Annotated in this window: 54 protein-coding genes (2 of these 54 cut by a window edge); 29 read left to right on the top strand and 25 right to left on the bottom strand. The window is 60.1% G+C overall.

The window, feature by feature from the left end:
- Positions 1 to 1,187 carry the 3' portion of an aldehyde dehydrogenase family protein gene (locus R2940_13055; GenBank protein ID MEZ4600710.1) on the top strand. The gene continues 202 nt to the left of window position 1, outside the view, so the window shows 1,187 of its 1,389 coding nt (coding positions 203-1,389); its start codon lies beyond the left edge, outside the window; the stop codon is at positions 1,185 to 1,187.
- A gap of 19 nt (positions 1,188 to 1,206) precedes the next feature.
- Here R2940_13055 and R2940_13050 read toward each other — a convergent pair whose 3' ends face one another.
- Positions 1,207 to 2,043 (bottom strand): SDR family NAD(P)-dependent oxidoreductase, encoded by an 837-nt coding sequence (locus tag R2940_13050; GenBank protein MEZ4600709.1) that lies wholly within the window; start codon positions 2,041 to 2,043, stop codon positions 1,207 to 1,209.
- Positions 2,044 to 2,235: 192 nt separating this feature from the next.
- Positions 2,236 to 2,745 (bottom strand): peptidoglycan-binding domain-containing protein, encoded by a 510-nt coding sequence (locus R2940_13045; GenBank protein ID MEZ4600708.1) that lies wholly within the window; start codon positions 2,743 to 2,745, stop codon positions 2,236 to 2,238.
- Positions 2,746 to 3,112: 367 nt separating this feature from the next.
- Between R2940_13045 and R2940_13040 the strand changes: the two genes are divergently transcribed.
- Complete coding sequence (locus R2940_13040) at positions 3,113 to 3,940, top strand: hypothetical protein (GenBank protein MEZ4600707.1); 828 nt, start codon at positions 3,113 to 3,115, stop codon at positions 3,938 to 3,940.
- 251 nt (positions 3,941 to 4,191) lie between these two features.
- On the opposite strand, the gene R2940_13035 is transcribed toward R2940_13040, so the two are convergent.
- The 8 genes from R2940_13035 to R2940_13000 form a co-directional block, all read right to left on the bottom strand.
- Positions 4,192 to 5,481: a pitrilysin family protein gene (locus R2940_13035; protein ID MEZ4600706.1), complete on the bottom strand. Its 1,290-nt coding sequence runs from the start codon at positions 5,479 to 5,481 to the stop codon at positions 4,192 to 4,194.
- A 42-nt stretch (positions 5,482 to 5,523) separates the two neighbouring features.
- Complete coding sequence (gene hemB / locus R2940_13030; protein ID MEZ4600705.1) at positions 5,524 to 6,501, bottom strand: porphobilinogen synthase; 978 nt, start codon at positions 6,499 to 6,501, stop codon at positions 5,524 to 5,526.
- Between the two features lie 201 nt (positions 6,502 to 6,702).
- A complete protein-coding gene (gene cobA, locus R2940_13025) occupies positions 6,703 to 8,241 on the bottom strand; it encodes a uroporphyrinogen-III C-methyltransferase (GenBank protein ID MEZ4600704.1) in 1,539 nt (512 codons plus the stop codon).
- A 44-nt stretch (positions 8,242 to 8,285) separates the two neighbouring features.
- Entirely contained in the window at positions 8,286 to 9,233 is a 948-nt protein-coding gene (gene hemC, locus R2940_13020; GenBank protein ID MEZ4600703.1) for a hydroxymethylbilane synthase, read from the bottom strand.
- A 78-nt stretch (positions 9,234 to 9,311) separates the two neighbouring features.
- On the bottom strand, positions 9,312 to 10,598 hold the full coding sequence (gene hemA / locus R2940_13015; protein MEZ4600702.1) for a glutamyl-tRNA reductase: 1,287 nt from the start codon (positions 10,596 to 10,598) through the stop codon (positions 9,312 to 9,314).
- Between the two features lie 28 nt (positions 10,599 to 10,626).
- Entirely contained in the window at positions 10,627 to 11,466 is an 840-nt protein-coding gene (gene ccsB / locus R2940_13010; GenBank protein MEZ4600701.1) for a c-type cytochrome biogenesis protein CcsB, read from the bottom strand.
- Positions 11,463 to 12,131 (bottom strand): bifunctional precorrin-2 dehydrogenase/sirohydrochlorin ferrochelatase, encoded by a 669-nt coding sequence (locus R2940_13005; GenBank protein MEZ4600700.1) that lies wholly within the window; start codon positions 12,129 to 12,131, stop codon positions 11,463 to 11,465. Before R2940_13005 ends, ccsB begins: the two co-directional genes overlap by 4 nt.
- A 36-nt stretch (positions 12,132 to 12,167) precedes the next feature.
- A complete protein-coding gene (locus tag R2940_13000) occupies positions 12,168 to 12,740 on the bottom strand; it encodes an SIS domain-containing protein (GenBank protein MEZ4600699.1) in 573 nt (190 codons plus the stop codon).
- 215 nt (positions 12,741 to 12,955) lie between these two features.
- Here R2940_13000 and trxA point away from each other — a divergent pair, with 215 nt between their 5' ends.
- On the top strand, positions 12,956 to 13,285 hold the full coding sequence (trxA, locus tag R2940_12995; protein ID MEZ4600698.1) for a thioredoxin: 330 nt from the start codon (positions 12,956 to 12,958) through the stop codon (positions 13,283 to 13,285).
- A 53-nt stretch (positions 13,286 to 13,338) separates the two neighbouring features.
- Here trxA and yjgA read toward each other — a convergent pair whose 3' ends face one another.
- From yjgA to dapF, 5 genes are all read right to left on the bottom strand, one after another.
- Positions 13,339 to 13,860, bottom strand: a complete 522-nt coding sequence (gene yjgA, locus R2940_12990) for a ribosome biogenesis factor YjgA (protein ID MEZ4600697.1) — start codon at positions 13,858 to 13,860, stop codon at positions 13,339 to 13,341.
- Positions 13,861 to 13,878: 18 nt separating this feature from the next.
- Positions 13,879 to 14,328, bottom strand: a complete 450-nt coding sequence (gene dtd / locus R2940_12985) for a D-aminoacyl-tRNA deacylase (protein MEZ4600696.1) — start codon at positions 14,326 to 14,328, stop codon at positions 13,879 to 13,881.
- Entirely contained in the window at positions 14,325 to 15,176 is an 852-nt protein-coding gene (locus R2940_12980) for a deoxyribonuclease IV (GenBank protein ID MEZ4600695.1), read from the bottom strand. The genes dtd and R2940_12980 overlap by 4 nt, the downstream gene beginning before the upstream one ends.
- Before the next feature lie 2 nt (positions 15,177 to 15,178).
- Positions 15,179 to 15,844 (bottom strand): pyrimidine 5'-nucleotidase, encoded by a 666-nt coding sequence (locus tag R2940_12975; GenBank protein MEZ4600694.1) that lies wholly within the window; start codon positions 15,842 to 15,844, stop codon positions 15,179 to 15,181.
- 91 nt (positions 15,845 to 15,935) lie between these two features.
- On the bottom strand, positions 15,936 to 16,775 hold the full coding sequence (dapF, locus tag R2940_12970) for a diaminopimelate epimerase (protein ID MEZ4600693.1): 840 nt from the start codon (positions 16,773 to 16,775) through the stop codon (positions 15,936 to 15,938).
- Between the two features lie 181 nt (positions 16,776 to 16,956).
- Here dapF and R2940_12965 point away from each other — a divergent pair, with 181 nt between their 5' ends.
- From R2940_12965 to R2940_12955, 3 genes are read left to right on the top strand one after another with little or no spacing between them, the layout of a single operon-like run.
- Positions 16,957 to 17,151, top strand: coding sequence for a hypothetical protein (locus R2940_12965; GenBank protein ID MEZ4600692.1), 195 nt, complete (start codon positions 16,957 to 16,959; stop codon positions 17,149 to 17,151).
- Between the two features lie 2 nt (positions 17,152 to 17,153).
- Positions 17,154 to 17,777 carry an MBL fold metallo-hydrolase gene (locus tag R2940_12960; protein ID MEZ4600691.1) on the top strand — a complete coding sequence of 208 codons (624 nt, stop codon included), beginning with the start codon at positions 17,154 to 17,156 and terminating at the stop codon, positions 17,775 to 17,777.
- Between the two features lie 28 nt (positions 17,778 to 17,805).
- Positions 17,806 to 18,873: a hypothetical protein gene (locus R2940_12955; protein ID MEZ4600690.1), complete on the top strand. Its 1,068-nt coding sequence runs from the start codon at positions 17,806 to 17,808 to the stop codon at positions 18,871 to 18,873.
- 47 nt (positions 18,874 to 18,920) lie between these two features.
- On the opposite strand, the gene R2940_12950 is transcribed toward R2940_12955, so the two are convergent.
- From R2940_12950 to prmA, 3 genes are all read right to left on the bottom strand, one after another.
- Entirely contained in the window at positions 18,921 to 20,315 is a 1,395-nt protein-coding gene (locus R2940_12950) for an RDD family protein (GenBank protein MEZ4600689.1), read from the bottom strand.
- Positions 20,316 to 20,406: 91 nt separating this feature from the next.
- Positions 20,407 to 21,153, bottom strand: a complete 747-nt coding sequence (locus R2940_12945) for a 16S rRNA (uracil(1498)-N(3))-methyltransferase (GenBank protein ID MEZ4600688.1) — start codon at positions 21,151 to 21,153, stop codon at positions 20,407 to 20,409.
- A 6-nt stretch (positions 21,154 to 21,159) separates the two neighbouring features.
- Entirely contained in the window at positions 21,160 to 22,068 is a 909-nt protein-coding gene (prmA, locus tag R2940_12940; protein MEZ4600687.1) for a 50S ribosomal protein L11 methyltransferase, read from the bottom strand.
- Between the two features lie 436 nt (positions 22,069 to 22,504).
- Here prmA and R2940_12935 point away from each other — a divergent pair, with 436 nt between their 5' ends.
- The 16 genes from R2940_12935 (at position 22,505) to R2940_12860 (ending at position 40,387) form a co-directional block, all read left to right on the top strand.
- On the top strand, positions 22,505 to 23,311 hold the full coding sequence (locus R2940_12935; protein MEZ4600686.1) for a pyruvate, water dikinase regulatory protein: 807 nt from the start codon (positions 22,505 to 22,507) through the stop codon (positions 23,309 to 23,311).
- Between the two features lie 74 nt (positions 23,312 to 23,385).
- Positions 23,386 to 24,057, top strand: coding sequence for a response regulator transcription factor (locus tag R2940_12930; protein MEZ4600685.1), 672 nt, complete (start codon positions 23,386 to 23,388; stop codon positions 24,055 to 24,057).
- The gene (locus R2940_12925; GenBank protein ID MEZ4600684.1) at positions 24,058 to 25,491 is read left to right on the top strand and encodes a heavy metal sensor histidine kinase; all 1,434 of its coding nucleotides are present in this window, start codon (positions 24,058 to 24,060) and stop codon (positions 25,489 to 25,491) included.
- Positions 25,492 to 25,793: 302 nt separating this feature from the next.
- The gene (locus R2940_12920) at positions 25,794 to 27,182 is read left to right on the top strand and encodes a DegQ family serine endoprotease (protein MEZ4600683.1); all 1,389 of its coding nucleotides are present in this window, start codon (positions 25,794 to 25,796) and stop codon (positions 27,180 to 27,182) included.
- A 70-nt stretch (positions 27,183 to 27,252) separates the two neighbouring features.
- Positions 27,253 to 28,260: an MBL fold metallo-hydrolase gene (locus R2940_12915; protein ID MEZ4600682.1), complete on the top strand. Its 1,008-nt coding sequence runs from the start codon at positions 27,253 to 27,255 to the stop codon at positions 28,258 to 28,260.
- A gap of 144 nt (positions 28,261 to 28,404) precedes the next feature.
- Positions 28,405 to 29,862 (top strand): HAMP domain-containing protein, encoded by a 1,458-nt coding sequence (locus tag R2940_12910; protein ID MEZ4600681.1) that lies wholly within the window; start codon positions 28,405 to 28,407, stop codon positions 29,860 to 29,862.
- A 1-nt stretch (position 29,863) separates the two neighbouring features.
- Positions 29,864 to 30,613, top strand: coding sequence for a response regulator transcription factor (locus R2940_12905; GenBank protein ID MEZ4600680.1), 750 nt, complete (start codon positions 29,864 to 29,866; stop codon positions 30,611 to 30,613).
- Positions 30,614 to 30,668: 55 nt separating this feature from the next.
- Positions 30,669 to 31,244: a lactate utilization protein gene (locus tag R2940_12900; protein MEZ4600679.1), complete on the top strand. Its 576-nt coding sequence runs from the start codon at positions 30,669 to 30,671 to the stop codon at positions 31,242 to 31,244.
- A gap of 9 nt (positions 31,245 to 31,253) precedes the next feature.
- Positions 31,254 to 33,416 (top strand): LUD domain-containing protein, encoded by a 2,163-nt coding sequence (locus R2940_12895; protein MEZ4600678.1) that lies wholly within the window; start codon positions 31,254 to 31,256, stop codon positions 33,414 to 33,416.
- A gap of 37 nt (positions 33,417 to 33,453) precedes the next feature.
- A complete protein-coding gene (locus R2940_12890) occupies positions 33,454 to 33,726 on the top strand; it encodes a DUF3862 domain-containing protein (protein MEZ4600677.1) in 273 nt (90 codons plus the stop codon).
- Between the two features lie 371 nt (positions 33,727 to 34,097).
- Positions 34,098 to 34,319 carry a DUF2061 domain-containing protein gene (locus tag R2940_12885; GenBank protein ID MEZ4600676.1) on the top strand — a complete coding sequence of 74 codons (222 nt, stop codon included), beginning with the start codon at positions 34,098 to 34,100 and terminating at the stop codon, positions 34,317 to 34,319.
- Positions 34,320 to 34,333: 14 nt separating this feature from the next.
- Entirely contained in the window at positions 34,334 to 35,047 is a 714-nt protein-coding gene (locus R2940_12880; protein ID MEZ4600675.1) for a phosphoadenylyl-sulfate reductase, read from the top strand.
- Positions 35,048 to 35,171: 124 nt separating this feature from the next.
- The gene (cysD, locus tag R2940_12875; GenBank protein MEZ4600674.1) at positions 35,172 to 36,104 is read left to right on the top strand and encodes a sulfate adenylyltransferase subunit CysD; all 933 of its coding nucleotides are present in this window, start codon (positions 35,172 to 35,174) and stop codon (positions 36,102 to 36,104) included.
- A 92-nt stretch (positions 36,105 to 36,196) separates the two neighbouring features.
- On the top strand, positions 36,197 to 37,954 hold the full coding sequence (gene cysN, locus R2940_12870; GenBank protein ID MEZ4600673.1) for a sulfate adenylyltransferase subunit CysN: 1,758 nt from the start codon (positions 36,197 to 36,199) through the stop codon (positions 37,952 to 37,954).
- 184 nt (positions 37,955 to 38,138) lie between these two features.
- Positions 38,139 to 39,440 (top strand): nitrite/sulfite reductase, encoded by a 1,302-nt coding sequence (locus tag R2940_12865; protein ID MEZ4600672.1) that lies wholly within the window; start codon positions 38,139 to 38,141, stop codon positions 39,438 to 39,440.
- Between the two features lie 5 nt (positions 39,441 to 39,445).
- Complete coding sequence (locus tag R2940_12860; GenBank protein MEZ4600671.1) at positions 39,446 to 40,387, top strand: hypothetical protein; 942 nt, start codon at positions 39,446 to 39,448, stop codon at positions 40,385 to 40,387.
- Positions 40,388 to 40,430: 43 nt separating this feature from the next.
- On the opposite strand, the gene R2940_12855 is transcribed toward R2940_12860, so the two are convergent.
- From R2940_12855 to R2940_12845, 3 genes are read right to left on the bottom strand one after another with little or no spacing between them, the layout of a single operon-like run.
- On the bottom strand, positions 40,431 to 41,282 hold the full coding sequence (locus R2940_12855) for a metal ABC transporter permease (GenBank protein ID MEZ4600670.1): 852 nt from the start codon (positions 41,280 to 41,282) through the stop codon (positions 40,431 to 40,433).
- A 3-nt stretch (positions 41,283 to 41,285) separates the two neighbouring features.
- The gene (locus R2940_12850; protein MEZ4600669.1) at positions 41,286 to 42,035 is read right to left on the bottom strand and encodes an ABC transporter ATP-binding protein; all 750 of its coding nucleotides are present in this window, start codon (positions 42,033 to 42,035) and stop codon (positions 41,286 to 41,288) included.
- A gap of 4 nt (positions 42,036 to 42,039) precedes the next feature.
- Positions 42,040 to 42,918, bottom strand: a complete 879-nt coding sequence (locus tag R2940_12845) for a zinc ABC transporter substrate-binding protein (protein MEZ4600668.1) — start codon at positions 42,916 to 42,918, stop codon at positions 42,040 to 42,042.
- A gap of 236 nt (positions 42,919 to 43,154) precedes the next feature.
- Here R2940_12845 and R2940_12840 point away from each other — a divergent pair, with 236 nt between their 5' ends.
- The 6 genes from R2940_12840 to R2940_12815 all read left to right on the top strand — a co-directional run bounded on the left by R2940_12840 (position 43,155) and on the right by R2940_12815 (position 49,062).
- Positions 43,155 to 43,616 (top strand): YiiD C-terminal domain-containing protein, encoded by a 462-nt coding sequence (locus tag R2940_12840; protein MEZ4600667.1) that lies wholly within the window; start codon positions 43,155 to 43,157, stop codon positions 43,614 to 43,616.
- 40 nt (positions 43,617 to 43,656) lie between these two features.
- The gene (locus R2940_12835) at positions 43,657 to 44,298 is read left to right on the top strand and encodes an L-fuculose-phosphate aldolase (GenBank protein ID MEZ4600666.1); all 642 of its coding nucleotides are present in this window, start codon (positions 43,657 to 43,659) and stop codon (positions 44,296 to 44,298) included.
- A gap of 59 nt (positions 44,299 to 44,357) precedes the next feature.
- Positions 44,358 to 45,521 (top strand): PatB family C-S lyase, encoded by a 1,164-nt coding sequence (locus tag R2940_12830; GenBank protein ID MEZ4600665.1) that lies wholly within the window; start codon positions 44,358 to 44,360, stop codon positions 45,519 to 45,521.
- Entirely contained in the window at positions 45,518 to 46,624 is a 1,107-nt protein-coding gene (locus R2940_12825) for a hypothetical protein (protein MEZ4600664.1), read from the top strand. The genes R2940_12830 and R2940_12825 overlap by 4 nt, the downstream gene beginning before the upstream one ends.
- Before the next feature lie 95 nt (positions 46,625 to 46,719).
- Entirely contained in the window at positions 46,720 to 48,234 is a 1,515-nt protein-coding gene (gene glpK / locus R2940_12820) for a glycerol kinase GlpK (protein ID MEZ4600663.1), read from the top strand.
- A 6-nt stretch (positions 48,235 to 48,240) separates the two neighbouring features.
- Positions 48,241 to 49,062, top strand: coding sequence for a Sir2 family NAD-dependent protein deacetylase (locus tag R2940_12815; GenBank protein ID MEZ4600662.1), 822 nt, complete (start codon positions 48,241 to 48,243; stop codon positions 49,060 to 49,062).
- A 55-nt stretch (positions 49,063 to 49,117) separates the two neighbouring features.
- Here the strand turns inward: R2940_12815 and R2940_12810 are convergent, their stop codons facing one another.
- Complete coding sequence (locus tag R2940_12810; GenBank protein ID MEZ4600661.1) at positions 49,118 to 49,567, bottom strand: hypothetical protein; 450 nt, start codon at positions 49,565 to 49,567, stop codon at positions 49,118 to 49,120.
- 183 nt (positions 49,568 to 49,750) lie between these two features.
- On the opposite strand from R2940_12810, the gene R2940_12805 reads away from it, so the two are divergent.
- A complete protein-coding gene (locus tag R2940_12805; GenBank protein MEZ4600660.1) occupies positions 49,751 to 50,743 on the top strand; it encodes an Ldh family oxidoreductase in 993 nt (330 codons plus the stop codon).
- Positions 50,744 to 50,768: 25 nt separating this feature from the next.
- Here R2940_12805 and R2940_12800 read toward each other — a convergent pair whose 3' ends face one another.
- From R2940_12800 to R2940_12790, 3 genes are all read right to left on the bottom strand, one after another.
- The gene (locus tag R2940_12800; GenBank protein ID MEZ4600659.1) at positions 50,769 to 54,032 is read right to left on the bottom strand and encodes a CusA/CzcA family heavy metal efflux RND transporter; all 3,264 of its coding nucleotides are present in this window, start codon (positions 54,030 to 54,032) and stop codon (positions 50,769 to 50,771) included.
- Positions 54,025 to 55,884, bottom strand: a complete 1,860-nt coding sequence (locus tag R2940_12795) for an efflux RND transporter periplasmic adaptor subunit (GenBank protein ID MEZ4600658.1) — start codon at positions 55,882 to 55,884, stop codon at positions 54,025 to 54,027. The genes R2940_12800 and R2940_12795 overlap by 8 nt, the downstream gene beginning before the upstream one ends.
- Before the next feature lie 128 nt (positions 55,885 to 56,012).
- Positions 56,013 to 56,828, bottom strand: partial view of a multicopper oxidase domain-containing protein gene (locus tag R2940_12790; protein MEZ4600657.1) — the final stretch only. It continues 2,601 nt past the right edge of the window; 816 of the gene's 3,417 nt are visible here — the last part of the coding sequence; its start codon lies off the right edge, out of view; the stop codon is at positions 56,013 to 56,015.

Genomic DNA, 56,828 nt, shown 5'->3' with positions numbered 1-56,828 from the left:
TGGCCGAACTGCGCAAGGCGAAAAAGCACCTGGCGGATTGGATGAAGCCGGCCAGGGCGAAAACCTCTCTCTTCAATGTTTTGGCCAAAAGCCGCCATTATCCCGTCCCCTATGGCAGCGCCCTGATTATCGGCCCCTGGAACTATCCCTTTATGCTGCTGGCGGTCCCTGCCGTCAACGCCCTGGCCGCCGGGAATCGGGTGATCCTGAAACCCTCCGAATATGCCCCGAATACAGCCCGCCTTCTCCAGGAGAAACTGACCGGGTTCTTCGAACCTCTGGAAATTGCCTGTTTTGAAGGCGGGGGCGAGGACACGGCCCGCATGATCGAGGCCGGTCCGGACATCGTTTTTTTCACCGGCGGGGCGGGAATCGGCAAAAAGGTCATGCAGGCCTGCGCCGGACGTCTGATCCCTGTCGTGCTGGAGCTGGGCGGGTGCAACCCCTGCATAATCGACGGCGAGGTGGACCTGACCGTGGCCGCCCGGCGGGTGGCCTGGGGAAAATTTTTCAATGCCGGGCAGACCTGTCTGGCCCCCAATACCTGTTTTGTCCACGAGGATATCTACAGCGACTTCACCGCCGAGCTGTGCCGGACCCTCGAACGGTTCTACGGGAAAAACCCCCGGGAATCGAAAGATTTGGGCCGAATTGTCAACAATCGGCATTTCACCCGACTGGAGGAGATCAAAAATCGGGCGGAGGGCAGGATTCTCGTGGGGGGCGGGGCGGATTCCGGGGAGCTGTTCATGGAGCCGACCATCCTGGAGTTAGACGGTTTTGATTCCCCCATGGTCCAGGAAGAGATTTTCGGTCCGATCCTGCCGCTCTGCCGATATCGGAACCTTGACGAACTGCTCGAAAAACTGCGGAAGCTGGCGCCGCCCCTGGTCGTGTCCTGCTTTACCAAAAACGAGTCGGTCAAAGACCTCGTCCGCCGCAAAACGGTCAGCGGCAGTCTGGTTTTCAACGGAACGCTCCATGTGGCTGCCTCCACCTCCCTCCCCTTTGGCGGGGTGGGTATGAGCGGCATGGGGCGCTACCACGGCAAGGCCGGCTTCGATCAGTTTTCCTATCGCCGGGCTGAGCTGGACAAACCTTTTTTCCCCGACTTCAGTTTCATCTATCCTCCCTACAGGGCCCCGATGAATGTGGTCCGCAAAGCCATGAAATACTTCATCCGCTAGGGGGACCCCCCCAAGCCCCTCAGAGGCCGGTCCATTCCCTGCTGATTCTGCGTAAACGTTGCCGCGCCTCCTCGTCGTAGGCCGGGTCTTTGGCCGGTTGAATTTTGCCGCCGTTGAAATATTGGCCGGACGTATAACGCGCCCGATTGGACAATGCCAGGCTTATCACCGCCTGAGCCCCCTTTTTCACCGAGTGCCGGGGGATCCGGTGCCATTGGCGCAAAAGCTTGGTGTTCATGGCCGAGGCGGGGTGCAGGGCGTTCACGGTGATCCCGCTTCCCTGGAGTTCTCTGGCCAGATCGAAAGTGAACATCACCAGCGCAAGTTTGCTCTGGCAATAGGCCCGCAGGCCGTCATAATCCCGCTCTAGCATCGGGTTGTCGAAATCGATGGCCTGCTGGCAACTGGAGGCGATGTTGACGATGCGGGATGTCCCGTTGCTTTCCGCGCCACGGCGCAGCAGGGGCAGGAGCAGGCGGGTCAAAAGGTAGGGGGCCAGGTAATTGACGGCAAAGCGCAATTCGAAGCCGTCCCGGCTGATCTGGCGTTTTTTCGGGCCGGGACCGCCGCCCAGCCCGGCGTTGTTGATCAGGACGTCCAGGCAGGGGTGGTTCCAAGTGACGGTGGCGGCCAGATTGCGGACTTCCTGGAGGGATGCGAGATCGGCGTTGTAGTAATAAACCTGTTGATTGTCGGTTGCGCTGCAAATTCTGGACACAAGGGCATTGCCCTTGTCCGGGTTGCGTCCGTGCAGCAGAAGGATGTGTCCGTTGGCGGCCAGGTCTTCGGCGACCCGTCGCCCGAGGCCGTCGGTTGCTCCGGTTAGAAGAATGATCGGTTTTCTCTTTTCGCTCATGGCCGACATCCTTTTCACCCGGTCCTCTGCTCCAGGCTCGGGGATATATCGCCACCGGCCGGCGGTTTGCCCAGGAAGGCCCGGCGGAACGATTGTTTCAGGGTTTCATAGGCGTCTCCTTCTTCAGAGAAAAGAAAACGCCAGGACTTGAATCCTGGCGTATCCCAAAAGTGGACCAAATTTTTTAATTCTTTACCAGTCCTTGGTGCCTGATTGGTCGGGGCCCATCTGATCCTGCTCCTGGGTTCCCATGTCCTGCTGGCTCTCCATATCCTGTTGGGTGTCCATGTCCTGCTGTTGCTGCTGTTGTCCCATCCCTTCCTCGCCGAACTCCGGCGACAGGCCCAACTGCTCCTGGGTTTCGGCATCCGGGGCAAGCTCCTGAAGGGTGTCCCTGTCCGGGCTGCCTGTTGCAGCCAGGCCCCGGGATTCCTGGAAGTTACGGATAGCACTGGTCGTTTTCGGGCCGATGATGCCGTCGACCGGCCCGGAGTCGAAGCCTTTCTCATTCAACAGGTTCTGCAGTGTACGCACCTGCTGGTTGGTCATCTGCTGGGCCATGCCCGCTCCCTGGTCCTGGGTCATGCCGGCCTGGCTCTGCGAATCCCATTCCTGCCCATGCTCTCCTGCTGCAAACCCGTTGCCGGCAATGAACAGACCGGCAATGAAAGCCATCATGGTGATCAAGATCGTGCGTTTCATGTGTTTTTCTCCCTTCGGTTTTTTCAGGGGGCCACTTCAGGGATGAAACTAAGAGATTCAATCAAATAGACATACTGCGCGATCCGGGGTTTCCGGAAGATGTTGGCTTGTCGCATATGGTCTACTTCTAACATTACTTTAAAGCTTGTCAATCAATAAAAAGTTGCGCAAAAACAAAGGGTTCGGATATGATAGCCGGAACCTTCGAAAAACCCCAGCAATCCCGTATGGTTATAACAAATTAATCTTTATCGTCTTCATTCGAATCTAGGCGCAGGCAAGGGTGCAGATGTTCTACTTTTACCGAAAATTTAAGAATTTCAATTGTTTATCAGTCAGACTTCTCCTTTTCGGATTGTCCCTCTGGATGTTTTTCCCCGTATCCTCCTTTGCTCAGGGCAATCCGGTTCAGAAGCTGGATTCAGCCGGAGGGTACGGGCGGGTGATCTATCAGGTCAACAGCCACCTTCCGCAACAGATCTATATAATCGGCCAGGCTCATCGCAGTGCTTTGACCGGTGAATGCAATCAGGAGATTGTCAGGGTTCAGGCTGAAATCTATCGAATCGGGGAGTGGCTGATTCAACAACAGAAGGTGGGGATGCTGCTGCCGGAGGGGTATTTCCTGAAAACTCAGGAAGGAATATCCGTGCCCGAAGGGAGCGACGAGGATATCATCCGTCTTGACAATCGGTCCCTTGAGGCCATGCTGGCCGATACCCGAAGGTTCGTCAATGCCGACATGCTGTTGAACTCCAGCTACCGCATCCCTTTGGGTCAGGTGGAAAACGAGCAGCTGTATCGAAATATTCTCCAGTTACTGCAGAAGGCGGGCCGGGAAAAGGATCTTTCGATCCTTTCGAAACTGGACGGCCTTCAGGTCGAGCGAACCGCTGTCATGCTGCAGAATATTCCCGACCTGTTGGAGCAGGCCCACGCGGCAGGAAAGATAAAAAGGCGTCAGGCCATGTTCACCATCGGCCTGAACCATGTCAAGGAAATCATCGGTTTTCTGAAACGAGGCTCCTTGCGGGATCCGGCCGCATCCGACCCGTCCTCGGACAAAGGGACGACGGAGTCGAGCCTCAAGCTTCTGGAGCAGGGGTATGGTGTCACCGTCATCCTGCCCCGGGCCCTGGCCGAAAATGAAAAAATCCTGGCCCACGCCAGGCTGAATCCCGCCGATTTTCCGTAATCCCGGGAATCCCTTAATGGAGCGGTGCTCTTAAGTTTGCCTGAGTAGGCCCCTTTCATTCAAAAAATCTATGATGCATTCGCAAATTTGTTCCGTCATGCCCGAGTGCTTCTATCGGGCATCCAGGATTTCAAGGATTAAACGACTGAATTCCCGATTAAAATCGCCTCGGGAATGACCATTTTGGTTCTGTGAGCCTCTATGAACTCTGTTCTCTGTGGTGAAAGCTTTCGATTTAATGTTTTTGCATTTCAAGCTCTAAAACCGGCCAGCCTCTTCTCCACCTGACGGCGATCCTTCTTGGCAAAGGGGCCGACCACCGCCATTCGCAGGTTCTCCCGCGTGAAGACTTCCCGGGCGGTGATCTGCATCTGGCTTGAATTCACGGAGACAGCCTCCCGCTTTTCGTCGTCCAGGGTCTTCAGATAACCGGTGATCAGCCCCCAGCCGTAACGATTCGCCAGGACATCGGCATGATCGTGGGTGAAATCGAGGTCATAGAGGTAGTTGCGCACCGCCCGCTCCAACTCCCTCTCTCCAACCGGAACGGCGCAGAGGTCCTCGAAGATGGCAAGAACTTCGTTTACGGCCCTGACCAGATTATCCGGCATGACCGACAGGTCGACGGTGAAACTGCCCCTCTCGACGAACAGGGTCAGGTGTGCCTCGGCATTGTAGGTCAGGCCCAGATTTTCCCGCAGCTCCAGCATCAGACGGGCCGTGCCCCCGCCGGACAGAACGCGCCGCAGCATGCGCAGGGCCGGGGTATGACCGCTTTCCCGACCGGGAACCTTGAAGGCGATCTGGATATTGACCTGGGAGTCGGGATCGTACTTCCAGACGGCGCCCGGCCCCGAATCTCCAACGGTTTCCAACAAAGGCGGCGCAGACGGCGCCTGATCCCCCTGCCAGTCGCCGAATATGGTTTCAGCAGCCTGCAGAGCCGCCTGCCGATCGATACGCCCGGCAAGAGCTATGACCGTGTTGGCCGGCACATAGTAGGTTCGATGATGGGCCAGCAGGTCCTCTGTGGTCATGGCGGCAATGGAGGCCTGAAGACCGATGGTGGGCTGGCTCAGGGGATGGTCGGGCCACAGCAGCCGGGCCATCAGCAGATCGGGACTGATTTCTTCCCCATCCTGGTTAAGATCTTCCAGGGCCTCTTCCAGAATAATTTTCCTCTCGATCTCCACATCCTTGAACAGAGGACGACGGAGCATGGAAGCGAGCAGCTCGAGCCCCTTGCCGATCTGATCCGGATGCAGGCGCGAGTGGTAGCAGGTGGTTTCGGCATCGGTTGCGGCGTTTATGGTGCCGCCGATGGCTTCGAACTGCCATTCCAGATCGAGATTCGAAGGGTAGTCGACCGAGCCGCGGAACAGCATGTGCTCGAGAAAATGGGAAATGCCGGCCAGGCGGCGAGGTTCGAAGCGGCTGCCCACGCCGACATAACAGGCCAGTTCGGCGCTGTGGAGATGAGGCATCGGCACGGTCAGCAGGCGCAGGCCGTTTGCCAGTGTGTCCAGGCGATAGTCTTTCATAAAATCGAACAGCTTTCCTGTGGGGTTGCGGATTGCTCCGGTTTATCGGCCACCGAGCAGCCGCGCTGCTTCCTTGGCATGATAGGTGATGATCAGGTCGGCCCCGGCCCGCTTGATCCCGGTCAGCAGTTCGAGCATCACTCTGTCGTGATCGATCCAACCCTGCCGGGCGGCCGCCTTGAGCATGGCATACTCGCCGGACACGTTATAAGCCGCGAGGGGGAGGTCGAAACGTTCGCGCAGATCGCGAATGATATCGAGGTAGGCCAGGGCCGGTTTGACCATCAGAAAATCGGCGCATTCCTGCACATCGAGGGCAGCCTCCCGCAAGGCCTCGCGCCGGTTGGCCGGATCCATCTGGTAGCTGCGGCGGTCTCCGAACTGGGGCGCCGACTGGGCGGCGTCGCGAAAAGGGCCGTAGAAGGCACTGGCGTACTTCACTGCGTAGCTCATGATCGGAATGTGCTGAAAGCCGTTGGCATCGAGCATTTCCCGGATCGCCGCAACCCGGCCGTCCATCATGTCGCTGGGAGCGACGATGTCGGTGCCGGCCCGGGCGTGGGACAGGGCCTGGGCCGCAAGCAGCTGAAGGGTGGAATCGTTATCGACGTCCGATCCCTTGATGACGCCGCAGTGGCCGTGGTCGGTATACTCGCAGAGGCAGACGTCGGTGATGACGACCAGTTCGGGAAGCTCGGCCTTGAGGGCCGTCACCGTCCGCTGGATGATGCCGTCCTCGCTGTAGCCGTCGCTTCCAAGGGGATCCTTGCTTTCGGGAATGCCGAACAGGATCACGGCGGGAATACCGAGTTCGAAGGCTTCCCGGGCTTCAGCCAGCAGGTGCTCGATGCTAAGCTGGAAAATTCCCGGCATGGAAGGGATTTCCCGGCGAATATTCTCACCGAAGGCGCTGAACAGGGGGTAGATGAAATCGCCGACCTGCAGCTCCGTTTCCCGCACCATGCGGCGTAGAGTGGCCGTACGGCGCAAACGGCGGGCGCGATATTCAGGAAAAAACATCGGAAGCTCCTTTATAGAGGCGGGTCCAAGGTCCTATAGATGTTAAACCGGCAGTCCCTACTTGCAGTGGGCGGCACCGGACGGCTAGCAATCGGCGGAGCCGGTAAGCGATCTGCGGAGGGTTCTGCCGTTCTGCACGGCAGGATTGTCCTCTTTCCAACAGAACGTCAAGAGGCTGCTGTTGGAAGGCAAAACCCTGGTTCAGTCCGTCCTGAGTAAGGAGGATGAAGAGAAGTACTCCTCCAGTGCCTCCAGCAGAGCCTCGCTCGTGGCGATTTTCGCCTCCACCGCCACCTTCAAACCGTGACGCCGAACCGATTCTGTGGTCAGCGGGCCGATGGAGGCGACGGCGATGTCCGGCGACAGGCTTACATCGGCCTGATCAAGCAGAGCCAGGAAATTGTCCACCGCCGAAGAGGAGGTGAAGGTGACGGCATCGATCCGGGTTTCGACGAGGGTCTGCCGCAGCCGCTCCGCTTCGACTGCCGGTTGCAGCGTGCGATATGCCACCGGAGCGGAAACAAAGGCGCCTGCCGCCGTCAGTTCCCTGCAGATCAGGTCGCGGGACAGGGCCGAGCGGGGATAGAGAATCCGCTGACCCTCGACCCCCCGTTCCCGCAGCAAGGCCACCACACCTTCCGCCCGGTGATCGGCGGGAACGAGGTCGGCTACCAGACCATGGGCGGTCAGGGCGGCGGCAGTTTTGGGTCCGACAGCCACCACCTTCAACCCGTGCAGCGCCCGGCTGTCCAGCCCTGCCGCAGTGAGGCGGGAGAAGAAAGCGGAGACTCCGTTCACCGAGGTGAGTATCAGCAGGTCAGTTTCTTCCAGCCGGGCAATCGCATCGTCCAGTTCCCGCCAGCTTTCGGGAGGCCCGAGCTCCAGAGTCGGCAGACAGAAAACCTTCGCGCCCGCGTTGCACAGTAGAGCGGACAATTCCCGGGCCTGGTGGATGGCTCGCGTTACCAGCACAGAGCGCCCGAACAGAGGCCGGTTGTCGAACCAGCGAAGTTTTTCCCGTAACTCGACCACTTCGCCGATCACGATGATCGCCGGAGGTTTTATGTCTGCCTCCCGCACCCGCTCGACGATGTCGGTCAAGGTTCCGGTAATGGTCTGCTGCTGTGGAGTGGTCCCCCAGCGAATGACCGCCGCCGGAGTATCGGGAGACCGGCCGTGAGCCTGCAGCTGTTCGGCGATCAGCTCCAGGTTGCTCATGCCCATATAAAATACCAGAGTTCCCACTCCGGTGGACAGCTTCTCCCAGTCGAGACTGGATACCTTTTTTTCCGGATTTTCATGCCCGGTGATGAGGGCGAGGCTGGTGGTGTAGTCCCGGTGGGTCAGAGGGATGCCGGCATAGGCCGCAGCCGCGAAACCGGCCGAAATGCCGGGAACGACCTCGAAGGGTACCCCGGCAGACTGCAGCTCCTCGGCCTCCTCACCGCCCCGTCCGAATACGTAGGGATCCCCGCCCTTGAGACGCGCTACAACCCGTCCCTGCCGTGCCTTTTCAATCAGCAGCGCGTTGATTTCCGACTGGGGCAGATGGTGACGCCCCCTGGTCTTGCCCACATAGATTCGCTCGGCTTCCGGCGGGGCTTCCTCCAGCAGGACCGGATTGGCCAGATAGTCGTAGATCACCACTTCGGCCCGGCGCAGACAGTTCAGCCCCTTGACGGTAATCAGACCGGGGTCTCCGGGACCGGCGCCGATGAGATAGACAATGCCTTTGTGCATGGGGATTCCCCTGTGCGGGCGATTCATGGAATCGCCCCTTTGTTTCAGGCCGGCCGCGGTGCCCGGCCGTACACCTCGGTGAGGATTTCGGCGGCGCCCCGGCGCAACAGGTCTTCGGCCAGTGCAGTGCCAATCCTCCCGGCTTCAGAGACAGGTCCTTCAATCCGGTCCCGGATCAGCTGACGGCCGTCGGGACTGGCAACCAGCCCTTCGAGCTGAATTCGATCCCCCTCGACCCGGCCGTGAGCCGCCACCGGCACCTGGCACCCACCTTCCAGGCGGTGCAGAAAAGCCCGCTCGGCGGCCACGGCATAGCCGGTGGCGGGGTGATGAAGGAAATCGAGCAGGGCATGGGTCTGACTGTCGTCGATCCGGCATTCCAGTCCCAATGCGCCCTGGCCGATGGCAGGCAGACAGAAGTCCACGGCCAGGCATTCACTGATCCGGTTTTCGAAGCCGAGCCGTTTCAGGCCCGCCGCGGCGAGCACGATCCCGTCGAGCCCTTCCTCCTCCAGTTTCCGCAGACGGGTTTCGACATTGCCCCGCAGGTCGATCATTTCGAGATCCGGGCGGTAATGCAGCAACTGAGCCTTCCGCCGCAGGGAGGAGGTACCGATCCGGGCCTTTGGCGCAAGATCGCGAAACCCGGCCACCCCTTCCCGGAGCACCACCACGTCCCGCGCATCCTCACGTTCGGTCGTGCAGCGCAGCTCGAGCCCTGCAGGCAGCAGCGTCGGCACATCCTTCATGGAATGCACGGCCAGGTCGACCCGGCCGTCCAGCAAGGCTTCCTCGATCTCCTTGACGAAGAGTCCCTTGCCGCCGATCTTGGCCAGTGGTGTATCGAGGATCCGGTCTCCCTGAGTGCGGATTTTGACCAGCTCCACCTCCAAGCCGGTATGGCGCTCCTCCAGGCGGTCACGGACCCAGTTGGCCTGCCAGAGCGCCAGCATGCTGGCCCGGGTGCCGATGCGCAGAAGGTTCTTTTTCATATAAATCCTTTTATTCAATGACCTGACCGGTTATCGGGCTCGTCGGAATCGAGGGTGTTTTCGGACGGCTCCGATTCTTTACTCTCCGTTCCCGTTCGGCGGCAGATCCAGATCGAAAAGCTTCCGCACCGCTTCCAGATACTGTTCCCCTTCCATGTCGTTCTGCGATTTCTTCAGTACGGTGATCGGCTGGTGCAGGATCTTTTTCACGATGGCCGCGGTCAGGGAATCGATCGCCTCCCGCTCCCTGGGGCCGAGATCCTTCAGTTGCGCCAAGGTCTTTTCCAGCTCCCCGCGGCGGATATCCTCCAGACGGTGACGCAGGGCGGCGATGGTCGGGGCGATTTCGAGTCCGGCCAGCCAGGCCTGAAAGCGCACGATCTCCTGGTCGATGATGATTTCGGCTTTTTCGGCGGCTTTGCGCCGCTCTTTCAGATTCGCCTCAATGACGCTCTGCAGATCGTCGATATCGTAAAGGTAGACATTGTCGATTTCGTTGATCTCGGGATCGATGTTGCGCGGTACGGCAATGTCGATGAAGAACATGGGCCGGTTCTTGCGTCGGCGGATAACCTCTTCGACCCGGCTGCGGGTCAGCAGGTGCTCGCCGGCGCCGGTCGAGGCCAGGACGATGTCGGCCTGCTGCAGCTGGTCATCGATGTCGTCCAGTTGGACGGCGCGGCCGCCGAACCGTTCGGCCAGCTCTACCGCCCGGGAATAGGTGCGGTTGGCCACAACCACCCCGGCGACCTGGTGCTGGACCAGATGGCGGGCCGCCAGTTCGCACATCTCGCCGGCGCCGAGGATCAGAACCGAGCGGCTGCGCAGATCGCCGAAGATCTTGCGCGCCAGTTCGACGGCCGAATAGGAGATGGACACGGCCTGGCAGGCGATATCCGTTTCCGTGCGCACCCGCTTGGCCACGGAAAAGGATTTGTGCAGCAGGCGGGTCAGAATCAGGCCAGCGCTTTGACAGGCCTGGGCGGAGAGAAAGGCCTCCTTGAGCTGACCGAGTATCTGGGGTTCGCCGATGACCATGGAATCGAGACTGGCGGCGACCCGAAACAGGTGGCGGATGGCCGCCTCGCCCCGGTATTCGTAGAAATGGGGAGTCAGGGTCGCCACCGGCACCTGGTGAAAATCGGCGAGAAAGTTCTTGATCCGGGCGACGGCGGCCGCGGCATCGAGACCGGTGGCATAGAGTTCGACCCGGTTGCAGGTCGAAAGAATGAGACCCTCGACGACTTCCGGCAGCCGGATCAGGCGTTCCAGGGGGCAAACCAGGGAATCGGCGGAGAAGGCCACCTGTTCGCGGATTTCCACGGGGGCGGTTTTGTGATTGAGGCCGACGGCAATGATATTCATGGCGGTGATTCCTGAAAAAACATGCCCATCATCTGCCGGTAAACGCTTCGTAGCTGTGGTATTCCGACATCAGCAGGTTGACGCCGAGAAATGTGAAGAGCAGGCAGGCGAAACCGATGATCGCCCACAGCGCCGCCCGACGGCCCCGCCAGCCGATGGCCAGGCGGCCGTGGAGCAGGACGGCGTAAAGAAACCAGGTGATCAAAGCCCAGGTTTCCTTGGGATCCCAGCGCCAGTAGGAGCCCAGGGCCGAGTTGGCCCAGACCGCACCCGAAACGATGCCCATGGTCATGAGGGGGAAACCCCAGGTCAGGCAGCGGTAATTGATGGAGTCGAGGGTTTCCAGCGAGGGCAGGCGGAAGAAGAGACCGGAAAATTTCTTGCTCTTGACCATCCGTTCCTGCAGCAGGTACATGACTCCGGCTATGAAAGCCATGGCGAATACGGCGTTGCCGAGAAAGGCCAGGGTGACATGGACCGGAAACCACCAACTGTTCAGTATCGGGTTGAGCTGTTGCGTCTCCATGGGGGCGGCGGAGCCGATCAGCATCAGCAGCAGGGCGAGGGGCGAGAGGAAGGCCCCGAGAACGGCCAGGCGGTAGTGCAGATCGAAGAGCAGGAAGATCCCCACCAGACTCCAGGCGAAAAAGGACAAAGATTCGTGCAGGCTGGTCACCGGCGCGTGACCGAGGGCCAGGAAGCGGGCCGCCAGGGTCGCGCAATGCACGGCGAAGCCGCCGCGCATCAGCCAGCGGCCTGCGGTTTCGGCCCCGCTTCGGCGAGTGATGATCCCGGTCAGGTAGGCTGCGGTGGCGCAGAGATAGAGCAGCAGGGTTGATTTGAACAGAATAAAAAGCATGATACTCATGGCTGTCTGTCCGGCCATTCCACGTCCAGCGTTTCCAGGGTGATGTCGGTGCCCAGCACTTTCTGCAGCAGGCGGTTGACGGCGTCCTTATCGTCGGCCGCAATCAGCTGGGGCAGCCCGGCATCCAGCAGGCAGGCAATAACTTGTTGATTATAGGGTAATTTATCCGGGAAAGCCAGAGACATTCGGCGGATGGCGGAAGATATTCGAACTACGGTTTCCCAGGCGGGCGGCAGCCATTCGCCAAGGCGCCCTGCGAGGTGTGCTGCAAGGGCGGGGCAGCGCCCGCCGGTGGAAACGGTGACGGTCAGGTCGCCCCGTCGCAGCACGGCCGGCAGGGAGAAATCCCCGGCAGCCGGAAGTCCCGGCAAGCTGATCGGAATGCCGAGGCTGCGGGCCTCGGCGGCTACGGCCTTGTCGACTTCGGGATCGCCGGTGGCAGCCAGGGCCAGAAAAGCTCCTTCGAGGTCCCCCGGTCGATACGCCCGCAAAAGGATTTCGACAACTGCGGGTACGGTTTCCTCGGGACACAGGTCCTGGGTAATCAGCCGGACCCGGGCTCCGGCCATCAGCAGTCCCCGAACCTTGCGCAAACCGATGGGACCGCCGCCGACCACAACGCACAGCCGGCCGGACAGATTGAAAATAACAGGGTAGTCAGCCACCGCAGCAACCCCCGGCTCTTTGTGGCAGAGGCCGGTTCATATCCCGAACAGGGATTTCTCGACGAGTTCGCAGAGCAGGTGACCGAAAAAGACCGTGGCCTCCACCGCCCTGGGGAAGGAATCGGTGCCGAGACGGAACAGGTAGTCCGGGTTTTCCCCCGTCAGTTCCCCTTTGCCCTGCAGGACCACCGCAGTCAGGCATTCCAGCTGTTTGGCCGCGGCCAGGGTTTCTTCCAGGATTTCATTCCGGTCAAGGTCCCAGAAGACGAGCAGGATATCCCGCTCCCCCGCAATAAGCCTCAACTGACGGGAAAAAAACTGCGATTCCTTCCCGTCCCTGGCCAGTGCCGTCGCCAGGGCGATGTTCTGGGACAAGGATAGAGCCGGCAAGGGGGGCCTGTCCATGGAGAGCCGATACTGGAACTGGTTCACCACCAGATCGGCGGCCGCACCCAGAGAGCCGCTACCGGCAATCAGCAGGCGGCCACCCTGATTGAAGGCCTCGACCACGGTTTCGGCAAAACCGGCCATCTCTTTGGCCTGGAGAAGGAAGGTCTCTTCGAACGCCTTGTTGTGTTCCCTCAGGGATTGGGCAATCTGCTCCTGCATGAATAAAGAACCTCATTGTAATCCGAACGTTACAAGGACGATAATGAATAAAAACGGGGAAATCATAGGGTGCGGGAGTGAGGCTGTCAAGTGTCATCCTGCCGACTCCAATATTTAAATTCTTGATTTTTCCAAAGGGTCATCTATTATAACCAGAAGCGTGTTAATTTGATTGCAATATAGTTCAGATCTACAAGCGAAAAGGAGAAGTGACAATGGCTGGTGATAAAGTAGTTCAGCTTTCCGATGCTGATTTTGAAAGCCAGGTTCTGCAATCCGACCTTCCGGTTCTGGTCGATTTCTGGGCCTCCTGGTGTGCTCCCTGCAAAGCCATCGGGCCGATTGTGGATACTCTGGCCGATACCTTTGACGGTCAGGTCAAGATCTGCAAGCTGAATGTGGATGAGAACCCATCCACGCCCGGACAGTACGGCGTTCGCGGCATTCCGACCCTGATCCTGTTCAAGGGCGGCGAAGTGGTCGATCAGGTGGTTGGGGCGGTGCCCAAGGGCCAGCTGGAAAGTTTGATCAAAAAAGCGCTTTAAGAGAAAATCAGGGTCAACGAAAAAAGGACCAGCATGTCAATGCCGGTCCTTTTTCATTTCGGAGGCTGGTGAAGCGACTCCTCCGCGGCCTTCAGGACCCGGAACAGCTCACGAAAAGCCCGTTTGTCGGCACCTCCCGCAGCTGCCTCGGCCAGACGCCGGACCCTGACTTCCTCCAGATCAGGCAGGACGCTGCGGACTTCCTCCATGGCGTCCTCCCGCTGGTTCGGGTCGCAGAGCCGCTCGCGCAACTCCTCCAAAAAATGGAACCGCGCCGCATCCCGAAATCGGCCCTGATCGAGTTCGCTGACAAAACCCTCCAATGCTTCGCGGGTCTCTTCGTCCCGGCGAAGCAGGCCGGCCAGATGCTTGATCTGCCGTTTGCGGGCGCCGTGGGCCTTGATGCTGCGGGCCGCCTCCAGTTCCCGGCGCACATCCCCCTCCACCGGCAGGCGGCGGAAGTCGGCCGCGGCCAGTTCCGTCAGCCGGACAGCGAGATCCTCCACCGAACGTGCGGCCCGTTTCCTGGCGCTGCGGCTCGGCGCAGCTTTCTCTCCATGGTGATTATCGTTCACCCCTGCACCTTTCAAACCTCAAAAAACCTTGCGGCTGTCCAGCAGAAAGGTCACCGGGCCGTCGTTGACCAGGTGAACCTGCATCATCGCCTGAAAGCGGCCGGTGGCCACAGTCAGGCCCTGTCCGCGCAGCAGATCCACGTAATGAAGGTAGAGGCGGTTGGCCTCTTCGGGAGCCGCGGCACCGGAAAAGCCGGGGCGGCGTCCCTTGCGGCAGTCGGCGGCGAGAGTGAACTGGGAGACGACCAGGACCTGCCCCGCCTTATCCGCCACCGACAGATTCATTTTGCCTTCTTCGTCCTCGAACATCCGCAGTTCCGCTGTTTTCTTCGCCAAGTAGGCGGCATCCGGCTCCCTGTCCCCCTGTTCCACTCCCAGCAGAACCAGCAGGCCCTGCCCGATAGCCCCAACAGTTTCGTCGGCAACAACGACCCGGGATTCCGTGACACGCTGCAGCACGGCCCTCATGCTTCCGCCTCCGCCAGGCTTCTCAGCAGGGCCAGCTCCGCACGGTGGTGGCAGTTGTCGTCCCCGGGTTCGGTTTCAAGAAGTTTCGGCACTTCTTGAAAGCGCTCGTCCCGCATCAGGGCCCGGAAAACTTCAAGGGGAACAGCGCCCTCGCCGATGTGAGCGTGGCGGTCCACCCGGCTGCCAAGCCCCTTTTTCGAATCATTGAGATGAAAGGCGGCTATGCGGTCGATGCCGATGATCCGATCAAACTCTGTCAGCGTCCGATGATAACCCTCCGCCGAGGTCAGATCGTACCCTGCGGCCAGGGCATGGCAGGTATCGAAACAGACGGCGAAACGGCCTGCGGGGACCAGCTCCATGAGGCTTGCGAGATGCTCGAAGCGATGTCCGAGGCAGCTTCCCTGGCCGGCGGTGTTTTCCAGCAGCACAGTAACCTTCGGCGGAGCTTCCGCAAACAGGGTGCGAAAGGCGTTGGCAATGCGCTGCAGGCCCGCGGTTTCCCCGTCGCCGAGATGAGCTCCGGGGTGCATGACCAGATGCGGGATGCCGAGGGCGGCACAGCGCTGCATTTCGTCGAGAAAAGCCAGCAATGAACGGCTGCGCGTTTCCCCTTCGGGAGCCGCAAGATTGATCAGATAACTGTCGTGGGCGACGACCGAGGCCACGGAGCTTTGCCGCCAGGCGGCGGCGAAACCCTCGATCTCTTCGGCCGGGAGAGGCTTGGCCTGCCAGCGGTTGGCATTTTTGGTGAAGATCTGCATGGCGTTGATGCCAAGCTCTTCGGCCCGGGCGAACGCCTTGCTGACCCCGCCCGAAATCGACACATGGGCACCGAGCAGGGGCATGGTCAAGGGATCTCCCTCATGCTGAGCGGGTTGTCGAACCACTTTTCAAGGGCCACGGCAATGTCAGTGATCCGGTCGATGCGGACATCGACAAACGGTTCGGGAGCGGTTTTTTCAGGACCAACCAGGATAGTGCCCATGCCCAGTTCCTTTGCCGTGCGGAGGTTTTCCACCGTATCTTCCACCATGATGCAGGCTGCGGCGGGGACCTCGAGACGGGCGAGAACGGCGTGGTACGGATCGGGCAGGGGCTTGGGCAGGTAATTGGCCACCCGGATATCGAAAATTTCCTCGAACAGCTCGCTCAATTGCAGGGCCTCCAGGACCCTGCGGCTGTGAGCGGTGGAGCTGTTGGTGAAGATGGCCCGACGATGGGGCAGCCCCTGCAAAGTCTGCTGCAGCTCGGGGTCGGGAAGAATGCGGCTGCTGACATCGATGTCGTGCACGTAGTGCAGATAATCTTCCGGGTCCACCTGGTGATGGCGCATCAGCCCCTGCATGGTCACCCCGTAGCGCTGCCAGTAGCGGCGCCGGAGCAGGTCCACCTCCTCCAGAGGAATGCCGACCACTTCGTGCATGTAGTCATTGATCCGCCGATCGATCAGGTTGAAAAGATTCCGATCGGGGGAATAGAGGGTATTGTCAAGGTCGAACAGCAGGAAATCCATAAGGGCCTGTCGGAAAGAATGAGTCCCATGGGTCCTACAGGTCTTATAAGACCCATGAAGAACCAAAAATCGGCTCCAGTTTCAAAACAGTCTACTGAGGATCGAAGACCCCTTCAAACACCTGGACCGCCGGGCCGGTCATGAAGACGCTGCCATCCTCGGCCCACTCCATCTCCAGATCGCCACCCAGCAGGTGATTGAGGATTTTCCGCCCGGTGCGCCCGTTCAGCACGCCGGCTACGGTGACTGCCGAGGAGCCGGTACCGCAGGCAAGCGTTTCGCCGGCACCTCGTTCCCAGGTGCGCTGCCTGACCTCGGCGGGGGAAACCACCTCCACGAACTCGACGTTGGTCCGGTTGGGAAAAAGGGGGTGTTTTTCGATGATCGGACCATATTTTTCCAGGGGGAACTCGGCCACGTTGTCGACGAAGATCACGCAATGAGGGTTTCCCATGGAAACGCAGGTGATGTGAAAGGTCCGGTCCAGGACCTTCAGCTCTTCGGAGATGACCTTTTCCCCGGGAGAGCCGGTCATGGGGATTTCACCGCGGGTCAGCCGTGGCAAACCCATGTTGACCCGGACCCGGTCGACCTTGTCGCGGTCGTTGACGAAAAGCTGAAGCCTGAGGATGCCGGCCCCGGTCTCCGCGGTCATTTCCTTTGTGTCCACCAGACCGTGATCGTAGGCGTATTTCGCCACGCAGCGGATGCCGTTCCCGCACATCTCAGACTCGCTGCCGTCTGAATTGAACATGCGCATGCGAACGTCGGCGACCTGTGACGGCATGATCAGGATCAGTCCATCGGATCCGATGCCGAAGTTGCGGTTGCTGACCTGCCGGGCAACGGCCGGGGGATCGGCAACCGTGGTTTCGAAACAGTTGACGTAAACGTAGTCGTTGCCGGCTCCGTGCATTTTGGCGAATTTCATCACAAGCGCTATCCTTTCCGGTTCTGTTGATTTCGGTCCAGGGATTATAAAGGTTTGCCGGCCGCTTCACAAGGGCCTTGGCCGACGGCTCCCGGAATCGGGTGCGGAAGCAGAGATGAATCCGGTCATTGACCAGGGGGGAAGCCTGTCGTAATATTTAAACTTATTCAGGGAGGACAGCATGGCCTTTGGCCTCAGAACGAAAATCTGGCAGAACGGGGCCCTCGAATGGTGGGGGATGATTGATGGCGAGGACGTCTATCTCGGTCGTCGGGAGTTCCCACTGCCGCCAGCTGAAGGTGACCGTTGGTCGGTGCGGGAGACCGGAGAATCCTTTCGGATTGTCAATGGCGAAATCCACCGGACCGGAGAATGAAGATGCAGAAGCCTTCGCTTGAAATTGTTCAGATACCGGCCGGAGAGATGCAGAACTTCAGCTATCTCGTCTACTGCCCGCAGACCCTTGAAGGGATGGCCGTCGATCCTTCCTTTGAACCGGAAAGGATGCTGGCCTCAGCCGATGAGAGAGGGGTAAAGATCAAAATCCTGGCCAATACCCACGGGCACCGGGATCATATTGCCGGCAACGAAACCATTTTGCGGGCGACGGGAGCGGTCCTGGCCGCTCACCCACTGGCGCTGCCGCACGCCGACCTGGCCCTGGAGGATGGCAACGTGCTGCCTCTCGGCAAGGCCGAGGTCACCGTCATTCACACCCCCGGCCATACTCCCGGAGATATCACCCTGCATCCCCCCGGAGCTCTACTCACCGGAGATACCCTGTTTGTCACCAAAGTTGGTCGGGCGGATATGCAAAATAGCGACCCCAAAGCGCTATACCGCAGTCTTCGGCGTCTCGCCGAATTTCCCGATGAAACTCTGGTGTATCCCGGGCACGATTACGGACCCCAGCCGGTTTCGACTATCGGCTACGAAAAAATGCACAATCCTTACCTGCTCTGCGAGGATCTGGACGGTTTCATCCGGCTGCGCATGGGATAGAGCCGGCACAGGCCGGAGGACGGTAGACATGGGGACGACCCTGCTCGATCTGCTGGTGGAAAGCGGATTGCTCAATTCCGAGCAGTACGAGGAAGCCATGCGCAACTGCCTGCTTTCCGGGGGCAACATGAGCACCAGCCTTCTGGAAATAGGCCTGATCGAGGAGGATGTTCTGGCCCGGTTTCTCAGCCGCCGGCTCGGCATCCCCTTTTTCGATCCCTTGCCGATGGCGGATATTCCCGCCGACGTTCTCAACCTGGTGACGCCTGAGGTCGCGGTCAAATACCGTGCTCTTCCTCTCGGCCTCGATCGGCAAACCCTCTCGCTGGCCATGGCAGACCCCTCCGATCAGGCGACAGTCGACGATCTCGCCTCTCTTATCGGGACAACCATTCAACCACTGGCCGCTCCTGAAATCCGTCTGCTTCAGGCACTGAAAAGCCATTACCAGTGTTCCGTCAGTGAGCGGGACCAGGGCATGATCGATCGGTACGGTGAACTCGAGGCTTCTTCGCTGACGGTGTTGACGGACGTATCCATGGCCGAAGAAGACTTGGAAGAAGTTGAAATTCTAGAGGATTTTGAGGAAGAAGAGGAATCCCTGACCGATTTCCGGCTGAGTGAAACGGCTCTCGCCCTCAGCGAGGCTCGCGATCGCCAGGAAATCGCCGCCATTCTTTTTGCCCATCTGCGTCGGGAATGGGAGGTGCTGGCCCTGTTCCTGGTGCGCAATCACGAGGTCAGCGGCTGGAAGGCGGTCTGCCGGGGAGTGGATATCGTCGCTTTCGACCTGTTCAGCGTTCCTTTGAGTCGTCCATCGGTTCTCAAAACGGTGGTGGAAACCCGACGCCCCTTTACGGGAGCGATCGAGGAGACTCCTCTGAACAGCCAGATGCTCGAGAGCATGGGCAATGCGGTGGGCGATTCGGTCCTCCTGCTCCCCCTGCTGCTGGAAGACCGGGTCATCAATATCCTCTATCTCGAGGGGGAACCGGAGGTCCTGCGCGAACGGATGACCGATCTCGCAAGATTGCAGGAAATGTCCTCTCTCGCCTTTCAGATCCTGTTGTGCAAAAGCAGACTGCTCCGCTTCTGATCGTTATAGCGAAACCGCCTTTTTCGCCTTCTGCAGGCCGCCCGGGGCTATTTGCCTTCCGGCGTTGCCTTCACCACCCGGGAATTGGCCAGCAGGTCGTTCCAGCCCCGCTGGCTGGGGTTGAACAGGACCGACATGAAACCGAGCCCGGCCGGAAGCAGGGCCAATAATCCGCCGGCCGTGCGCAAAAATGCCTGAGTCAGCGAAAGGGGGGCTCCCGCTTCCCCTTCAACCCTGACCCGCCATAACATCTTGCCAGGCGTTTGTCCTGTCAGGAAATGGAACAGGGTGAAATAGCCGAAGCAGAGGGTGAACAGCACCAGAAAGTAGGGTGTCGCCAACTGCAGGACGGCATCCAGGGTGAAACGGAACCAGTCGGCCCTGTTCGGCAGGCGGACCATTTCTCCCGCCATAATGAATGCAGAGAAGATCCCCAGCAGTATGCCGAGATCGGTCATCATGGCCAGAAGGCGCAAGCCGAGGACCAACCGGCGGGGAGCTGCCTCCTCGTCGGAGAGGAGAGCTTCCGCTGGCAGGACGCTTTCGGCGAACGGGAGTTCAACCTGGTCCGATTCAGTCCCGGCAGTGCTTGCAGAGGAGGTGTCGGTACGCTTGCAAATCGCGTCTTCGGCCATCGCCTGCTTAATTTCCTGCGGGGTGACGAAGGCGTCGAAAGCGGTTTCCGGCAGCCCCTGCCCAGCCGTCTCCATCTCCACATCCCCGTCTGTTTCCTCCAGCGAACCCAGTTCGGCATCAACATCGGCGAAGGAGAGAAAATCACTTTCTTCCGGCACCTTCGGGCCGGGGCTTTCCGGTGGAACGGTTTCTTCCCGAGGCGGCTCCTCGACGGCACCAAGCTCCCCATTGAGGTCGTCAAAGGAAAGAAATCCTTTTTCTTCAGGTATTTCCTCGCAGGCGTTTTCTGGCGGTTTGCCAAAATCGTCAAGAGGCGGGTCCGGTTCCCGGGAGTCGGCGCTGCTGAAAAGGAAAACGTTCTCCGAATCCTCCTGCTCTTCCTCCGGCGCCTGCAGGGACATGAGCTCCTCTTCCATGTCATCCAGGGAGTAAGCCAAATCCTCGATGCCCGGTTTCTCTTCAAAGGTGAAAAGATTGTTGGGAGTGTCGAAAAGGGAGTCCTCAGGTTCGATGTCATCGGTCGGAGGGGTGACAGAGGCAGGCACTTCCCCGGAGGAAAAAACATCTTCCGAGGGGTCTTCAAGGGAATGGAAAAAATTCTGCAGCGAGTCCTCCAGGGCGGAGTCCTCCTGGTTGTTCTCTTCCTGCCAGTGGTTATCCTCGGTTGCTTCTGCAGCGGCCGTCAGGTTCCGGACCGCGGGGATGTCGAAGCCGAGTTTTTCCTGAAGATCCAGCAGACTGCGGCCGCATTTTTTGCAGGCGGGCAGGTGATTGAAGCTTTGGTAGCCACACTTGGGGCATTTCATGGGTTCCTCCCATGGAAAGTCTGATATCAAGGACAGGTTTTCGGCACCTGACCCATGTCGCTATCGTTTCGATTCGAAGGCCCAAGCGGGCCTATGGGCCCTTTTTTCGCAGCCCCAGGTCGCCATAAAGATACTGCAGAATTGCCGCCGCTGCAAAGCCGGCCGTTTCGCTGCGCAAGATCCTTGGACCTATACGAACCGGAACGAAGCCGGCATCGCGGGCCATTGCGGCTTCATCGGCGCTGAATCCACCCTCGGGTCCCACCAGCAGGGCGATGCTGCTGGGAGGCGAGGGGGGCAAGAGATCGGCGAGAGGACGGGATTCTTCTTCCCAGAGCATGAGCCGCAACTCCTCCTCGCAATGTTTCACTGCCTCCGGCAGCGACCGGACAGGCAGCAGCTGGGGAAGCCGGCTGCGGCAGCTCTGACGGGCAGCTTCGCGAACGATCTTCTGCCAGCGCTGGTGCCTCTGGTCCTGACGGGAATCGGCCAAACGCACAACGCTGCGTTCACAATCGAGCGGCGAGAAGCTGCTGATGCCCAGTTCGGTCCCTTTCTGCAAGATCAATTCCAATTTATCTGCCTTTGGCAGTCCCTGCAGCAGGTGAACCGGACAGGCGGTTTCCGCCTCATGCCAGCGCCGCAACACCTCGGCCAACCCGTGGTTTTTTTCCAGGATGGAGATGCGGCAGTGACAAAAGTTGCCCCGGCCATCCAGCAGCAGGATTTCGTCCCCTCGAGAAAGGCGCAGGACCACGGCCAGATGGTGCAGGGTTTCGCCGGAGAGGGTGACGATATCGTTTACGAGTGAGTCCGCAGGAACAAAAAACCGTCGCATGGAGATTTATGCTTTTTTCCGATAGGCCAGACAGGACCATTCGTCCTGGTGGCTGATTTCAGGGCCCGAAAGATTGTAGTGCCGAAAGGTGTTTTTGACCAGAGCTTCTTTTTCCAGCAGAATCCCGGACAGGATCAGCAGACCATCCTCTGCCAGCTTTTCAACGAGTCGGGGGGCCAGGCGGATATTTTCCTCGGCCAGGATATTGGCCAGCACCACCTGAAAGGTTCCCGCGATCTGATCCAGGGGAAGGTCGGTAATTTCGATCTGTTCTTCGACGCCATTGGCACGGGAATTATCTGCGGCCGTGCGACAGGCTTCCTGGTCAATGTCGCAGGCCACAACCCGACGGGCGCCCAGAGCGGCGGCGGCGATGGCCAGGATGCCGGAGCCGGTTCCGACATCGAGCACGCTGCCCGGAGGGGGCGGCTGCTCGAAACGGCGGGCGAGCGCTTCCAGGCAGAGCCTTGTGGTGCCGTGAGTGCCGGTGCCAAAGGCCATGCCGGGATCGAGGGTGACAACAGCGTCCCCCTTATCGGCCTGAAAATTTTCCCAGCTCGGCCTGACGACCAGGCGCGGGCCGATACGCAGGGTGGTGAAATGCTGTTTCCAGTTTTCCGCCCAGTCTTCATGACGAACCGTTCTCAGATCAGGCACGGTTGAGGACAGATCGGGGATAATCGCAGCCAGCCAGATCAACTGATCGCGGATCGCTTCCCGCAGCTGCTCCGGATCATCGGCGGGAGGGAAATAGGCCTTGACCTGGTAGCTGGCCGCCTTGAAAACATCCGGGTCGGGGGGGTGGAAGGTGTCCAGAGGGCGATCTTCGACAATAACGCCCAGAGAGCCGATTTCGGTCATGATGTGACAGAAAAGATCGACCCCCTCGGCGGGTATATCTAATGATAGTTCCATGCATAATTCCTTCATTCCCAACTCCTTAACAGAGTATCGACGGTAAAAGCAATAAAAATACTTGACAAAACTGGTACGTATCGAGTGTAATTCATCGCAATTCTAATGAAGGAGCTGCTATGGCTTCCTTCAATGTGGTTCGGTGCTTTTTCAAGTCGGTACTCATCACAGGGGAAAACAGCAGAGAAGCGGCTGCCCGGAAGCCGCCGCACTTCAAGGAGCCCTTTGACTAGCCTATCGAGCAGGCATTGTCAAGGGGTTGCACATCGTATCCAGCATTGGGAAAAAAATGGCAATGAACTCTTTCACCTTCGGGTGCCTGCGCCGACGTCTGCCTGCCGGGCGGACAGGGTGGCTGAAAATAAGGTTTTAAGGCCACTTGCGCATGGTTAGAGACCTGCTACAATTCCTGATATGTTTTTCATGAGGAAGCGGAATGCCTGAACCTCAAAGGATTTATCTGCTCTCCGATGCCACTGGCGAAACGGCTGAAAAAATCGTCAGTGCAGCCCTGACCCAGTTTCGGGACAAACCGGTCAGGGTCACCCGGATCAGCAATGTCAGGGATAAGAATCGCATCTTTCAGGGATTGGACGAGGCTTTGCAGAACCGGGGTCTGGTTGTCTACACCCTGGTCAATCGGGAACTGGCGCAACTGGTCCATGATGAATGTGAAGCCCTCGGGCTGCCGGCCTGTGATCTGATTACGCCGCTGCTGATGAAATTCTCCGAGTTTTTCGGCCGATCGCCGGGACAGACGCCAGGTCTTCTGCACGAAATGGACGAGGATTATTTCCGCAGGATCGAGGCTGTCGAGTTTACCGTAAAGCATGACGACGGCCAGGAAGTTCGCCATCTGGATGCTGCCGACATTGTCCTGGTCGGCATATCCAGGACAAGCAAGACGCCCCTTTCCACCTACCTTGCCCATCTGGGATGGAAAGTGGCCAATGTCCCCCTCGTTTACGGGATCGAGCCTCCCAAGGAGCTTTTTCGGGTCGAACCCAAGCGGGTGGTGGGATTGTATATAGATGCCCAGAGGCTGGTGGAGTTGCGCGCCGCAAGACTAAGGCATCTGGGCCAGGATCCCCGGGCAGCCTATGCCGATCTGGAAGAGATCGAACAGGAACTGCGCTACTCCCAAGCGATTTTTCGGCGCAATTCATGGGTCACCGTCAACGTTTCCGGCAAGGCTGTTGAAGAGACCGCCAATGAGGTGCTGGTCAAGCTGAAGCTGAAATAAGGGATGCAGGTTGCCTCGAATTTACGAATTGACTCATTTGGCAGCGGAATGATTACAAAGAAAAGGAGATAAACATGCGAATTCTTGTAGTCGAAGACGAAAAAAAGGTGGCCAGCTTCATCAAGCGGGGTCTGGAGGAGGAGAGTTTCGCCGTCGATGTCGCCTTCGATGGTGAGGAAGGCCTTTATCTGGCCGAAAACAATCCTTACGACGTGATTCTGATGGACCTGATGCTGCCCAAGAAAGACGGACTGGCCGTCATCAAGGAACTGCGGGACAAGGATATCGCCACCCCTGTCCTGTGTCTGACCGCCAAGGATTCTGTGGAGGACATCGTTTCCGGTCTCGATTCCGGCAGCGACGACTACCTGACCAAACCCTTCGCCTTCGGCGAACTGCTGGCCCGGGTCAAAGCCCTGGTCCGGCGCACCGCGAAGGATCGCGGAGCAGAAATCTTCTTTTCTGATCTGCGTCTCGATCCGGTTTCGCACAAGGTGTGGCGGGCGAACAAGGAGATCGATCTGACCGCCAAGGAATACGCCCTTCTCGAGTATTTCATGCGGCACCCCAACGAGGTGCTGACCCGTGCCATGATCGCCGAGCACGTCTGGGATTACACCTTCGATTCCTTTACCAATATTATCGACGTTTACGTCAACTATCTACGTAAGAAGATCGATCGGGATTTCGAAACCAAACTGATTCATACGGTGCGCGGCGTAGGGTATGTTCTGAAGGAGGGGTGATTGTTCCCGGCCTCCATCCGCCTTAAACTGACACTGTGGTACGTCCTCACCCTGCTGCTGATTCTCGGAGTCAGCAGTGGGGTCTGGTATGCTCACCTTTCACGCACCCTGATCGACCAGATCGACCAGAAACTGTGGTCTGTCGCCGGCAGGGCACAGGGTATGGGAGCCGAATTCCAGACAGCTGCCTCCCCCTGTGATACGGTCAGGGCTTTCATCCACCGCTTTCGCCTGGGTGAGTCCTACCGTATTGTTGATGGGCAGGGGAACTCGGTCTGCGAGCCGGAGGAAGAGAAGGATAAAATTCCCGCAGTGCCCGCCTGGATGCTTGAGGCCGCAGGTTTTGAGGGGGCGGTTGTCGCTACGGTGGACGCCCCTGTCCATCGGGTCCGGCAGATGGTGCTGGCCATGCAGGGGGCTGCAGGCCGGACGCTGTTTCTGCAGATATGGACCGGTCTGGGCATGGTCGATCGCGCTCTTCAGGAGATGCGATCCCTGCTGCTGATCTTCAGTGCACCGGCCCTGATCGCCGTCTGTTTCTGCGGCTGGTTCCTGGCCGGGCGGTTTCTCAAGCCGGTGGAAAACATCACCCGGGCCATGCGCAGGATCAACGCCGAAAACCTCAATCAGCGTCTGCCCATCGGCCAGGCCAGGGACGAGATCAGCCGTCTTGCCGAAACCTTCAATTCCATGCTGTCCCGCCTCGAGGAATCGTTCCGCAAAATCCATCAGTTCAGCGCCGATGCCTCCCACGAACTTCGCACCCCGCTGACCATCCTCAAGGGGGAGACGGAGGTGGCTCTGCGATGGGCCAAACAGCCTGAGGAATTCCGCAAAACCCTTGAATCGAGCATGGAGGAGATTGACCGGATGGGCCGCATCATCGAAGATCTGCTCATCCTGGCCAAGAGCGAAGCGGGGGAAAAATCCCTGGAAATCAAGGAAATCAGTCTCAGTGATCTGCTGCAGGAACTCTATCTGCAGGCCAGAACCCTGGGCGAACCGAAGGGGATATATCCGCAGCTCAAGCTGGAGGTTATTGAGGAAATACGGATGCAGGGCGATGAGCTGCGTCTGCGTCAGCTTTTCCTCAACCTGATCTCCAACGCCGTCAAATACACGCCTGAAGGCGGCCAGGTTGAAATTATTTTGGCGACCCAGGGGGATGAGGCGGTCGTTGCGATCTCCGATACCGGAATCGGCATCCCTCCCGAGCATCTGCCCCACATTTTCGATCGTTTCTATCGCATCGACGAAGCCCGCAACCGTGAAGATGGCGGCACCGGTCTCGGGCTGGCCATCGTCCGGTCACTGGCCCAGGCCCATGACGGACGGGTTGAAGTTACCTCGGTTCCAGGCAAGGGCAGCACCTTCACCGTCTATCTTCCCCTTGGCGGCCCCGCCTCGCTCCAGGAATCCGAACTTTCCATCTAGACTTTCGGGCAAAGCCCAGCGACCCGGCTGCAGCCGTGGCAGAAGCACAAAAAGCGGACCCCCCTGCACATATCCTCTTTCTCGAGACCCTTTCGATTTGACAACCTTTCCCGGGGTGATTAACTGATGACCTAGGAGTTTGTCGGACTTGGGCATGAATCTCCTCATTCGGTTCATTTTTCCGATAATTCTTTCGGTTTCCCTATTTTCTTGCCGATAACCCCGGTCCGACTGCTCCTGAACGCTGTCGGGTCGAAATATGTTCCTGCCATCTACCCAGCAGCCCGATCACTGGAGGCTTCATGAATAAAACCATCCCTTTTCTGCTCATTCTGGTGCTGGTCGGATTCACACCCTGCTCCGTCGCTGCCCGGGATATCCCCGATTTCGCCGAACTGGCCGAAGGCCTCAAACCTGCAGTCGTCAATATCAGCTCTTCGAGGATAATTCAGCCGGGGCAGCCGCAAATCCCCCAGGCGCCGGGTCCCTACGGCGACCTGCTCGAGGAGTTTTTCGAGAAATTTTTTCAGGATCAACCCTTGCGGCCCCGGATGGAACGCTCCCTGGGCTCGGGCTTCATCATCTCCAAAGACGGATATATTCTGACCAATGACCACGTGGTGAAGGGTGCTGAAGACATCAAGGTAGTCCTGGCTGACGGCCGGACCTTCAACGGCAAAATTCAGGGGATCGACGAGGGGCTCGATCTGGCCCTGATCCAGATCGATACCGGCCGGGAAGAGCTTCCGGTGGCGAAGCTGGGCGATAGCGAAAAACTGCGGGTCGGTGAGTGGGTAATGGCTATCGGCAATCCCTTCGGCCTGGAAGCAACCGTTACCGTCGGCATCGTTTCGGCCAAGGGACGGGTTATCGGGGCTGGGCCCTACGATAACTTCATTCAGACCGATGCTTCCATCAATCCCGGCAACTCCGGGGGGCCGCTGTTCGACAGCCGGGGTCGGGTCATCGGCATCAATACGGCCATTGTCGCCGGCGGCCAGGGGATCGGATTCGCGGTTCCCATCAATTCCGCCAAACAGATTCTGCCCCAGTTGCGCGAACTGGGCCGGGTGGTTCGGGGCTGGCTCGGAGTGACAGTTCAGGCCCTGACCGAAGATCTTGCTGATTCCTTCGGTCTCGAAAACAGCAACGGTGCCCTGGTGACCGATGTGAGCCATGGGTCCCCTGCCGATCAGGCCGGCATCCAGCGGGGGGATGTTGTTCTGGCTTTGAATGGAGAGCCTCTCACCTCCATGAGCGACCTGCCGCGTCAGGTCGCCGCCATGCCGGTCGGGCAGTCGGCTGAAATCAGGCTGTTTCGGGATGGCCGAATCCGGGATGTGACCGTCAGGATCGGAGAACTGAAGACGGTCGAAGAGCCTGTGGCTGAAGAACCGGTCGCCGAAACCGGACTAGGTCTGACCCTGGGCGATATCACTCCGGAAGCGGCGCGTTTTTTCGGCCTCAAGACATCCCGGGGCGCACTGGTGACCGGTGTGGCGGGAGGACCTGCCGCGGCGGCCGATCTGCAGGAAGGGGATCTGATCGTCGAGATTGACGGGAAGTCAGTCAGCAGTGCGGCCGAGGTGCGCAAACTGCTGCGGCAGCGGGCTCCCGGAGAGATCGCGCGATTGCTGGTTCAGCGCAGCGACCAGGTTTTCTACACCACCCTGGAACTGCCTGGAGGGTGATGGTCTTTACGGCCTTTATTTTTATCGAGACGAGAGGGCGGACGGTTTTTCTGGCCGGGAGAGAGGCTGCGTGAGGTCGGTGTTTTTTCCCCGGTTGGTCAACGGCCCCTTCGGTGATCCGGCACTCTATGTTCATCTGGCTCATCGCGGAGAGGCTCTGCTGTTCGACTGCGGAGACCTCCACAGGTTGACGGTGCGCGAGTTGCTGAAGGTCCGGGCCGTGTTCGTATCCCATGCCCACATCGACCATTTGGTAGGCTTCGACGGACTTCTGCGGGCATTCCTCTATCGTGACCTGAATCTGCAGCTCTTTGGTCCGCCGGGCATTATCCGTCATCTGCAGGGGCGGCTGTCGGGATATACCTGGAATCTGACCGCCGGGTATCCCTTTCGATTGACGGTCCAGGAGTGGCTGGGCGACCGGGTTCAGCGGGCGGAATTCCGAGCCCATGAGGGATTCCGCCTGGAAATGGGGCCTTGTGTCACCAGCCGGGGAGGGATACTCTACCAAACACCTTATTGCAGTGTCCGGGCGGCCGCTCTCGACCATGGCGATATCACCTCTCTGGCCTTTGTGCTCGAGGAACCTCTGCATGTGGCCATTCATCGCGACGCCCTGGAACGCCACGGCTATGTTGCCGGCCCCTGGTTGACGACTTTGAAGGATCGGGTGTTCCAGGGCGCCCCTTTGGATTCCGAGCTGACGGTGCCGCTGGCTGGCGGAGAATCGATTTCCCGTCCCCTGTCCCGGCTGCTCGATGAAATCGCCGGCATCGAGCAGGGCATGAAAATCTGCTATGTCACCGACGTCTCACCCAGCCCGGAAAACCTGGCTCTGATCGAAACCCTGGCCTACCAGTCCCATCTGCTGGTCATCGAGGCTGTTTTCTCTCATCATGAGCTGGATCGCGCGGTTCAGCGCAATCATCTCACGGCCCGACTGGCCGGACTCCTGGCCCGCCGGGCCGGGGTCGCCCGCCTGCAGGTTTTTCACCATTCCCCCCGGTATCAGCATCAACCGGACCTGCTGGCCCACGAGGCGGAAGCGGCATTTCGTGGTACGGACGGAGAGGATTGATGCCGAAAGGCGGTTGCAGGGCGGACACGCAGGTCCGCCCCTACGATGAATTTTTTTGATCGCCCTGTAGGGGCAGACCTGGTGTCTGCCCGGGTTTTGGTGAAACCAGAAAACGTTATTCAACTGTTTTTCGTGCAGTTCACAGTGTGCAAAAGCACAGTGCATCGCCGAAGCTCCTGTGATACCTTGCGAGCCATGCGCATAACTCTCAAACATCAGATTTTGATGGCCCCGGCAGCTGTATTGCTGTTGATGACCCTGCTGCTCGGGTTTCTCCAGTATACCTACTGGGACCTGTCCAAAAAGAGAGAGCAGGCCCAGCGGATGGGCACCATCATCTTCGCTCTGACTCAGGCCAACATGGCAGCCCAGCGCATGTTCGATCTGGCCAGGCAGTATGAGCGGCGATCGAGCGTCGGGCTTGCCGACGATTCGGAGATTTTGGAACTTCTGGACCGGCTTGAGGAGATGCATGCGCACCTTACAACCTCCATTCAGCGGATCGTTCCCCTTCTGGGACCTCACCTGGCTCTCGAGGATGCCCGGGAGCTTCGTCGGACAGTTGAAGAGCTGAGCCCGAGAAAAGGTTTCGATCCTTCGCGGTTCATCGGCACCATGACCCGCCTGCAGCCCCTGATGGAGGCCCTGACCGAAGCCACCCAGGACCTGCGGGTGGTCGAGCAGCCGGTCAAGAGCAAGGATGTCGATGATCTGGTGCGAAGGGCCACTTTGGTCTCGGTTATCGTGCTCGGCGCCGCCATCCCCCTGGGCGTCCTGCTGGCCCTCTATTTCTCCCGCCGCATCCTCCGCCGGATTCAGAAGCTTTCCGACACCGCCGGCCGCATCGTCCGCGGCGATCTGACCCCGCCCAAGGCTCCGGAGGTCGTCCACGACGAACTGGACGACCTGGCTCTGTCCATCAACCGCATGACCGAGCAGCTGATCCGGGTGGTCGGCACGGAAAAGCTGCTGGAAGGTGCGGAGGAAGAGCGGCGGCGCATCGCCATGGATATTCACGACCATACCTTATCGGACCTTTCCTCGATTCTGCGCGGCCTGCAGACTTTCAAAGAAGATCCGGCCTGTCATGAAGATGCCCTCGCTCTCGAGGAGGACATGAAGGGCGCCATTGCCGGTCTGCGCCAGTTGATGGACAACCTCCATCCCCAGACGCTGGATATCCTCGGTCTCGGAGCCGCCCTCGAGTCGCATCTGGAGCGCTATCTCGGCAAGGGTGACCTGCCCGAATATCATCTCTATATTTCTCCGGCGGTGGACTCCTCCGGGCTGTCCCGCCTGGCCAAGCTGACCCTGTACCGCATTGCCGTGGAAGCGATCCACAACGTCATCAAGCATGCCCGGGCCAGTCGATACGAGGTCAACCTGGATCGGCGGGGAGAGCAGATCGTGCTCTCCGTGGAGGACAACGGGGTGGGCATCGATGAGCAGCAGGCCGTGCGGCAGGGCGGTCGCGGTCTGCACAATATTCGGGAGCGCGCCCGGGCTATCGGTGCCCGGGTCAGCTGGGGTCCCTCACGGTTTTCGACCGGGGCCCGTTTCGAAATGACCTTACCCTTATCGGAGAAGAACCAGGAGGGTTGACATGGACCAGGTGCACATCCTGATTGCCGAGGACAATCCGCGGGATGCGGAATTTCTCGAACAGCTCGTCAAGTCGTGGGACCTGCCATGCGAGATGGATCGTGCACACAACGGACTGGTGGCCCTGGAGATGGCCATGGCCCGCCCGGTTCCTCTGATCATCAGCGATATCCAGATGCCGGAAATGAACGGCATCGAGTTCGCCCGCAACCTCTGGCAGCGCAAGCCCGAGGCGCGCATCGTCTTCTGGAGTCAGTTCAAGGACGAAATGTACGTCCGCACCCTGTCGCGAATCGTGCCGCCGGAGACCGTCTACGGCTATATCCTCAAATCGAATACCCGGGAGCGGATCGGTTCGGCGATCCGCACCGTACTGATCGACGAGCAGTGCTGGATCGACCCTGATGTCCGCAAGGTTGCGGGCCGGGCCGGGCACAGCCAGACGGCTCTTTCCGATATTGAATTCGAAGCCCTGCTCGATATCTCCCTGGGCCTGACCGACAACCTCATCGCCCAGCGCCGCTACCTTTCACGGCGGGGGGTGCAGAGCCGGCTCAATTCCCTGTACAGCAAGCTTGGGGTGGACCAGGAGCAGTTCCAGGGGGAAAAATTCGGCGATGCCTTCAACCTGCGCAACCGAGCGGTGGCTGTGGCGCTGCGCCGGGGTCTGATCAATGCCTTTGAGCTGGAGAATGAGGAGGGGGAATTTCAGACCTGGCTGAAGCGGTTCAAGTCCAGTCGGGGGGCGTAGAGTCGCAGGTTTTTTCCAAATCGAAATCGAAATCGGGTATTGGTTTCCCAACACAATGAAAGCAGGACAAGTGGCAGAAGAGACATTGACCAGGTTCATGAAGATGGCGGGACGGGCGGGGGCCCAGATCGTTCAGTGTCTCAATGTCTCGGGGGCTGCAGACTATATCAGTCGGCATGCCGGCGGGACTGTTCTGGTGCCGGATTTCCCGAGCGGCGCCCGCCTCGATCTGGCTCAATTGCTCAGGCATTATGGCTGCGAGGTGGTGGCAGACCACTTCCGCTCGGCTGCTCCGGTGGCCGCCGCCGGTGTGACCGGCGCCAATTTCGCCCTCGCCGATACCGGCACAGTGGTGCTCGACAGCACCGACGAACCGCTGCGCCTGGCCAGCACTTTTCCCGAACGGCATTTCGTCCTCCTCGATCCGAAAAAGATTCTTCCCGACGTCAGATCCGCTGCAAGCTTGATACGGGCTCTGCATCAGAGGCGGTCTCCCGATTTCATCGCTTTCATCACAGGACCCAGCCGCACGGCGGATATCGAGCGGGTATTGACCATCGGCGTACACGGCCCCCGCGAACTGCATATCCTGCTTCTTGAGGGCCTTTCGGAAGATCCTCTGGAAAGCTGAGACATCGACTTGAAAAATCGTGCCCGCAAATACCGGCGCCGCATTACCGCCGCTCTGGCAGCTCCCCGCCTGCAGGATGCTTTGCATCGTTTCGGTGAGGCCTATCTTGCTGCCCGGGAGGCCGCTTTCGAAGGGCTCGATTTCGAGGCGATGCGGCAAGAGATCGCCGAGCTGAAGGACAAAATTGCGGGGGACCGTTCCCGTTATCTCGACGACTTCGTACGCAATGCGGAAGCGGCCGGGGCCAAGGTTTTCCGGGCCGTGGATGCCCGGGCGGCCAATGAATACATTTGCGAAGTGGCCCGGCAGCGGGGGGCCAGGCTTGCGGTCAAGAGCAAAAGCATGGCCAGCGAGGAGATCCGCCTGAACCAGGCCCTGCAGGCTGAGGGTGTCACTGTCGTCGAAACGGATCTGGGGGAGTGGATCATTCAGCTGGCCGGGCAACGGCCCAGCCACATGGTCATGCCCGCCATCCATATGTTCCGGGACGAAGTGGCGGCTCTGTTCGGGCAGGTGACCGGGAAGGCCGAACCCCCCGATATCGAGCACCTGGTCGGAGTCGCGCGCCGGCAGCTGCGGCAGACTTTTCTTGAGGCCGACATGGGCATCAGCGGGGCCAATATGGCCGTGGCGGAGACCGGGGATCTGGTCCTCGTGACCAACGAAGGCAATGCTCGGCTGGTGGCCACCCTGCCGCCGGTGCATGTGGTACTGGTGGGGATCGACAAGCTGGTGCCGACCCTGGAAGACGCAGCCAAAGTGCTGCAGGTCCTGCCCCGCAGCGCTACCGCCCAGGCAATGACCAGCTATGTCAGCTGGATTCGCGGTCCTGCCCCGGGCGGCTCTGGTCCCCGGGAGCTGCACATCGTTCTGCTCGACAACCATCGCTCCGACCTGGCTGCCGCCGGTGACTGCGCCGATGCCCTGCGCTGTCTGAAGTGCGGTGCCTGTGCCAACGTCTGCCCGGTGTTTCAAACCATCGGCGGACATGTGTTCGGGAAGAATTATATCGGCGCCATCGGGGCCGTGCTGACCGCCTGGATCGACGGGCTGGATCAGGCGGCGGAGCTGGTCAAGGCCTGTATCGGCTGCCGGAGCTGCGTCTCGGTCTGTCCGGCTTCCATCGATCTGGAAAAGATCATCTTGCACCTGCGCGGTGAAATCGGCGAGCGGGAAGGGACCGGACTGGCCCGGACCGTCCTGTTCCGCCAGGTTATGCGCAACCGGCGCCTGTTTCACGGACTTTTGCGCGCCGCCGCCCGGCTGCAGAAACCGGTCACCGGGGGAGGGGAAAGCATCCGCCATCTGCCGCTGCATTTTTCCTCCCTGACCGAATGGCGGACCCTGCCGGCCATCGCCGAAAGGCCGCTGCGGGATGTCTTCTCCCGCATCCCGCAGGTCGCACAGCCCCGCCTGCGGGTTGCCCTGTTCGGCGGGTGCGCCACCGATTTCGTCTATCCGGAGATTGGTCTCAGCCTGGTGCGAATCCTTAATCATCTGGGGATCGCTGTTTCCTATCCTTCCGACCAGAGCTGCTGCGGCATTCCCGCCCTTTATGCGGGAGACAGGGAAACGGCCGCTGAACTTGCACGGCAGAACCTGCTGGCCCTGCTGGCGGACAACCCCGATGCCGTCATCACCACCTGCCCGACCTGCACCGCCGCCCTGCGCAAACACTTCGGCGAACTGCTTGGGTCAGATCCCGAGCTGCTGAAGAAAGCCGAGCACCTGGCTTCCATAACACGGGACGCGGCGGTTTTCATAGAAGAGCAGGTGGGTGATCAGGCCATCTGGTCGATTACATCGCCTTCCGTTCTGGTCACCTACCACGACTCCTGTCACATGAAGCGGAGCTGCGGTGTCTGGCGGGAGCCCCGGCGGTTGCTGAAGGCCGCCGGATGGGAGCTGCGGGAAATGCCCCGTGCCGATCGTTGCTGCGGGTTCGGCGGATCCTATTCCCTGGCGGGGCACCCGGACATTTCCCGGGAAATCACCAAGGATAAAATAAACGACATCATCCGCAGCGGCGCCTCCGTCGTGGCCGTGGACTGTCCCGGCTGTCTGATCATGCTGCGCGGAGCTCTCGAAAAGCGAGGGCTGTCGATCAGGGCGGCGCACACCATCCAGCTTCTGGCCGAAAACCTGGCCACAAAAGACATTCGGGAGGACTGAAGCCTGCCGTACTTAGGCGAACTCAAGAGGAGTTTTTATGAAAAATGCGATCAAGCTGCTGGCGGCCGCGCTTGCCCTGTGCCCGATTCTGCTGTTATTGCTGGGATGCGGCCGGGTCAATCAGGAGAATTATGACCGCCTGCAAACGGGCATGAAGTACGAGGAGGTTGTGGACATCCTCGGCAAGCCGGAAAAATGTTCCCAGATTGCAGGGATCAAGAGCTGTCTGTGGGGCGACGAAACCAGCAATATCCAGGCCGGATTCATGGGGGATACGGCGGTGGTCTTTTCCGCCACCGGCCTGAAGTAGGTGAAGTTCTGAAAAAGAGGTCATGCCAGGGGCACCAGGAAGATGGGTGCCCTTTTTTAATGGCGAATTCTTCCGCCCGACTCTGTCCGGACCTGTAAGGACTTTCCACTTAAAACCCGCTCAAAAACCTCCCTGGATTCAGAAAACTTTTTTTCGCCTTTTCAAGCTTCATTTCCAGTCATCCTCGTGCAGTAATTCTCTTTGGAAACAGTATCTTATCTATATTTAACGGTAAAAAGGTGTATTATTTTTGAAAGATATACCATAAAAATTACAGTATATTGCTTTATTTTTTTCTTGACCAAAATACTGGTAATAAGATAAGGTCCGTCCAGAAAAACACTCGAGATATCTGTTTTCAGGAGGGAGACATGGAATCGACCCGGCGCAGCATTGCCAAGGCACTGTCCTGGAGACTGCTGGCAACAGCCATTACCACGACACTGGTTTTCATCGTAACCGGAAAAGGCGATTTCGCCGCGGGTATCGGCTTGTGCGACACCTTTTTCAAGCTGTTCATCTATTTCGGCCATGAGCGTTTATGGAACCGGATTCCCTATGGCCGAGACAAACAACCGGAATATTCCATTTAAGATCGGAGGCCAGCATGTCGCATAAAGAAACGATTATCCTGAACAAAACCATTCTTTCGGCCTCAGCGGTTTCTGAAGAGATCTTGAGAGCGGGCCTCGCAGTCGCCAAAGGTCCAATGGCCCTGGCCAGTTCCTTCAGCGTCGAGGATGTGGTGATCATCGACATCCTTCAGCGGAAAAGGTTCGAGGTATCGGTCTTCGCCCTGGATACCGGCCGACTTAACGAGGAAACCTATGAAGTGGCCGAAGCGGTCACCGCCCGCTACGGGGTCGTCATCGACTGGTATTTTCCGCAGCGAGAGGCGGTGGAAAAGCTGGAGAGGGAAAAAGGGCTCTTCTCCTTTCGAGAAAGTCTGGAAAACCGGCATGAATGCTGTCGCATCCGCAAAATAGAACCGCTGGGCCGTGCATTGGCCGGCAAGGGGGGGTGGATCACCGGCCTGCGGCGGGAACAGAGCGTCACCCGCAGCGACTTGAAACCGATCGAAATCGATCAGACGCATGGAGGTATCCTCAAACTCAACCCGCTGCTGGAGTGGTCCTGGGAACAGGTCTGGGCCTACGCCTCCGCGCATCGTCTGCCCGTCAACCGCCTGCACACACAGGGTTACCCATCGATCGGCTGTGCACCCTGTACCCGCCCGGTTCAGCCGGGGGAACATCCCCGGTCCGGGCGGTGGTGGTGGGAGAACCCCGAGCATAAGGAATGCGGTCTGCATCGGCGATAAGCGATGTCGTACTCGGACTCAGACCCGAAGGGACAGTAATCGTTCTCGAAGGACGAATTGTGAAAACTGAGTAAGCGTACGAGACGAAAGAAAATCCGGTATCGCAATCAACATTCACCCAACCATGGAATTGGATCCAAGAGAGGGCGTCATGAGTACCAAACTGACCCATTTGCGGCAACTTGAAGCGGAAAGCATCCACATTATTCGCGAGGTGGCGGCCGAGTTCGAAAATCCGGTGATGCTCTATTCCATCGGCAAGGATTCGGCGGTGATGCTGCATCTGGCCCGAAAGGCTTTTTTTCCGGCCCGGCCGCCCTTTCCGCTGCTGCATGTCGACACCACCTGGAAATTTCGGGAAATGATCGAATTTAGAGACAAGATCGCCGCCGAGTACGGGTTCGATCTGCTGATCCACATCAACGAAGACGGGGTGCGCCAAGGGATCAACCCCTTCATCCATGGATCGGCTCTGCACACGGACATCATGAAAACGGAAGCCCTCAAACAGGCTTTGGACAAGTACAGGTTCGACGCGGCCTTCGGCGGCGCCCGGCGGGACGAGGAGAAGTCCCGGGCCAAGGAACGCATTTTCTCTTTCCGGACCGCCAGTCACCGCTGGGACCCGAAAAACCAGCGGCCAGAGTTGTGGAATGTCTACAATGCCCGGGTGAAGCAGGGGGAGAGCATCCGCGCCTTTCCTCTCTCCAACTGGACTGAACTGGATGTGTGGCAGTATATCGATCTGGAGAGCATCCCCATCGTGCCCCTGTATTTTGCTAAAGAGCGACCGGTGGTGGAGCGGGACGGGATGCTGATCATGGTCGATGACGAGCGGTTGGAACTGCGTCCGGGCGAGAAGGTTATGAATAAATCGGTCCGTTTCCGCACCCTGGGCTGCTATCCGCTAACGGGTGCGGTGGAATCCACTGCCGCGACCTTGCCGAAGATCATCCAGGAGATGCTGCTGACCCGCACATCCGAGCGGCAGGGGCGCCTGATCGACCATGACCAGAGCGGTTCCATGGAGAAGAAGAAGCAGGAAGGATACTTCTAGGTATCAGGCTCCAGGTGTCAGGTTCCAGGTTCAGGGTAAAACCTGATTCCTGAGACCTGATTCCTGGCACCTTTAGGAAATGGAGGTTTCATATGTCACACCAATCCGAACTCATCGCCGAGGATATTCACGCCTACCTGAAAAGCCAGGAGGAGAAGGGTCTACTCCGCTTCATCACCTGCGGCAGCGTCGATGACGGCAAGAGCACGCTCATAGGCCGCCTGCTGTGGGACTCGAAGATGGTCTTCGAGGACCAGCTGGCCGCCCTGACCGCCGACAGTAAAAGGGTCGGCACCCAGGGTGGGAAGATCGATTATGCCCTGCTGCTCGACGGGTTGCAGGCGGAGCGGGAGCAGGGCATCACCATCGACGTGGCTTACCGGTATTTTTCGACTGACAAGCGCAAGTTCATCGTCGCCGACACGCCAGGCCACGAGCAATATACCCGCAACATGGTCACCGGGGCTTCCACCGCTCAGGTGGCGGTCATCCTCATCGATGCCCGCAAGGGGGTGCTGACCCAGACCCGCCGCCACAGTTACCTGGTGTCGCTGGTCGGCATCCGCCACGTGGTGCTGGCCGTCAACAAGATGGATCTGGTCGATTACAGCGCAGAACGTTTCGAAGCCATCCTCCGCGAGTACCGTATTTTCGCCTCGGGACTCGGTTTCGAGGAGATCGCCGCGATTCCCATCTCGGCCCTGGAAGGGGACAATGTGCTGCAGGCCAGTCCCAGGACGCCCTGGTACCAGGGTCCGTTGTTGATGGAATTTCTGGAAAGGGTGCGAATCGAGGATGCTGCAGCCAGCCGGCCATTTCGCCTGCCGGTGCAGTGGGTCAACCGGCCCAACGCCGATTTCCGCGGCTTCAGCGGCACCATCGCCTCCGGCACGGTCCATCCCGGAGATGCCGTAGTGGTTTCCTCTTCCGGCAAGTCGAGCCGGGTGGCTCGTATCGTCACTTTTGACGGCGACCTGCCGGAGGCCGTGGCCGGGCAGGCTGTCACCCTGGTTCTCGAGGACGAAATCGACATTAGCCGCGGCGATCTTCTGGCCGCTCCCGAAAATCGGCCTGAACCCGGGGATCATTGGGAAGCTCATCTCGTCTGGCTCAACGAACAGCCCCTGGCGGCCGGCGGCAGCTATCTGCTCAGGACAGCCTCCGGCAGCTCTCCGGCGAAGATCCGGGAGGTACTCCACCGGATCAACGTCAATACTCTCGAGCAGGAACAGGGCACCACTCTCGGTCTGAATGAAGTGGGGCTGTGCCGGATCGCCCTTGGCAAAAGCGTCTCTTTCGACGGCTACCTGAAAAATCGGGCCACTGGCAGCTTCATCCTCATCGACCGTTTCAGCAACGCAACGGTTGCGGCCGGCATGATATTCCGGTCGGCGGTCGAAAACCGTCTTACCCCATGGCAGGAGAACCGGGTGGACAAAAAAGCCCGGGCGGGGCTCAAGGGCCAGCAGCCGAAGGTTCTGTGGATTTCCGGTGAACGCGGCCGGGAGCAGACGACGGTGGCCCGTCTGCTGGAAAAGAAGCTTTACAGCCTCGGCCGGCACACCTATTTGCTGGAAGAGGAGCTTCTGAACCAGAGCTTCAGCGATGCCCCCGGCCAGGTTCCCGCCGTTGCCGAGGAGCAAATCCGGCGCTTGGCCGGGGTGGCGAGGACCCTCGCCGACGCCGGACTGATCGTGCTGGTTCCGGCCCCAGCTGCCCTTAGCGAGATCTCACCGCCGGCGGCAGGCTTTTTCCCCGACGGGGAGTTGGTCGAGTTCCGGTTGGGAGAAGGGAAGGATTTTGATCCCCGGTGTTCGGCGGAAAAAATTGCTGAGGGGTTGCTTGGGTGAGACCGGATGTATAAAGGTTCTTCATCGAAATCGAAATCGAAATCGAAATCGAAATCGGGTGTTTGCTTTCAAGGGGCGATTCAGGAATCGCCCCCAGTTCCATCTCAGTTCTGGACCCCTTCCCCCTTTCCGTTGTAAATTCATTCGACATTGCCAACCAGCACATCCAAAGGATCGAATCAGAATGTCCGACAACGAAAACTTCGATTACCAGTCCCTCAAGCTCAACGGCATCTATCAGCAGAATGCCGCCGGGGATCTGATGCTGCGGGTCAAGCTTCCTGCCGGCATCCTTTCCTGTATTCAGGCCACAAGCCTAAGCGCTCTGGCTGTCAGGTTCGGCGGCGGTCTGCTGCATCTGACCTCGAGAGCGAATGTCGAATTGCACGGCCTTCGCTTAAAACAGCTGCCGGAGGTTTTTCGGCGGCTGGAGTCCGTCGGACTGATCACCCGCGGTGCCTGCGGCGGGGCGGTGCGCGGAGTGACCTGCGGGATCGAGGGACCGGGGAGCTTTGCCCGCATCCAGATGCTCGCGCGGCGGCTGCAGGAGCACTTCACCGGGAACCCCCGCTTCGAGGGGCTGCCGAAGAAATTCAAGATCTCCGTGGAAAACGGCTACCAGGGGGCTCGGCACCTTTGCCAGGATCTGGCGGTGGTCTATCTCGGCCGGGAAGGGGAGCGGGAATTGTGCGATGTCTGGGTTGCAGGCGGTCTGGGGAGGCAGCCCCGCGAGGCCTTTCTGCTCGCGAACCGGGTTCCCGTCGAGCGTTTGCTGCCCCTCATCGAAGGGGTGGTGCGGGTCTACCATCGGCATACCCCTGCCGGCAAGCGGCTGAAGCATCTGCTGGCGGACATCGGTGAATCGGAATTTCGCAATCTCCTCGCCGCAGAGACATCGGGTACGGCGCCCTGCCCATTGGCCACCGCCCTTGATGACCAGTTCGGCGAGCAGATCGCCCCCGGCTCCCGGGGATGGATCGAGGTGCCGGCACCCGCCGGTCAGTTGCGGGCCGAGGACCTGCGGCAGGCCGCGGCTGTTGCAGGGGAGCTGGGAGACGGCTTCCTCGTCGTCAGCCGCGAGCAGAACCTGCTGGTCTCCGTCGGCGAAGGGGTTGATGAGGAGCGCCTCCGGAACGCCTTGCAGGAAATTGGTCTTTTGCGGACGGAACCGGCTCTGAAGTGCCGGGTCTGCCCCGGCAGCCATGCCTGCATCAAGGGGCTGGTGCCGACCCGGGATCTGGCCTCCCGCCTGGAGAATATTCTTGGAGAAAAGGGTCGGCATATGAGCTGGGCTGTTTCCGGCTGCCCCAACGGCTGCACCCAGCCGCAACTGGCCGACTACGGCATTATCGGGACGCACAAGGCCGTGGAGGGGAAGGAAGCCCGCTACAATCTGCTCAGGCGGGAAGGGGAAGGGTTCGGTCAAGTGGTGCAGACCGGATTGAGCGCCGAGGAACTGCTGTGTGCACTGCGGAACATCGGGTGACCGAAATGATTCGGGGTTCAATCATCGGCTTTCTGATGCTGCTTCTCGCCCTCGCCGGCTGTGCCCCCGGTGGTCCCGCACCGGTCCGTTTTGTCTTCAGCAAGGCCGGTCACCTGCAGTCGAGCGGTTTGACCGAAGCTTCCGGCCTGGCCGCTTCCCGACGGCACCCCGGCGTGCTCTGGGCCGTGAACGACAGCGGCAATCAGCCTCTGCTGTTCGCTTTTGACCAAAGAGGTGTTTCTCTTGGCGAGGTGTTGGTCAAGGGGGCGGCCAACGTCGACTGGGAGGATCTGGCGGCTTTTTCCTGGCGGGGTGAAAACTGGCTGCTGGTGGCCGACGTCGGCGACAATCGTGGCCAGCGCCCTCTTGTGGTGCTCCATTTTTTCCGTGAACCGGTGCCTGATTCGAAGGGGCGTTTTGCCGGGGAGATCCGCCCCGCCTGGAGCCTGTCCCTGACCTATCCGGAAGGTCCCCGGGATTGCGAGGCGGTCGCTGTTGACGAAAAGGCGGGGAAGATTCTGCTCCTCAGCAAACGGACGGAACCGCCGGTTCTTTATGAATTGCCCCTTGAGATTCCCGCAAGCGACCATCCCGTGGTCGCCACTCCCGTCGCTCTATTGGAAACCATTCCGCCGCCCGCGTCCTTCGACCTCCTGCTGCCTCACGGCCAGTTCCGTTCCCAGCCGACCGCCATGGATCTGTCTCCGGACGGTGGAACTTTGCTGGTCCTGACTTACCGGCATGCTTACCTTTTCCGCCGCCAAAAGGGTGAAACCTGGATCGCCATCCTGGCCCGCCAACCTCAGAAAGTGGAGTTACCCGATCTGTTCGCGCTACCGCAGCGCGAAGCGGCCTGTTTTTCCGCCGATGGGATGAGCTGGTTTGTGACCAGCGAGGGGGAGGGTGCGGGGATCTATCGGGTGTCGGCCGAATCCGCCGGTCGGTAGCCCCTGTTCACTCGGGATCGGTTCTGGCTCCTGAATTTACCCCTCACCCTTCACCCTTCACCCGACGATCCACCTGCAATTTATTCCACACGGCCTGCCCGATGATGGCCAACAGGTAGACGAGGCCGGTGAGGAGGACGGTGGCGGCGCCGGAGGGGAGGTCGTACTGGTAGGAGAAGGCCAGCCCCCCGGTGGTGAAAAGGGCGCCGAGGGCCATGGCGACGAGCATTATTTTGCCGAGGGAGTGGACGAACTGGCCGGCGATGGCGGCCGGCAGGGCGAGCAGGGCAATGACCAGGATCAGGCCGACCACCTGGATCAGGATGACCACGGTCAGGGCCACAAGACAGAGCAGCAGCAGGGAAAAAAGTTTGACCCGCACCTGGCGCAGTTCAGCGAATTCTTCGTCGAAGGAGACTGCCAGCAGCTGTTTGTAGAAAAGCACGACGAAAATCACGATGGCCAGGTCGAGACCGAAGATCAGGTAAAGATTTTCGCGGGGAATCATCAGGATGTTGCCGAAAAGGTAGCTCATCAGATCCACCGTATAGCCGGGGGTGGCGGAAATGAGCAGGACGCCGGCGGCCATGCCAACGGCCCAGAGGGCGCTGATGGCGGTATCCTCCTGCTGGCGCCAGTAGAGACCTACCCAGCCGATGATCAGGGCGGCGACAATGGCGGTGATGATGGCCCCGGTCACCGGGCTGCGGCCCAGGAAATAGGCCAGGCCCATGCCACCGAGGACTGCGTGGGCGATACCGCCGGCCATGTAGCCGATCCGTTTGACCACGACATAGGCGCCGGCGATACCGCAGGCGACGGCGGCCAGCAGACCTCCGACCAGGGCATTCTGCATAAAGGTCTGGGTGAAGAGGGCGTCGAAAAAATTTTCCATATTTCATTCGTGTCCGTGTATGAGCGAGTTGTGCTGCACCAGGCGCACCGGGGCCCCGTAGAGCTGTTCGATGATCGCGCCGGTGATTTTCGCCGTTTCGTGGCAGACCAGCCGTCGATTTAGGCAGGCCACGCGGGTGATGTACTGAGTGATGAAGCCGATGTCGTGAGAGACTACCAGGACGGTCAATCGCTCGTTGAGTTTCTTGAGCAGCTCGAAAATCCCTACCTCCACCTTGGGATCGATGTGCGCGGTCGGTTCGTCCAGGATCAGCATTTCCGGTTCACAGGCAAGGGCGCGGGCAATCAGCACCCGCTGCAGCTGACCGCCGGACAGGGCGGTGAGAGGGCGCTTGTGGAGATCGCTGATCTCCATTTCATCCAAAGCCTTACATGCGGCAACCCGGTCTTCACGGCGATAACCGAGCACAGTTCGGGTGCGGCCGAGCCTTCCCTGCAGCACCGTATCCCGAACGCTGATGGGGAAGCTGCGGTCAAAGGTGGCGAACTGAGGAACATAGCCGATCTTCAACCGGGCTTCCCCAGGGGATGTACCGAAGACCTTGATGGTGCCTTTGTACGGGGTGAGCAGGCCAAGAATGATTTTGAGAAGAGTGCTCTTTCCGCTGCCGTTGGGGCCGACCAGGCCAAGAAAGTCCTTTTCCCGGATAGTCAGGCAGATATCCTCAAGGACCGGGTATTCCCCGTAGCGGAAAGAGACATCGTCCAGTCTGATGATCGGTTGGGCGGCCATGAATCTATTCCAGGGAAAGGACGAAGGCATCAGCAGCCTTTCGCAGGTTGTCGAGATAGTCCTCGGAGAGCGGATCGATGGCCTCCACTTTGCCGTCGATGGCCCGCGCCACCGTTTCCGCGGTCGTCCGGCTGAACTGCGGCTGAATGAAAATGGTGCGGATGTTGTTCTTTCGGGCGAGATCGATGATACGGGCGAGAGCTCGCGGCCCCGGCTCCTTGCCTTCCGTCTCGATCGCTATCTGCTCGAGATCGTAGGCGGCGGCGAAATATCCCCAGGAGGGATGGAACACCAGAAACCGGCGTTGTTTGACACCGTCGAGCCGGTCGCGGATGTACCGGTCGAGTTCAGCGAGGTCGGCGACAAGCGCTTGATAGTTGGCGGTAAAATCGGCCTTTCGCTGCGGTTGCAGGCGGGACAGCGTCTCGAGAATCTGACCCGCCATTATTTTCGCCAGCATGGGATCGGTCCAGATATGGGGGTCCAGCTCTTCCCCGTGTCCGTGGTGATGGTCATGATGATGGGCAGGGGAGGGAAGAAGCCGAATCCCTTTGCGCAGATCGACCAGCTCCAGCGCCGGGTTCAGGGCGGTGATCCGTTTTATCCACACTTGTTCGAAGGGGACGCCGATCTGGAAGAAGACCCGGGTACGGCTCAATTCCGACATCTGCCGGGGTGTCGGTTCATAGGTGTGGGGACTTCGGCCCGGCCCGACCATGGCGGACACCTCCACATGCTCGCCTCCAACCCGTTCCACCAGGTATTTCTGCGGCAGCACGCTGACGAATGTCTTGATCGGCTGAGTTGACGGGGTTGTTTCAGCAAGGGCGAAGGATAGGGGTATCAGGAGCGAAAACACACAGAAAACAAGCAATTTTTTCATGGAAGCACACGTCTGGTTAGGGCGGGAAGGTTTCTAATCACTGGCCACGACCAATTGCGAAATTATATCACAATCCGGCCGGAAAAGATCGGAGAAGAAATATAAGTCGCTGAAAAGACAGGTGTGCCGGGATAAACCTGTTTGACAAGCGGTCCTCATGCAGGGAGAATGAACAAAATTCGGAGTTGCGGATAGCCTTTGACCGGATAAAACGGATATTGTGCAGGGAAACCGTGTTGAAAGATAAAGTGCATCAACTGAACCAGCGGATACTGGAGCAGATCCCTCTCACCGGGGGCATCGGCCTGGAAATTGCCAGTTACGACGGTCGGGAGCTGATCATGACCGCCCCCCTGGCCCCGAATCGCAACGACAAGGGGACCGGTTTTGCAGGCAGCATCGCCGCCCTGGCGACGCTGGCCGGCTGGGCTCTGGTCACCCTGGGGGTGGAGGAGCGACGCGGGCCGGCGGAGGTCGCCATCTGCCGCAGCGAGATAGACTACCTGCGGCCGATCACCGCCGATTTTTGCGCCCGCTGCCGACTGCCGGAGGAAGAGGCTCTGCAAGATTTGCTGGCGGACCTGGACCAGAAAGGCCGGGGCCGCCTCAAGGTGGCCGTCGTGGTTGAGCAGAAACAGACGCAGGCGGTCATTTTCAGCGGAACCTACGTGGTCCGACTTCGTCCCTGCTGTCCCTGAAGTCCTTAATATCCTTTTACTTAGAAAAAGGGGGAGAACCATGCGTTTCCAGGAGCATCGCGAGGCCATTGTCCGGTTCGGCCGCAAGATGATCGATTCGCAGTTGACCACCGGCTCGGGAGGAAACCTGAGCATCTGCGACCGGTCCCAGGATCTGATCGCCATCAGTCCCAGCGGCATCGAATACTTCGATATGGAGCCTTCCGATGTCGTGGTGGTCGATACCACCGGCGTGATCGTCAAGGGGGACCGCAATCCTTCCAGTGAACTTGACTTCCATCTCGCCCTCTACCGGCATCGGCGGGATATCGGCGCCGTGGTCCACACTCATTCGGTCTATGCCACCACCATCGCCTGCCTGGGCTGGGAACTGCCGCCGGTTCATTACCTGATCGGCTTCTCCGGCCGCAAGGTGCCTCTGGCGCCCTACGCCACCTTCGGCACCCGGCAACTCGCCGACAACCTGGTCGGCGCCATCGGCGATTACAACGCGGTTCTGCTGGCCAATCACGGCCTGGTGACCGTGGGCCCGACCCTCGAACGGGCCTTTGCCGCCGCCGAGGAGATTGAACTGGTGGCGCGCATTTTCTACCAGGCCCGTTCCATCGGCGAACCGGTGCTGCTCGACGACGGGGAAATGGACCGGGTGATTGAAAAGTTCAAGGGCTATGGGCAGTTTTAGGTAAAATCTTTAATCGAAATCGAAATCGAAATCGAAATCGAAATCACAAAGGAAAAATTTTGTTCAACTTCGATCATGAGGTGGATCGCCGGGGGACCGGCTCTTTGAAATGGGACAAGTATGCCGGGCGCGACGTCATCCCCCTGTGGGTGGCGGACATGGATTTCGCTTCGCCGCCGGCGGTGCTGGAGGCTCTGCGGGAGCGTCTCGATCACGGTGTGTTCGGTTACACAGGTGCCCCCGGGGAACTGGTCGAGGTGATCCGGGAGCGGCTGCTCGATCTCTACGGCTGGCGGATCGAGGCCGACTGGCTGGTCTGGCTGCCGGGGCTGGTCACCGGGCTCAATGTCGCCTGCCGTGCGGTCGGGGAAGAAGGGGACGAGGTTTTGACGCATGTGCCGATCTATCCTCCCTTCCTGAGCGCGCCCGAGCTCTCCTCACGGCGGACGGTGCGGGTGCCGCTGGTGGAGACCGGAGGGCGCTGGGTCATCGACTTCGACCATCTGGAGCAGGCGATCACCCCCCGCAGCCGGCTGTTTCTGCTCTGCAATCCGCAAAACCCCACGGGACGGGTGTTTTCCCGGGAGGAGTTGGAAGGGATCGCCGCCTTTTGCGAGCGCCACGGCCTCATCCTCTGCTCCGACGAGATTCACTGCGATCTGATCCTCGATCCCGCCTGTCGTCACCTCCCCACGGCCGGGCTCGATCCATCGGTGGCGGCACGCACCATCACCCTCATGGCGCCGAGCAAGACCTTCAACCTGCCGGGCCTCGGCTGCTCCTTCGCTATCATCAGCGATCCCGTTCTGCGGCAGAGATTCCGCCGGGTCATGGCAGGGATCGTCCCCTACGTCAACCTGTTCGGCTACGCAGCCGCCCTGGCCGCCTATCGCGATGGCGGCCCCTGGCTTTCCGCCCTGATCGAATATCTGCGGGGAAACCGCGACCTGGTGCGGGAGGCGGTTGCCGCCATGCCCGGACTGAGCATGACGCCGGTGGAGGCCACCTACCTGGCCTGGATCGATGCCCGCCGGCTGCAGCTGACCGACCCGGCGGCTTTCTTTGATGATGCCGGCGTCGGCCTCTCCGACGGGCGGGAGTTCGGCATGCCCGGTTTCCTGCGCCTCAATTTCGGCTGCCCGCGTCCCCTGCTGCGCCGGGGGCTGGAGCGCATGGCCCGTGCCGTCGCCGGGCTTGCCTCTTCCGTCGGGGAAAGCCGATGAGTCCCTTCGAGCAGGTCATCAGTCCCCACCAGGTCCTTCTTCCCAAGGCCGCCCTGCGGGAGATGGTGCGGGTTATGCGGACTCTATTCGCCGTCGGCCGGTTGCCGGCCTACCGCGAGCGGGTCCTGCCCCTGGTGCCTGAAACAGCCCGTTTCGATCCGGGGCACGACGCGGTCATGATGGGGTACGATTTCCACCTGACCGAGGACGGGCCTCGCCTTATCGAGGTCAACACCAATGCTGGCGGCGGGCTGCTGGCCTACCAGGCCCAGAACGGGGCCGGTGGAATTGGCGGATTAACCCGGGATCGCTTCCGGCGGGGATTTCTTGCCTCCTTCCAGGAGGAGCTGGTCCGCCAGGGCCGCCGTTCCCGGCTGACCCGGGTCGCCATCGTCGACGAAAAGCCGGAGGAGCAGTTCCTCTATCCCGAGATGATCGCCTACGCCAATCTGCTGTCCGAGGCGGGCATAGAGACGGCGGTGGTGGAACCGGGCGACCTGCAGGCCGATACGGACGGTGTGCAATTGCGCGGCGAGACGGTGGATCTGATCTACAACCGCCATTGCGATTTCTATCTCGAAAGCGAGGTCATGGTCGGCATCCGCGCCGCTTATTTGGCCGGAGCGGTCTGTCTGACCCCCAATCCCTTTGCCTACGGCCTGCTGGCCGACAAGCGGCGCATGATCCTCTGGTCGGATCTCGAGTCCCTGGCCGCCCTGGAAATGAAATCGAGGACCATCGACCTGCTTGTCCGAACGGTGCCGAAAAGCCGCCTGCTGGCCGATATCGATCCCGAACAGGCCTGGGAAGACCGCAAAGACCTGGTGTTCAAGCCGGTGACCCGCTTCGGCAGCCGCGGGGTGCTGGTGGGACGCAAGGTCTCCCGCAAGCGTTTCGACGAGCAGCCGCCGGACGAAACCCTGGTCCAGCAGCTGGTGCCTCCTTCCCAGATCAATATCGAGGGCGGCGAGGACATGAAGGTCGATTTCCGCCTCTTCGCCTACCGCAACCGCCTCCTGGGAGTCGGCGCCCGCCTCTACCAGGGCCAGGTCACCAACCTGCGCACCCCCGGCGGCGGGTACGCGCCGGTGAGGGTTGTCTGAGCAGGGACAGCAAGGATAATTGTCCCTGAAGTCCTTGAAGTCCTTTGGGTCCTTGATGCAGTTTGCGGTAATACTGACCCAACCGAGGGATAGTGATGAACGATGGTATTATACTGGCTATTGACCAGGGAACGACCGGCTCGACGGTGCTGGTCATCGACCGGGCCGGAAAGGTTCGGGCCAAGACCACGGCGGAATTTCCCCAGTACTATCCGCGGCCCGGCTGGGTGGAACACGACCCGGAAGAGATCTGGGCCGTCACCCTGAAGGTGGTGACCGAAGCTCTGCAGCGGGCCGGGGCCGAGCCGAAGGATGTGCGGGCCATAGGCCTCACCAACCAGCGGGAGACCGCCCTGTTGTGGGATCGCCGCAGCGGGACGCCGGTGGCCCCCGCGGTGGTCTGGCAGGACCGCCGCACCGCCCGCTTGTGCGAGGAGCTCAAGCAGGAGGGGCTGGAGCCGGACTGGCAGCGGAAAACCGGCCTGCTGATCGATCCCTATTTCTCCGCCACCAAGGTGCACTGGCTGCTGGAGAATGTAGAAGGGCTGCGCAGCCGGGCCGCCGCCGGCGAGCTCGCCTTCGGCACCGTCGACAGCTGGCTGGTCTGGAAGCTGACTGGCGGCCGCTGCCACGTCACCGACTATTCCAACGCCTCACGCACCCTTCTGTACGATATCCACCGGCTGGACTGGGATGACGACATCCTGGCCCGGCTGGACATCCCGCGCCATCTGCTGCCGAAGGTCATGCCTTCTTCCTGCGTTTTCGGGGAGACGGATCCGGAGGTCTTTTTCGGCGAGAGCGTGCCGATCTCCGGCATCGCCGGGGACCAGCAGGCCGCACTGTTCGGACAGGCCTGCTTTCGGCGGGGGGTCGCCAAGAACACCTACGGGACCGGTTCCTTCCTGCTGATGAACATCGGCCGGCAGCCGGTGGTCAGCCGCCAAAGGCTTCTGACCACCATCGCCTGGGGGATCGGCGCGGATCCTGTGGAATATGCCCTGGAAGGGTCGATCTTCATCACCGGCGCCGCCATCCAGTGGCTGCGCGACGGTCTGGGGGTGATCGCCAGCGCCGCCGAAAGTGAACATCTGGCCGCCTCCCTGGCCAACAACGACGATGTCTTTTTCGTGCCGGCCCTGACGGGGCTGGGCGCCCCCCATTGGGACCCTTACGCCCGGGGCGCCATCTTCGGCCTGACCCGCGGCACCGGCCGAGCGCACCTGGTTCGGGCGGCCCTGGAGAGCATCGCCTACCAGACCCGGGACGTGGTTGAGGCCATGAGCCGGGAAGCGGATCTGCCTCTGCGGGAACTGCGCGCCGACGGGGGAGGCGTGGACAATGGTTTTCTCATGCAGTTTCAGGCCGATCTGCTCGGCGTCCCGGTGGAGGTACCCGCCATCACCGAAACCACAGCTCTGGGCGCGGCCTGTCTGGCCGGTCTCGCGGTCGGTTTCTGGCATAGCCGGGAAGAACTGGCCGAGAGGTGGCAGGTGGCCCGGCGCTACGAACCGCAGATGCCCCAGGCCCGGCGGGAAGAACTCCAAGCCCGCTGGCGGGCGGCGGTGGCCCGGTCGCTGGGTTGGGCCGAAGCCGACAAGGGGGGGTAGTCTGTTATGACCGGGCGGGCGCTATCCGATTTTGCGGCGACGCTGACCGCCGCCAGAACCGTGGTGATCACTGCGGGGGCCGGCATGGGGGTCGATTCGGGTTTGCCCGACTTTCGCGGACCGCAGGGGTTCTGGAACGCCTACCCGATGTACCGGAGCCTCGGCATCGGTTTTGTCGCCGCCGCCAATCCTGTCCATTTCGAGCGGGATCCGGCTTTTGGCTGGGGGTTCTACGGCCATCGCACCGAGCTCTACCGGAGTAAGGAACCCCACGCCGGGTTTGCTCTTTTGCGCGCCTGGATCGCTCGTTACGGCTGGCGCGCCTTCGTCGTCACCTCCAACGTCGACGGCCATTTCCAGAAGGCCGGTTTCGCCGAAGAGGAGATTTGCGAGGTGCACGGCTCCATCCATCATCTGCAATGCACGCGCCCCTGCTCCGACCTCATCTGGCCCAGCGAGGAGGAGATTCCGGTCGATTACCAGACCATGCGGGCGATATCCTTCCCCCATTGTCCCCGCTGCGGCGCCGTGGCCCGGCCCAACATCCTCATGTTCGGCGACTTCGCCTGGCTCTCCCGGCGCTCGGCGGAGCAGCAGCGCCGCTTCGATCTCTTCCTGGCCGCTGCCGTGCAACCGATGGTCGTCGTGGAACTGGGGGCCGGTACCGCCGTCCCCACCATCCGGCATCTTTCGGAAGGGCTGGCGGCGCGCGGTGGCAAGCTGATCCGCATCAATCCCCATGAAGCAAAGGTGCCTACAGGGCATCATCCCCTGCCTTTCGGGGCCCTCGAGGGGCTGCGAAGGATAGAGGCGGCCCTGATAGGCTAGCAGACTTTCCTTCTATGAGCTTTTGTCACCGAGTCTCGAACTATTGACAAGCACGTTATTCAGGGTTTGTATGGGGATCGGGCTGACGGGGTTGACGGCAGGCTTCCGTGGGCAGGCAGGTTTCGGGGTAAAGAAGGGCGGTACAGGAGGGGCAAATGGTATGGGTGAATTCGGTGGTCGTGCGGCCGCTGATATAATCATCCACCTGCTGCCAACTGCCGTCCTTCCTGCGAATGCTTTTGCAGTGAGCGCAGATCGGCAGCAGTTCCTCGAGGCTTTCTATTTTTCTCAGCAACAAGGCGTTGAAAAGCATTATGGAACCGGCCAGCAGCAGCACAAGAAAGGTTTCGAATAAGCTTTCCGTCCAGTTGAATGCGGTGGGTTGGGCGTCGAACAGCCAGTGCGGCAGGTCATAGAGTTCGTTCAGCCACAGGATGATGATGACCAGGGAAAAACCCAGGCCCTCGGCATAAAAAACCGGTTTTGCCAGTGCCTTCTTTTGCACCGTGTTAATAATTGTCCTTAGGGTGATAAGGAGATTGGAAAAAAACAATTTGCGACCTATAGCATCGCTTGTAGCCTTTTTCAAGGGGAAAGCACAGGGAGGCAATCTCAAGGAAGAATTCCCCGTTGCCTTTTGTGGCACTCAACCTACGCTTGCTAATCGGCAATTCAAAAGGAGGGAACCATGAAAATCACCATTCAGGAACTGGAAGACCTGACCACGCGGGCGGTTCGGAATTACGGCTACGATGAGGAGGAAACCCGGATCATCAGAGAGGTTTTGCTCTATGCCCAGCTGCGGGGAAACAATCAGGGAGTGGTCAAGCTGATCGGCAAGGGGATGCCCAAAAATCCCGCCGCCGGTAACATTGTCATCGTAAAGGAAACGCCGATCTCGGTGAGGATCGACGGCGGAAAGAACCACGCCATGGTGGTGGTACACCAGGCGCTGGAGTCGGTCATCGACAAGGCGTTGCAGAGCGGTTTCGCTATCGCCGGCACCTTCAATACCAACACCTCTTCCGGGGCCATCGGCTATTTCGTTTCCCGGATGGCGGAACAGGGCCTGATCGGCTTCGTCTTCGGGCGCTCGCCGGAGCGGGTGGCCGCTCACGGCTCCTTCGAACCGGTTTTCGGCACCAACCCGCTGGCGATCGGCATTCCGGCTCAACCGGACCCGATCGTCCTCGACATGTCCACGGCGGCCATGTCCTTCTACGGTCTGGTGGAAGCGGACACCGCCGGCAGAGAAATCCCTCCCGACGTCGCCTGGGATGCTGAAGGGCGGCCGACCACATCCCCCGGCCAGGCGATCAAGGGGGCGATCCGCTCCTTCGACCGCGGCCACAAGGGGTCGAGCCTCGGTCTGATCGGGGAAATCCTGGCCGGCCCCCTGGTGGGCGCCGCCTTCTGCGGACTCGGCGACAGCAAGGGCAACTGGGGCCATCTGCTGTTCGCCATCGATCCGGGACTGCTCGGCGACCGCGAGCTGTTCCTGGAGAACGTCACCCGGCTGGTGCAGAGGGTCAAGGAAACCCGAAAACTGCCTGGAGTGACCGAAATCTTCGTGCCGGGTGAGAGGGGTACGGCGCTGACCCGCCGGCATATTGCCGGCGGGGTTATCGACATAGAGGACAATCTGCTGGCCGAGCTGCGTGCCGTGGCATTTCCGGCTTGAGGATGAGACGAGCGACCGCCCGTCATCATCCCGCAAGACGCTGCTTTTTCACCTCGGAGTGCCACTTCCAGATCTCGTAGATCACCGGATATACGAGCAGCTCCAGCAAAAAGGAGGTGAAGATGCCTCCGACCATGGGTGCGGCAATCCGTTTCATCACGTCGGCTCCCGTGCCCAGGGCCCACATGATCGGCAAGAGCCCGAAAAAGGTGGTGGCTACGGTCATGAACTTCGGCCGGATCCGCTTGACCGCTCCGTCGAGAATGGCGCTCTGCAGCTCTTCCCGGCTGCGCAGACGCCCTTCCTTTTTGGCCTTCTCATAGGCCAGATCGAGATAGAGCAGCATGAAGACTCCGGTTTCGGCATCGACTCCGAGCAGGGCGATCAGGCCGACCCACACCCCGATGCTCATGTTGTAGCCGAGGAAATAGAGCAGCCAGATGACGCCGATGGCGGAAAAAGGCACCGCCAGCAGCACGATCAGGGTCTTGACCGTCGATCGGGTGTTGATGTAGAGCAGCAGGAAGATGAGGGCCAGGGTCAGAGGGATGACGATTTTCAGCCGCTCGCTGATCCGCTCCATGGCTTCATACTGGCCGCTCCAGGAAACCGCGTACCCCTGCGGGACCCGGACCTGCTCCCGGATTAGGACGTCCGCCTCCTCGATGTAACTTTTCGGATCGCGCCCCGTGATGTCGACGAAGACGTAGCCGGTCAGCAGGCCGTTTTCGTTGCGGATCATGCCCGGACCGCTGGCCGCACGGATGTCCGCAAGCTGGGATATGGGGATCTGTCTCTGGCCCCCGGGCGCCGACACCAGAACCTGCCCCAGCGCCTCGAGATCGTCCCGAAAGTCCCTCTGATAACGGACATTGACCGGATAGCGGGCCCGTCCTTCCACCGTCGTCGTTACGTTGACTCCGCCGATGGCTTTCTGCACCACGGTCTGGGCCTGATCCACCGTCAATCCGTAAAAGGCCAGCTGTTTCCGGTCCCAGTTGATGTCCAGGAAATGGCCGCTGCCGGTCCGTTCGGCGAATACGGTGCGGGTTCCCCTGACCGGCGGAAGCACCTTTTCTATTTGGGTTCCGATCTCTTCGATGACCCCGACGTCGGCTCCCGATATCTTGAGCCCGACGGGGGTGCGCATCCCGGTGGTGAGCATTTCGATCCGCCCCTTGACCGGCATGGTCCAGCCATTGGCCAGACCCGGCAGCTGCAGGGCCACGCTCATCTCGCTGATCAGCTGCTCGGAGGAGATGTGATCGGGAGTGAAGCGGCGCAGGATCGACTTGAGCCAGTCCGGGGCCCAGGAGGAATACCAGGTGTCCACAGCCCGCCACTCCGATTTCGGCTTCAGGGTAATCACCGTCTCGAGCATCGACAGCGGCGCCGGGTCCGTCGAGGTCTCGGCCCGGCCGGCTTTGCCCAGCACCCGGTCCACTTCCGGAAATTCCTTGATGATGCGGTCGGTGACCTGCAGCAGCTTCTGCGCCTCGGCAATGGAAATGCCGGGCATGGTGGAAGGCATGTAGAGAATGGTCCCCTCGTCGAGGGGCGGCATGAATTCCGTGCCGAGCTTCAGAAATACCGGGGTGGTGACGAGGATCAGGCCCAGGGTGATGGACAGGACAGCCATTTTATGGCGCAGTGCCCATTCGGCCGCCGGCTGGTAAAGACGGATGAGGATCCGGCTGATCGGGTGCTTGTCCTCCGAGTGGATGGTGCCGCCGAAAAGGGAATTGACTCCCCGGCTCAGCCACAGGGGCCGGAACCGGAAGTCCCTCAAGTTCATGAAGGTCAGACGCAGGGCCGGATCGAGGGTGATGGCCAGCAGCGCCGCACAAATCATGGAAAAATTTTTGGTATAGGCAAGAGGCTTGAAGAGACGCCCCTCCTGATCCTCGAGGGCGAACACGGGAAAAAAGGAGACCGCGATCACCAGCAGGGCGAAGAAACTCGGACCGGCCACCTCCTTGACCGCCGCCACGATGATCGGCCGATAATCTGTCTTGCGGCCTTCCCGCTCCCATTCCTCCAGCTTCTTGTGGGTCTGCTCGACCACCACGATGGCGGCGTCGCTCATGGCGCCGATGGCGATGGCGATCCCGCCCAGGGACATGATGTTGGCGGTGACGCCCATCATCTTGAACAGGATGAAGGAGATCAGAATTGCCGCGGGGATGGTGATCGCGGGGATGATGCCGCTAGGAATATGCCACAGAAACAGGAGGATGACCCCGACCACGAGGATGATCTCGTGGGTCAGAGTTTTTTTAAGAGTGTCGATGGCATCGTGAATCAACTCGGACCGGTCGTAGATGGGGACCACTTTCACCCCGGCGGGCAGACCCGGCTCGATCTCCCGGATCTTCGTCTTTACTTTGTCGATGACCTCCAGAGCGTTCTGTCCCTGGCGCATGACAATGATCCCGGAGACAACCTCGCCGGTCCCGTCGAGATCGGTGACCCCCCGGCGCATGTCCGGACCGTGAACAACCTGGCCCACGTCCTTGATCAGGATCGGAGTGCCGTTTTCGGTCGTGCTCAACAGGATGTTTTCGAAATCGCTGGTCGACCGGGCGTAGCCCCGCCCCCGCACCATGTATTCGGTGCCGCCAAATTCGATCACCCGGCCGCCCACCTCGCTGTTGCCGGCCTGCACCGCCTCGGTCACCCGGCTGATGGGGATGTTGTAGGCCTGCAGCCGGTTGGGATCCAAATTCACCTGGTACTGCTTGCGGAAACCGCCGACCGGCGCCACTTCGGCGACGCCGGGGACCGACTTGAGGTGGTAGCGCAGGTACCAGTCCTGCAGGGAACGGAGTTCCGCCAGGCTGTGCTTGCCGCTTTCGTCCACCAGTGCGTACTGAAAAACCCAGCCGAGACCGGTAGCGTCGGGACCGAGTTCGGTCTTGACCCCGTCCGGGAGGCTGGGGAGCACCCCGGACAGATACTCCAGGGTTCGGGAGCGGGCCCAGTAGATATCGGTGCCGTCCTCAAAAATAACGTAGACGTAGGAGTAGCCGAAGTCGGAAAGACCCCGCACCGTCTTGACCCCGGGGGCGCCCAGCATGGCGGTGACGATGGGATAGGTGACCTGATCTTCGATGATGTCGGGGCTCTGGTTCCAGCGCGAGTAGATGATGACCTGTGTGTCGCTCAGATCGGGCACCGCGTCCAGGGGCACCCTGGTCATCGACCACCACCCGGTGATGCAGGCGACGGCCACCAGAAAGAGGACGATAAACCGGTTGTTGACCGAGAAGTCGATGATGCGATTAATCATGCCCGTGGCCCCCGTGCTCATGATCCATCGATTGTTCGTGGGGGGGGATGGGCGGGTTTTGCGCCAGGTTCTGGGGTTTGAGCTGTTTCTGCCCCTTCAGGAATGGTTCAGGAGCCTGGTCGAAGCGGGTTTTGCAACTTTCGTTGCAGAAATAGTAGGGTTTACCGTCGCGGGTGCTTTTCAACCCGGCCGCTTCCGCTATCGCCGGCTGGACATCCATGCCGCAGACGGGGTCCTTCACGATATCCGCAGCGGCCGACTGGACCTTGGGCAGGGGCACGACTGGCTGCTTAGCATCGGGTTTGTCCGCCTCGATCCCGTGTTCACGGTCGAATGTCCGTTTGCACTGCTCGGCACAGAAGAAGTAGGTCTTCCCCTCGAACTGGCTGGTCAGCCCCTTTTTCCTGGCTTCGTCGGGGGAAACATCCATTCCGCAGACCGGGTCCTTCACCACGTCCTTGCCCGATGGCGCCTGGTGGTTGGCGTGATCCATGGGGGGCATGGCGCTTGCGATGACGTGGGCCGAGCCCATCTTCATCCGGCTTTCCGAATCGATGAAGAAAGTGCCGGAAACAGCGACCGGTTCTCCGGGCATGAGGCCACGGACAATCTCGACCCGGTCGCCGAAGTGCCGGCCGGTCTCCACCGTCCGAGGCTCGAAATATCCCTTGCGTGTTTCGACGAAAACCGTTTTCGTAAGACCGGAATCGACCAAACTGTCCACGGGCACGATGACGGCCCCGACCGCCACCCCCTCGAACTCCACATCGACGAACATGTCGGGACGCAGCACGAACTCGGGATTATCGGTTTCCAGGCGGACTTTGTAGGTTCGTGACCCGGGATCGAACAGGGGCGGAACGTTGGCCACCCTGGCTTCAAAAACCTGGTTCTGGTGGGGGAGGGTGACCTTGGCGGTCATCCCGGGGTGGATGTAGGGCGCCTGCCCTTCGAAGACTTCGGCCAGGATCCAGACGCGGCTCAAATCGGCGATCCGGAACAGCTCCTCACCCATGCGGAAGCGCTGCTGAGTTGAAATGTTTCGGCTGAGCACAAACCCCTGCACCGGCGACCGGACCTCGATGTCCGGGACAATGCGGCGATGGCGGTTCATCTCCTTTATTTGGGTTTCCCCCACCCCCAGGCTGTAAAGCTCCAGTTTGGAGACTTCCAGCTGGTCCCGCAGGTTGTAGACGATCTTGCCGGCTGCGTTCAGGCCGCCGAAGGAGGAGGCGGTTTTTATGAATGACTCTTCAGCCGCCTCTTCACCGCCATCCTTGACGGCTTCCTTTCTCCGTTCGTTGTACTCGAGGGCGCGAAGATAATCTTCCTGAATGTTCAGGTACCGATTGTAGAACACTTTGGCCACCAGCTGGTCCCGATTGACCAGGCTGCCGGTGGTTGCCTCGCTGACCCCCCAGACCCAGCCGTCGCCCGCTGCCGAAATGCGGTAGGTGAGATTTTCATCCGCCGTTATCCGCCCCAGGGCCCGCATGACATGACGGCGATTGGAGAGCCCCGCCTTTTCCACCCGAACCCCTATCAACTGCTGTTTTTCGGGAGTGATCCGGGCCGTTCCCGGAGGCAGGGAGCCGGGTAGTCCGCCATCGCCGGCATCGTCGTCGGCATAGACCGGCTCCATCTTCATGCCGCAGGGCGCCAGACCCGGTTCGCTGGAGGTATGGGCCGGATTCATTGGATCCACGTAGTAGAGAATCCGTCGTCCCGGCTCGGCCTGTTCCTCCGGGTCATCTCCCCGGGTGCCGAACAGAGCTCCTCCCCAGAAAGCCCCGAGCAGGAGCACAGACAGCAGCAGGTAAGGGAGATACTTCTTCATGGTTGCCATCTTCATGATTGCAGTCGCCTTTTTCAAGTGACATCCAAAAAAACCGGAGCAGGACCCGGGGTTTCCTCCCCGGGTCCTGCATCCGGTCAGGTTGCAGGTCTTTCAGTCAGTCGCACCCCTTTCACAAGAGGTTGCTAGTTCTCATCCTCGGATATATGGCGCGATCTGATGTATTCCACGCCGTCCCAGTCCGGCACCGGGGTGTCCATCAGGATCAGGTTGTTCGGATTCTGGGCATCCCACCGCAGCAGCATGGCATTGTCCTCGTGGGTTGTATTGTGGCAGTGGGACATGTAGATCCCCGAGAAATCCCTGGCGCGGAAGGCGATGGTCATCCGGTCGCCGCTGTCCGTATCCGTTCCGATCCGGAAGAGGTCCTTGCGCGCCCACTTCTCCCATTCGGGGGGTTCTGCGCCATCCCGGGTGATGATGATGCCTTCCTCGAAATGGTTGTGAACGGGATGGTCCCAGCCGCCGCCGGTATCGAAGTCCCAGACCTCGATGGCGCCTCCCACCAGGAGGGACACCCGGGTGGGATCGGCCGGGAAACGGTCCCCTCCGTCCACCCTGATCTGCCAGGGATGATTGCTGTCACCGTTGGTCCGGTCGAACTCCAGGCTGTGCCTGGGGGCGGTGGCCAGAGCCGGATCGTTGCGGTCGATGGCCAAGGGAACCATCTTCGTCTTGCCCGGTTCATAATCCGCCGGATTCATGCTCTGGTCGTTGCCCGAGTAGGCGTGGACCCGCAGTTCCATGAACTTGCCCACGCCCGGATCGCCATTGATCCAGGTGTTGTTGAACCTCTGGGCCTTGTATTCGCCGGACAGGACCTCCGCCAGGGGGATCTTGCCCGAAACGCCTTTTCCGTCCTCGTGCTCCATTACATTGACGAAGTAGAGCTTGTCGCCGGGCCGGATGCCGTGCCTGCTGAAGTCGACGATGATGTCGTA

The organism is Syntrophotaleaceae bacterium (genome assembly GCA_041390365.1).
Classification (GTDB): Bacteria; Desulfobacterota; Desulfuromonadia; order Desulfuromonadales; family Syntrophotaleaceae; genus JAWKQB01.
Note: the sequence above shows the minus strand (reverse complement) of the source record. Positions and strands in the feature narration are given on the sequence as shown.

Bases quoted from the DNA above. Each gene is read 5' to 3' on its own strand.
- R2940_13050 (MEZ4600709.1), bottom strand. From the start codon at position 2,043: ATGAGCGAAAAGAGAAAACCGATCATTCTTCTAACCGGAGCAACCGAC.
- R2940_13045 (MEZ4600708.1), bottom strand. From the start codon at position 2,745: ATGAAACGCACGATCTTGATCACCATGATGGCTTTCATTGCCGGTCTG.
- R2940_13040 (MEZ4600707.1), top strand. From the start codon at position 3,113: ATGTTTTTCCCCGTATCCTCCTTTGCTCAGGGCAATCCGGTTCAGAAG.
- R2940_13035 (MEZ4600706.1), bottom strand. From the start codon at position 5,481: ATGAAAGACTATCGCCTGGACACACTGGCAAACGGCCTGCGCCTGCTG.
- hemB (MEZ4600705.1), bottom strand. From the start codon at position 6,501: ATGTTTTTTCCTGAATATCGCGCCCGCCGTTTGCGCCGTACGGCCACT.
- cobA (MEZ4600704.1), bottom strand. From the start codon at position 8,241: ATGCACAAAGGCATTGTCTATCTCATCGGCGCCGGTCCCGGAGACCCC.
- hemC (MEZ4600703.1), bottom strand. From the start codon at position 9,233: ATGAAAAAGAACCTTCTGCGCATCGGCACCCGGGCCAGCATGCTGGCG.
- hemA (MEZ4600702.1), bottom strand. From the start codon at position 10,598: ATGAATATCATTGCCGTCGGCCTCAATCACAAAACCGCCCCCGTGGAA.
- ccsB (MEZ4600701.1), bottom strand. From the start codon at position 11,466: ATGAGTATCATGCTTTTTATTCTGTTCAAATCAACCCTGCTGCTCTAT.
- R2940_13000 (MEZ4600699.1), bottom strand. From the start codon at position 12,740: ATGCAGGAGCAGATTGCCCAATCCCTGAGGGAACACAACAAGGCGTTC.
- trxA (MEZ4600698.1), top strand. From the start codon at position 12,956: ATGGCTGGTGATAAAGTAGTTCAGCTTTCCGATGCTGATTTTGAAAGC.
- dtd (MEZ4600696.1), bottom strand. From the start codon at position 14,328: ATGAGGGCCGTGCTGCAGCGTGTCACGGAATCCCGGGTCGTTGTTGCC.
- R2940_12980 (MEZ4600695.1), bottom strand. From the start codon at position 15,176: ATGCCCCTGCTCGGTGCCCATGTGTCGATTTCGGGCGGGGTCAGCAAG.
- R2940_12975 (MEZ4600694.1), bottom strand. From the start codon at position 15,844: ATGGATTTCCTGCTGTTCGACCTTGACAATACCCTCTATTCCCCCGAT.
- dapF (MEZ4600693.1), bottom strand. From the start codon at position 16,775: ATGAAATTCGCCAAAATGCACGGAGCCGGCAACGACTACGTTTACGTC.
- R2940_12965 (MEZ4600692.1), top strand. From the start codon at position 16,957: ATGGCCTTTGGCCTCAGAACGAAAATCTGGCAGAACGGGGCCCTCGAA.
- R2940_12960 (MEZ4600691.1), top strand. From the start codon at position 17,154: ATGCAGAAGCCTTCGCTTGAAATTGTTCAGATACCGGCCGGAGAGATG.
- R2940_12955 (MEZ4600690.1), top strand. From the start codon at position 17,806: ATGGGGACGACCCTGCTCGATCTGCTGGTGGAAAGCGGATTGCTCAAT.
- R2940_12950 (MEZ4600689.1), bottom strand. From the start codon at position 20,315: ATGAAATGCCCCAAGTGTGGCTACCAAAGCTTCAATCACCTGCCCGCC.
- R2940_12945 (MEZ4600688.1), bottom strand. From the start codon at position 21,153: ATGCGACGGTTTTTTGTTCCTGCGGACTCACTCGTAAACGATATCGTC.
- prmA (MEZ4600687.1), bottom strand. From the start codon at position 22,068: ATGGAACTATCATTAGATATACCCGCCGAGGGGGTCGATCTTTTCTGT.
- R2940_12935 (MEZ4600686.1), top strand. From the start codon at position 22,505: ATGCCTGAACCTCAAAGGATTTATCTGCTCTCCGATGCCACTGGCGAA.
- R2940_12930 (MEZ4600685.1), top strand. From the start codon at position 23,386: ATGCGAATTCTTGTAGTCGAAGACGAAAAAAAGGTGGCCAGCTTCATC.
- R2940_12920 (MEZ4600683.1), top strand. From the start codon at position 25,794: ATGAATAAAACCATCCCTTTTCTGCTCATTCTGGTGCTGGTCGGATTC.
- R2940_12905 (MEZ4600680.1), top strand. From the start codon at position 29,864: ATGGACCAGGTGCACATCCTGATTGCCGAGGACAATCCGCGGGATGCG.
- R2940_12900 (MEZ4600679.1), top strand. From the start codon at position 30,669: ATGAAAGCAGGACAAGTGGCAGAAGAGACATTGACCAGGTTCATGAAG.
- R2940_12890 (MEZ4600677.1), top strand. From the start codon at position 33,454: ATGAAAAATGCGATCAAGCTGCTGGCGGCCGCGCTTGCCCTGTGCCCG.
- R2940_12885 (MEZ4600676.1), top strand. From the start codon at position 34,098: ATGGAATCGACCCGGCGCAGCATTGCCAAGGCACTGTCCTGGAGACTG.
- R2940_12880 (MEZ4600675.1), top strand. From the start codon at position 34,334: ATGTCGCATAAAGAAACGATTATCCTGAACAAAACCATTCTTTCGGCC.
- cysD (MEZ4600674.1), top strand. From the start codon at position 35,172: ATGGAATTGGATCCAAGAGAGGGCGTCATGAGTACCAAACTGACCCAT.
- cysN (MEZ4600673.1), top strand. From the start codon at position 36,197: ATGTCACACCAATCCGAACTCATCGCCGAGGATATTCACGCCTACCTG.
- R2940_12865 (MEZ4600672.1), top strand. From the start codon at position 38,139: ATGTCCGACAACGAAAACTTCGATTACCAGTCCCTCAAGCTCAACGGC.
- R2940_12860 (MEZ4600671.1), top strand. From the start codon at position 39,446: ATGATTCGGGGTTCAATCATCGGCTTTCTGATGCTGCTTCTCGCCCTC.
- R2940_12855 (MEZ4600670.1), bottom strand. From the start codon at position 41,282: ATGGAAAATTTTTTCGACGCCCTCTTCACCCAGACCTTTATGCAGAAT.
- R2940_12850 (MEZ4600669.1), bottom strand. From the start codon at position 42,035: ATGGCCGCCCAACCGATCATCAGACTGGACGATGTCTCTTTCCGCTAC.
- R2940_12845 (MEZ4600668.1), bottom strand. From the start codon at position 42,918: ATGAAAAAATTGCTTGTTTTCTGTGTGTTTTCGCTCCTGATACCCCTA.
- R2940_12835 (MEZ4600666.1), top strand. From the start codon at position 43,657: ATGCGTTTCCAGGAGCATCGCGAGGCCATTGTCCGGTTCGGCCGCAAG.
- R2940_12825 (MEZ4600664.1), top strand. From the start codon at position 45,518: ATGAGTCCCTTCGAGCAGGTCATCAGTCCCCACCAGGTCCTTCTTCCC.
- glpK (MEZ4600663.1), top strand. From the start codon at position 46,720: ATGAACGATGGTATTATACTGGCTATTGACCAGGGAACGACCGGCTCG.
- R2940_12815 (MEZ4600662.1), top strand. From the start codon at position 48,241: ATGACCGGGCGGGCGCTATCCGATTTTGCGGCGACGCTGACCGCCGCC.
- R2940_12805 (MEZ4600660.1), top strand. From the start codon at position 49,751: ATGAAAATCACCATTCAGGAACTGGAAGACCTGACCACGCGGGCGGTT.
- R2940_12800 (MEZ4600659.1), bottom strand. From the start codon at position 54,032: ATGATTAATCGCATCATCGACTTCTCGGTCAACAACCGGTTTATCGTC.
- R2940_12795 (MEZ4600658.1), bottom strand. From the start codon at position 55,884: ATGAAGATGGCAACCATGAAGAAGTATCTCCCTTACCTGCTGCTGTCT.